The sequence below is a fragment of the Porphyromonas bobii genome (assembly GCF_943169685.1).
In the GTDB taxonomy this organism is placed as follows: Bacteria; Bacteroidota; Bacteroidia; order Bacteroidales; family Porphyromonadaceae; genus Porphyromonas; species Porphyromonas pasteri.
Genome location: NZ_CALPBU010000008.1, coordinates 57,672 through 105,666, shown reverse-complemented (window position 1 = coordinate 105,666; position 47,995 = coordinate 57,672). Strand labels below are relative to the sequence as shown.

General features: G+C 54.9%; 41 protein-coding genes and 2 tRNA genes (1 of these 43 running past the window's edge). 8 read left to right on the top strand and 35 right to left on the bottom strand.

The window, feature by feature from the left end; translation table 11 throughout:
- Positions 1-497: 497 nt before the first annotated feature.
- The 5 genes from KO088_RS08205 to KO088_RS08185 all read right to left on the bottom strand — a co-directional run bounded on the left by KO088_RS08205 (position 498) and on the right by KO088_RS08185 (position 4,091).
- A complete protein-coding gene (locus tag KO088_RS08205) occupies positions 498-1,424 on the bottom strand; it encodes a LysR substrate-binding domain-containing protein (RefSeq protein ID WP_215494324.1) in 927 nt (308 codons plus the stop codon).
- 32 nt (positions 1,425-1,456) lie between these two features.
- Positions 1,457-2,635, bottom strand: a complete 1,179-nt coding sequence (locus KO088_RS08200; RefSeq protein WP_215494323.1) for a glycosyltransferase family 4 protein — start codon at positions 2,633-2,635, stop codon at positions 1,457-1,459.
- 78 nt (positions 2,636-2,713) lie between these two features.
- Positions 2,714-3,820, bottom strand: a complete 1,107-nt coding sequence (locus KO088_RS08195; RefSeq protein WP_215494322.1) for an acyltransferase family protein — start codon at positions 3,818-3,820, stop codon at positions 2,714-2,716.
- A gap of 85 nt (positions 3,821-3,905) precedes the next feature.
- Positions 3,906-3,978 (bottom strand) — tRNA-Phe (locus tag KO088_RS08190).
- A 26-nt stretch (positions 3,979-4,004) separates the two neighbouring features.
- Positions 4,005-4,091, bottom strand: a tRNA-Ser gene (locus tag KO088_RS08185).
- Between the two features lie 563 nt (positions 4,092-4,654).
- On the opposite strand from KO088_RS08185, the gene KO088_RS08180 reads away from it, so the two are divergent.
- Complete coding sequence (locus tag KO088_RS08180; RefSeq protein ID WP_215494321.1) at positions 4,655-5,689, top strand: branched-chain amino acid aminotransferase; 1,035 nt, start codon at positions 4,655-4,657, stop codon at positions 5,687-5,689.
- A 96-nt stretch (positions 5,690-5,785) separates the two neighbouring features.
- Here KO088_RS08180 and KO088_RS08175 read toward each other — a convergent pair whose 3' ends face one another.
- The 5 genes from KO088_RS08175 to KO088_RS08155 form a co-directional block, all read right to left on the bottom strand.
- Complete coding sequence (locus KO088_RS08175) at positions 5,786-7,093, bottom strand: DUF4302 domain-containing protein (RefSeq protein ID WP_215494320.1); 1,308 nt, start codon at positions 7,091-7,093, stop codon at positions 5,786-5,788.
- Entirely contained in the window at positions 7,090-8,139 is a 1,050-nt protein-coding gene (locus KO088_RS08170; RefSeq protein WP_215494319.1) for a substrate import-associated zinc metallohydrolase lipoprotein, read from the bottom strand. The genes KO088_RS08175 and KO088_RS08170 overlap by 4 nt, the downstream gene beginning before the upstream one ends.
- 35 nt (positions 8,140-8,174) lie before the next feature.
- The gene (locus KO088_RS08165; RefSeq protein WP_215494318.1) at positions 8,175-9,746 is read right to left on the bottom strand and encodes a RagB/SusD family nutrient uptake outer membrane protein; all 1,572 of its coding nucleotides are present in this window, start codon (positions 9,744-9,746) and stop codon (positions 8,175-8,177) included.
- Between the two features lie 13 nt (positions 9,747-9,759).
- Positions 9,760-12,873, bottom strand: coding sequence for a SusC/RagA family TonB-linked outer membrane protein (locus KO088_RS08160; protein WP_215494317.1), 3,114 nt, complete (start codon positions 12,871-12,873; stop codon positions 9,760-9,762).
- Between the two features lie 250 nt (positions 12,874-13,123).
- Positions 13,124-13,375 carry a type B 50S ribosomal protein L31 gene (locus KO088_RS08155; protein ID WP_009433247.1) on the bottom strand — a complete coding sequence of 84 codons (252 nt, stop codon included), beginning with the start codon at positions 13,373-13,375 and terminating at the stop codon, positions 13,124-13,126.
- An 833-nt stretch (positions 13,376-14,208) separates the two neighbouring features.
- Here KO088_RS08155 and ahpC point away from each other — a divergent pair.
- The 7 genes from ahpC (at position 14,209) to uvrB (ending at position 26,325) form a co-directional block, all read left to right on the top strand.
- Entirely contained in the window at positions 14,209-14,775 is a 567-nt protein-coding gene (ahpC, locus tag KO088_RS08150) for an alkyl hydroperoxide reductase subunit C (RefSeq protein WP_215494316.1), read from the top strand.
- 146 nt (positions 14,776-14,921) lie between these two features.
- Complete coding sequence (ahpF, locus tag KO088_RS08145) at positions 14,922-16,466, top strand: alkyl hydroperoxide reductase subunit F (RefSeq protein WP_215494315.1); 1,545 nt, start codon at positions 14,922-14,924, stop codon at positions 16,464-16,466.
- A gap of 151 nt (positions 16,467-16,617) precedes the next feature.
- Positions 16,618-19,434, top strand: coding sequence for a TonB-dependent receptor (locus KO088_RS08140; RefSeq protein ID WP_215494314.1), 2,817 nt, complete (start codon positions 16,618-16,620; stop codon positions 19,432-19,434).
- 454 nt (positions 19,435-19,888) lie between these two features.
- A complete protein-coding gene (locus KO088_RS08135; protein ID WP_215494313.1) occupies positions 19,889-21,850 on the top strand; it encodes an LTA synthase family protein in 1,962 nt (653 codons plus the stop codon).
- Between the two features lie 17 nt (positions 21,851-21,867).
- Positions 21,868-23,223, top strand: coding sequence for an MATE family efflux transporter (locus KO088_RS08130; protein ID WP_215494312.1), 1,356 nt, complete (start codon positions 21,868-21,870; stop codon positions 23,221-23,223).
- Between the two features lie 51 nt (positions 23,224-23,274).
- A complete protein-coding gene (locus KO088_RS08125) occupies positions 23,275-24,195 on the top strand; it encodes a mechanosensitive ion channel family protein (RefSeq protein ID WP_215494311.1) in 921 nt (306 codons plus the stop codon).
- A 108-nt stretch (positions 24,196-24,303) separates the two neighbouring features.
- Positions 24,304-26,325, top strand: a complete 2,022-nt coding sequence (gene uvrB / locus KO088_RS08120) for an excinuclease ABC subunit UvrB (RefSeq protein WP_188807998.1) — start codon at positions 24,304-24,306, stop codon at positions 26,323-26,325.
- 98 nt (positions 26,326-26,423) lie between these two features.
- Here the strand turns inward: uvrB and KO088_RS08115 are convergent, their stop codons facing one another.
- The 25 genes from KO088_RS08115 to KO088_RS07995 all read right to left on the bottom strand — a co-directional run.
- The gene (locus KO088_RS08115) at positions 26,424-27,179 is read right to left on the bottom strand and encodes a porin family protein (RefSeq protein ID WP_215494310.1); all 756 of its coding nucleotides are present in this window, start codon (positions 27,177-27,179) and stop codon (positions 26,424-26,426) included.
- A 9-nt stretch (positions 27,180-27,188) separates the two neighbouring features.
- Complete coding sequence (locus KO088_RS08110) at positions 27,189-28,082, bottom strand: PCMD domain-containing protein (protein WP_215494309.1); 894 nt, start codon at positions 28,080-28,082, stop codon at positions 27,189-27,191.
- A 152-nt stretch (positions 28,083-28,234) separates the two neighbouring features.
- Positions 28,235-28,594, bottom strand: coding sequence for a 50S ribosomal protein L19 (gene rplS, locus KO088_RS08105; protein WP_188807994.1), 360 nt, complete (start codon positions 28,592-28,594; stop codon positions 28,235-28,237).
- Positions 28,595-28,873: 279 nt separating this feature from the next.
- Complete coding sequence (locus KO088_RS08100; RefSeq protein WP_215494308.1) at positions 28,874-30,439, bottom strand: coiled-coil domain-containing protein; 1,566 nt, start codon at positions 30,437-30,439, stop codon at positions 28,874-28,876.
- A 164-nt stretch (positions 30,440-30,603) separates the two neighbouring features.
- Positions 30,604-31,323, bottom strand: coding sequence for a master DNA invertase Mpi family serine-type recombinase (locus tag KO088_RS08095; protein ID WP_349665981.1), 720 nt, complete (start codon positions 31,321-31,323; stop codon positions 30,604-30,606).
- A gap of 798 nt (positions 31,324-32,121) precedes the next feature.
- On the bottom strand, positions 32,122-32,589 hold the full coding sequence (gene rplQ, locus KO088_RS08090; RefSeq protein ID WP_044114816.1) for a 50S ribosomal protein L17: 468 nt from the start codon (positions 32,587-32,589) through the stop codon (positions 32,122-32,124).
- 8 nt (positions 32,590-32,597) lie between these two features.
- Positions 32,598-33,611: a DNA-directed RNA polymerase subunit alpha gene (locus tag KO088_RS08085; protein WP_215494307.1), complete on the bottom strand. Its 1,014-nt coding sequence runs from the start codon at positions 33,609-33,611 to the stop codon at positions 32,598-32,600.
- Positions 33,612-33,633: 22 nt separating this feature from the next.
- Positions 33,634-34,239: a 30S ribosomal protein S4 gene (gene rpsD, locus KO088_RS08080; RefSeq protein ID WP_009433243.1), complete on the bottom strand. Its 606-nt coding sequence runs from the start codon at positions 34,237-34,239 to the stop codon at positions 33,634-33,636.
- A 303-nt stretch (positions 34,240-34,542) separates the two neighbouring features.
- Entirely contained in the window at positions 34,543-34,929 is a 387-nt protein-coding gene (gene rpsK, locus KO088_RS08075) for a 30S ribosomal protein S11 (RefSeq protein WP_044114818.1), read from the bottom strand.
- Between the two features lie 11 nt (positions 34,930-34,940).
- A complete protein-coding gene (gene rpsM, locus KO088_RS08070) occupies positions 34,941-35,321 on the bottom strand; it encodes a 30S ribosomal protein S13 (RefSeq protein WP_009433263.1) in 381 nt (126 codons plus the stop codon).
- Between the two features lie 41 nt (positions 35,322-35,362).
- Complete coding sequence (gene ykgO, locus KO088_RS08065; protein WP_009433293.1) at positions 35,363-35,479, bottom strand: type B 50S ribosomal protein L36; 117 nt, start codon at positions 35,477-35,479, stop codon at positions 35,363-35,365.
- Between the two features lie 12 nt (positions 35,480-35,491).
- A complete protein-coding gene (gene infA / locus KO088_RS08060; protein ID WP_005468188.1) occupies positions 35,492-35,710 on the bottom strand; it encodes a translation initiation factor IF-1 in 219 nt (72 codons plus the stop codon).
- A 17-nt stretch (positions 35,711-35,727) separates the two neighbouring features.
- Positions 35,728-36,513 (bottom strand): type I methionyl aminopeptidase, encoded by a 786-nt coding sequence (gene map, locus KO088_RS08055; protein WP_009433296.1) that lies wholly within the window; start codon positions 36,511-36,513, stop codon positions 35,728-35,730.
- A 1-nt stretch (position 36,514) separates the two neighbouring features.
- Positions 36,515-37,855 carry a preprotein translocase subunit SecY gene (gene secY / locus KO088_RS08050; RefSeq protein WP_215494306.1) on the bottom strand — a complete coding sequence of 447 codons (1,341 nt, stop codon included), beginning with the start codon at positions 37,853-37,855 and terminating at the stop codon, positions 36,515-36,517.
- Between the two features lie 6 nt (positions 37,856-37,861).
- A complete protein-coding gene (rplO, locus tag KO088_RS08045) occupies positions 37,862-38,308 on the bottom strand; it encodes a 50S ribosomal protein L15 (protein ID WP_009433238.1) in 447 nt (148 codons plus the stop codon).
- A gap of 28 nt (positions 38,309-38,336) precedes the next feature.
- A complete protein-coding gene (gene rpmD, locus KO088_RS08040; protein WP_215494305.1) occupies positions 38,337-38,513 on the bottom strand; it encodes a 50S ribosomal protein L30 in 177 nt (58 codons plus the stop codon).
- A 25-nt stretch (positions 38,514-38,538) separates the two neighbouring features.
- On the bottom strand, positions 38,539-39,063 hold the full coding sequence (gene rpsE / locus KO088_RS08035; protein ID WP_009433282.1) for a 30S ribosomal protein S5: 525 nt from the start codon (positions 39,061-39,063) through the stop codon (positions 38,539-38,541).
- A gap of 14 nt (positions 39,064-39,077) precedes the next feature.
- A complete protein-coding gene (gene rplR, locus KO088_RS08030; RefSeq protein ID WP_009433271.1) occupies positions 39,078-39,422 on the bottom strand; it encodes a 50S ribosomal protein L18 in 345 nt (114 codons plus the stop codon).
- A 26-nt stretch (positions 39,423-39,448) separates the two neighbouring features.
- On the bottom strand, positions 39,449-40,000 hold the full coding sequence (rplF, locus tag KO088_RS08025; protein ID WP_215494304.1) for a 50S ribosomal protein L6: 552 nt from the start codon (positions 39,998-40,000) through the stop codon (positions 39,449-39,451).
- Positions 40,001-40,018: 18 nt separating this feature from the next.
- Complete coding sequence (rpsH, locus tag KO088_RS08020; RefSeq protein WP_009433286.1) at positions 40,019-40,414, bottom strand: 30S ribosomal protein S8; 396 nt, start codon at positions 40,412-40,414, stop codon at positions 40,019-40,021.
- A gap of 920 nt (positions 40,415-41,334) precedes the next feature.
- Positions 41,335-43,245, bottom strand: a complete 1,911-nt coding sequence (locus tag KO088_RS08015; RefSeq protein WP_215494303.1) for a DUF262 domain-containing protein — start codon at positions 43,243-43,245, stop codon at positions 41,335-41,337.
- A gap of 1 nt (position 43,246) precedes the next feature.
- On the bottom strand, positions 43,247-44,575 hold the full coding sequence (locus tag KO088_RS08010; protein WP_215494302.1) for a DUF262 domain-containing protein: 1,329 nt from the start codon (positions 44,573-44,575) through the stop codon (positions 43,247-43,249).
- A gap of 627 nt (positions 44,576-45,202) precedes the next feature.
- On the bottom strand, positions 45,203-46,336 hold the full coding sequence (locus tag KO088_RS08005; RefSeq protein WP_251419901.1) for a metallophosphoesterase: 1,134 nt from the start codon (positions 46,334-46,336) through the stop codon (positions 45,203-45,205).
- A gap of 27 nt (positions 46,337-46,363) precedes the next feature.
- On the bottom strand, positions 46,364-47,758 hold the full coding sequence (locus tag KO088_RS08000) for an MATE family efflux transporter (RefSeq protein WP_215494301.1): 1,395 nt from the start codon (positions 47,756-47,758) through the stop codon (positions 46,364-46,366).
- Positions 47,759-47,958: 200 nt separating this feature from the next.
- Positions 47,959-47,995, bottom strand: the end of a protein-coding gene (locus KO088_RS07995; RefSeq protein ID WP_009433277.1) for a DUF4295 domain-containing protein. 113 nt of this gene lie beyond the right edge of the window; 37 of the gene's 150 nt are visible here — the last part of the coding sequence; the start codon falls outside the window, past its right edge; its stop codon occupies positions 47,959-47,961.

Genomic DNA, 47,995 nt, shown 5'->3' with positions numbered 1-47,995 from the left:
AAACTCTTCATTGTCAATATTTTATTGTACTTTGTTCTGTTTGTCTTGCTCTAAAAATGATTCTTGCTTCAGATTTATTAGTGTATCTCTACCTAAGTAAAGGTCGTAATTGACGGTTAGGTCTTCTTTTCCCTAAACGTTTGTTACTACACTTCTGTTTGTCAATATCAATTATCTCAAAGATCTCTTAAAGTCAAACTACCTGCGTCACCGCAAGGCCGTTCGTTTCTTTTGCGAGTGCAAAGGTAGGGAAAAATCACCCAAACTTCCAAATAAGCACGCAAATTCATACGACGACAAGGCAGTTTTCCGACCAATTCGCGCGCGTACATTATATATGATCATACCAAAGTAGAGCTCCGAAAGTGGAACGAAATCTCACCATTCACTAATACACTTATCATAGGCAAGTCACACTCTACACGCAAAAAAAGCGGGGAGCACACAGCACACCGGCTGTATGCTCCCTGCTTATATGGGGTGGGACTTGGCTTCACTTAGACGAGGTCTTGGCCGGGGCGGAGACGAAGCATCTCCTTGGGGACGGCTTGGCAGATCACCTCGCTCAGGCGGTCGACGACGGCGTGACGCACGTAGTCGCGGTGGTGCACCAGCGTGACGCAGCGTGCAGGACGAGGCAGCGCAAAGGGGCGGATGAGTTCGCTCTGCTCGGCACTCAGCGTCTTCGCCGCCAGCTCAGGCACGAACGTCACGCCATTGCCCTGCTCGACGAAGTGCATAAACGTCTCCAGGCTCCCACGGCTATAACTGAAGCGTTGATTGGGGGCATTCTTCAAGTGGCAGAACTTCACGAGCTGGTCGCGGAAGCAGTGCCCTTCGTCCAAGAGCCAAAGCTGGTAGCGACTGACTTCGGCCGAGCGGATCGACGTCTCCTCAAAGAGCTCGGAGCGACGAGGCACATAGCCAAGGAATTCCTCGAAGAAGAGCTGACGATCAACAAGCAACTCATCTTCCGATGCCGAGGCGATCAGCGCGACATCGATCTGCCCTGAGAGCAGGCTGGCGACGCACTCGCTGGTCTTGAGCTCCGTGATCGTGATCTTCAGATCGGGGAGATGCTTGCGCAGCAGCGGCAGGACGAGTGGCAGGAGATAGGGTGCGATAGTCGGCAAGACGCCGAGGCGAAGCGCCCCCGTGAGTGCCTCTTGCTCCTCGCGAATAACTTCCTTGACCTGTGCGACCTGCAGAAGGATAACCGCGGCTTGATCGAGGATGCGACGTCCGACTGCCGTCGGGATGATGGGCTGGTGGCTACGGTCGAAGATCTTGACGCCGAGCTCATCCTCGAGCTTCTGGATCATCGTGCTGAGCGTCGGCTGGGTAACTTGACAAAAGTCGGCGGCCCGCCCAAAGTGGCGGAACTTATCCAAGGCCTGTATATACTCGAGCTGCTGTATATTCATGGGTGGAGGATATGGTGATTATCGAATGGACTTTACTTAGCGGTCAGTTCGGTAAAGAGAGCTTCCCACTGCTTCATGACATTATCGAGGGAGAAGCGCTCGGAGTTGAGCTTTGCAGCCTGTCCCATCTGATGACGGAGGTCTTCATCCTCAATAAGCGTCCTCAGGCGTGTAGCGAAGGTCTTCTGATCCCCTGGCTCCACAAGGAAGCCATCCTTACCCTCCGTAATGATATCACGTGGGCCACAGGGACAAGCATAAGAGACAAGGGGAAGGCCCATCGACTCCGCCTCAACGAGGACTAGAGGTAAGCCTTCAAAAGCAGAGGTCATGACATATACAGAGGCTGACAAGTAGTACTTCTGAATCTCCTTTGTAAAGGGGCACAGCTCAAACTGATCCTCCAGCCCGTACTCCTTGACCTTCTGCAGGATGCGCGTATCCGTATAGCCTTCACCCACGATACGCAGCTTCCAGTCGGGGTAATCTTTGGCGATCAGCGCCCAAACATCTATAAGCTCTGTGAAGTTCTTCTCATTACTCAAACGACCAACTCCAAGGATCACCTTCCCCGACAAGTCGCTCTTGCCAGCAGGCTCGAAGGTCAGAGGGTTAGGAATAGCCACCGCCGTAGGACAGTGCGAACAATAAGCCTTATCCTCCTCTGTAAGGACAACTAGTTGATCAAACTTTTTATCATAGCATCCCTGCTTATAGGTCATCAAATTACCCCACACCGTACGCAGCCAATACTTAAATCGAATGACTGGCGTCACACGGCTAAGCTGCTTTAGAAACAGAGGATAAATCGCAATATTCTGATAGCGATAAGAGTGATGTTCAATAATCTTCTTACTCCCGTCCTTCAGCTGAAAAAGGAACGAAGCCTCATGCCAGCCAGCTGCTATTGCTATATCAGGGCGAATCTCGGCAAAGAGCTTCTCTAGCTCTTCCTTATGCTTGCGATACTTCGGCTGATTACGGAGATAAACAGAAAAACGAGAGAGAACACCTGGCTCGTCATAGCAAATACCCAAGTCAATATGCTTGATAGCTGGATGCAATGGATAGTAAGATGGGCGGCCGGCATGACCTGTCGTCACAAGATACACCTCGTACCCATGCTCTGCAAGCCAATTAGCCTTAACCGTCGTAACACGCTCAATACCACCAGTAGAGTAGGTACCAAAGAGACAATAAGCAATCTTCATACTGCGCATATATCGTTATGGGCAAAAGTATGCCCTATCTTTTTCCACAAAGATACAGATAAATTAAGGGCAAAAGCCTCACGACCTCAGCCTATTGACGACAGCGCTTTCCAGTCGATCGAGCCAAGAAGAAAAGAGCTTCTTCCAAAGCTGCTGACGCACCTGATCAACAAGTGTCGTGGCGAAATAAAGCCCCGGAACAAAAGCCACCAGGAGGAGGACACCAACGAGTACCGCATAGTGCTGTCCCACATAATCTGCGAGAGCAAGATAGCGGTCACGTGTCAAATACTCCTCATGCAGAAGGTAGACGGAGAAGGAGGAGGCTGCGAGCCAGTTGACCCAGCGAATATACCCCAGCTTGATCTTACTGAAAAAGAGGAGAAGCGAGAGCGAGGCAACAATACATAGGGGCGAGGTATAGCTAACGAGTCGGTCAACAAGAGGATCATCCCCCACCAAGGGACGCCCCATACCCCAGAAGAGGACGAGGGCAAGCAATGCGGATAGAGCGGTTGACCCCAGGAATATCAGAAGGTCATATCGTGGAGCCAGCTCACACCAGCGACCACCATGAAGTCGCACGTAGCGAGCTAAAAGATACAGCCCAATGAAGGCTAAGACAGAGTATCCTCTCTGCAGCTCAGATGATGCGCTCATCCACCACTCCATGCCACAGGCAAAGAAATAGTAAACAGCAAGGAACAGCCCGAACTCACGCTTCGTTGCGCTCTCCACATAGCGGTTCAGCACAGGAGCTAGGAGTACCAGCCACACATAGCTACCAAAGAACCAATAGACTTTCATGGGCTTGAGGTGCATCGACAGCTCTCCCAGAGAGAAGTCCGCTTGCTTCGTTAGCACCCAGAACGCATACATCCCGACAGAATAGAAGATCCCTTGAAAGAAGAGGGAGACGACTGAGTTCACCCGAGGCCGAATGGCAAAGTAGCCTGAAATCAGGACGAAGATATCTACCCCTGTGAGATTCATCATACGAAACCAAACACCCAGCCCGCCTAAGAAGGGAACAGAATGGAGGAAGTCAGCAGAGGGGAGCCCAGCCCCACCCTCTCGACTCAGGTGGCCAAACATAATAAAGAGCATCGCTACGATACGCAGTAGCTCTATATTCGATGAGCGTGGAGCTCGCGCGGGTGCAGAAGCTGTGGAGGACGTACTCATAGATGAGAAAGAAAGAGGACAGGAGGGAAAAACAAAAAGAGAGGTATCACACGCTGCTGCGTCGCAATACCTCTCTTCTTCTTTGTGGTGCCACCAGGAATCGAACCGGGGACACAAGGATTTTCAGTCCTTTGCTCTACCAACTGAGCTATGGCACCATCATAAGTCTTAGCAACTCTAACAGCGGAAGCGACGAGATTCGAACTCGTGGTACGGTTGCCCGTACGGCAGTTTAGCAAACTGCTGGTTTCAGCCACTCACCCACACTTCCTTGTCGCTTCGTAGCTCTCGAATTGCAGTGCAAAGATAGTACACATCTTTCATACTACCAAATCTCCCCAACGATTGGGCGAAAGTTCCCACTACCGATCGGCTGACATTCGCCTTTGTTTCAATGCCTAAAGCGCCCCCATCCATATAGTGCTTTTCCTCGCGAGATGAGGAGAAAAGCTACCGAAGCCATATACGAAGAAAGCACGCCGAGCGGTGGTATTCCTTGATCCAGGTACGTGGACATTAAATCCAGGCACGAGAATCTATAGGACCACGCACGTAGATATTAGGACTACGTACGTGGTTGAGCTTATTAGAGTAGAGGTAGGCGGGTTTATCTCGTAGTAGTCAAGACTTTTTCTCCCGAGGGGCGCAGCACGACTCTATACGAGGAAGAAGGGGGCATTCCCACTCCCCTATCTCTCTATTATATAGGTAGGAGAAGAGCGGGCGAAGGGCTTACTATCGGAGATAAGCACTTTTCTCTATCTTTGCCTATGGCTCCCTCCAGTGGAGCCCAATGAGATTTCGAATAATCGACCACCTCTAAAAAGAACTACAATGGAAAGCGGACAACAGCTGGACTGGAAGAACCTCGGGTTCGGCTACCACCCCACAGACTATAATGTACGTTGCTACTATCGCAATGGCCAGTGGGGCGAATGGGAAGTATCCTCCTCAGACATGATCACCATCCCCATGGCCTCGACCTGCCTTCACTACGGGCAGGAGTCCTTCGAAGGTCTGAAGGCCTTCCGCGGGAAGGATGGTAAGGTACGCGTCTTCCGCCCTGAGGAGAACGCTGCCCGCATGCAGCACACTAGCCGAGGCATCCTGATGCCCGAGCTACCCACCGAGCGCTTCCTCGAAGCCCTCGACATGGTCCTCCGCCTCAATAAGGACTTCATCCCTCCCTACGAGAGCGGCGCATCACTCTATATCCGTCCCTTGATGATCGGGCTCGGCAAGCAGGTCGGCGTCAGCCCCGCGAGCGAATACATGTTCCTCATGTTCGTCACGCCCGTAGGTGCTTACTTCAAGTCGGGCTTCCGCCCCAGCCCCATGGCTATCATGCGTGGCTACGACCGCGCTGCGCCCCTCGGGACTGGGCAGTACAAGGTCGGGGGGAACTACGCTGCCAGCCTTCGCTCAGGCGTCCTCGCCCACGACAAGGGCTACTCAGCCGTCATCTACCTCGATGCTAAGGAGAAGCTCTACATCGATGAGTGTGGGCCTGCGAACTTCTTCGGGATCCGTGGCAAGAGCTACATCACCCCTAAGAGCCCTTCGATCCTGCCCTCGATCACAAACAAGAGCCTCATGCAGCTGGCCGAAGATATGGGCCTCACGGTCGAATGCCGCCCCGTCCATGTCGAAGAGCTCGCTACCTTCGACGAAGCAGGTGCCTGCGGTACGGCAGCTGTCATCAGCCCTATCCTGCGCGTAGATGACCTCGACGAAGACAAGAGCTACGTCATCAGCAAGGACGGCAACCCAGGTCCTATCTGCACCGCCCTCTACGAGCGCCTGAGAGCTATCCAGTATGGCGACTATCCCGACAACCATGGGTGGGTACGCCTCTACGAAGACCTCTAAGCTCGACGCACTCCACGCGTAAGCACATAAAAAGACCGCCCGAAGCACTCAGCGTGCTTCGGGCGGTCTTCGTATATAGCTACTGGACAGAGCGGGCTACTGGACCTCGTAGAGGTAGAACCACGCCTTATCAGCATACTTCACGCTGGTGAGCTTGTAGTAGGTAGCACCTGCGGCATCCGTCAGCGTCTCGACGGTATAGGGCGCACGCGTAGCGAGGCGGCTCACCCAATATTCGGCAGCCGAGGCATACCAGTACCACCACGTCGACTCATTCCCATCGCGAGCGATGATATCGACCTGCGTGGGATCATCCCCGACAGGCACAAAGTCTACCTCGTAGGAGAGACGCGTGTAGCTACCGTTGGTCTGCTCATAGATGGGCATCGTGAGGAAGCTGGCGATCTTCGTGTCATTCCCCACAAGGCCTGCCGTCTGGTCGGCAGCGGTATTCACACCGAAGTAGGTGCGAGCCGACATACGAGCCTTGCGATTGCGGTAGAGGGTATTATTGACACGCGTGAAGAAGGAGACTAAGTCATCCGCAGCCGAGTCGGCCTTGAGGTAAGCGACATAGCTCTTGTTCACGAGATCAATAGGGAGCGAGACCACCGTTGTGGTGACATCGCCCTCGATAGACGTGACGCTCGTGCCGTCACTGCTGAGGCGGAAGCCCGAGATCGTGACCCCACCGATGGTGATCGGCTCATAGAAGCGAAGGCCATCAGTCGTGTAGGCAAAGGCCATCTTCTGCGTGGTCGTCGTCTCTCCACTCGTGGACGTGTACTCCAGCTGGCGGTAGGTGGGATTCAAGCGGAAGGATACCGAGCCAGCCGTACCGATGGAGATGGGAGCAAAGTTCTTCCCCTGGAACTTCGTAGCCATAGCCTGCAGCGCTGCGATCTCCGTCGCAGGGTCTGTCGTCATCGGGACGAGGCTCATCTGATTGCGGTACTTGCGACCCTGCAGGAGGATGCTGTCGCCACGCTGCCCCATTAGGAGGAGCTCGAAGTCACCGCCACGCGCATTACGGAAGTACTCGGTAGAGGTGATGAAGTGATGGAGGACATTGCTACGCGTATCGAAGGTAAGCGTGGGCATATCGATGTTCTTCACCGAATAGGTTGAGTTCGTAGAGGTCGTCGAGAGCTCGGAGAGCGCCGTGACACGACCGTCCTTGAACTGGACATACATCGAGTATCCCCCGTAGGCACGCTTCGTGTCGGGGTAGTAAGTGAGGCGCCAGTAGCCATCGTGTCCCTCGAGCTTGGAGACCGTCTCACTGATCGCCTCCTGAGTGCGGACGGCAGCATCGGGGAGCTTATCAAGATCGCTGGAGCTGGTGCAAGAGCTCATCCAAAGGAGAGCGCCCGTAGCGAGGGCGAAGATCTTCGTATAGTTCATTGCTGTGTCGTGGATGAGGTCATTGTAGTGAAGTCCTGACGAGCGAAGTTGGGATAGCGAGCGTGCAGCTGCGCACGGAGCTTATCCATATCGAGCCCCCAGGTATTGAGCATATAGTCCTTGATGATGGTGATCTTCTCCTCAATGATGGAGCGCCCCGATCGGGTGCGCCCTGCGGGGATCACGTCAGCAGAGACGAGCTTGGCCTCCCACTCATCGGCACTAAGGATGACATAGTTCCCGAAGAGCTCAGCGAAGTCTTCGTGAGGCTCTTGGCTGGCATAGTTGGTGATGAAGCCATACTCGATGGACTTCTTCCCTTCACGCGTCCAGCCGGAGATCCAGTCGGCCTGACGGTAGTCGAGCGAGGTGATCTTGTCGAAGTCCGTCGTGGGCTCGACTCTCTGGTGGAAGGTATGCGCTGCCTCGTGGTACATCGTACGGAGGTAGACGTCCTTCAAGCGCTCGAGGTAGGTAGAGTTCTGGCCATCCAGCCAAGTCTTCCACTGATCATACTCTGCCTGCACGGAGGTATCGGTCTCCAGCACAGTCTTCAGACTATCCAGCGTGTGGTAGTACTGCTTGAGCGAAGGGAAGTCGAAGCTATTGATGTTCATAAAGATGATCTTGACCCCATTGACCGTCGAAGCACGCGTATTCGAGTTGCTGGGCGGTGGGTTGTAGGCCAAGAGGCCCGTAAGTACGAAGGCCTGTGGCGTGAAGCGGCGTACAAAGTCCACACCCATCACCTCGGTATAAGGCTCGAGGAAGAGGTACTTGAGGACGTTGACGAACTGAAGGCTGTTGTACTCGTTGGCGGGGGAGGTCACCCAGTTACGGCCGATCTCACTCTCGGTATAGCGATAGTAGATCTGGATGTTGTAGGGTGAGGTGACTTCGCGCTCGATGTACTCGTCCATTGCCGTGCGGTTAGCAGAGGCATTGAGTACGGAGGTCGAGCTAATATCTGCATCCACTTTGCGGCAGCTGCCGAGGGCCATCGTGAGAGCAGCAAGGGCCCACAGGGAGGCTTTCCTTAGAGTCATATTCATAGTGTGGCGCGATGAGGCGAGCTTGAGGATTAGTTACTTGTGCGGGGAGTAGCTTCGAGGCCAGCGTTGCGGACGTTCTGCGGGATCTGGAAGGTCGTATGCTCATCGCCCGAGGTGAGGGTCTTAGCTACGGTGTACTTCGCGCGGTCCTTCGTGTCGTGGACGAAGCGGTAGACCTCGATGCCATAGCGGCGGATGTCGAACCAGCGCAGCCCTTCGTGAGCCGTAGCTACGCGGCGGCACTGCAGGAGGTGGTGAAGGAGCATCTCCTGATCTTCGCCCCCATCGAGGGTGAAGGAGGGATGTAGCTTCTTCTTCATCGTAGGAGCTGTGGCGGAGTTATAGTCCAGAGCCTTATAGAAGGCGATGATCTCATCCTTCGTGAAGGTATTCTTGGTCGTATTGAGGTAGGCAGCCGTCCACGTGTTGAGGTCGGTGACAGCAGCATCGTACTGCTTCTTGATGATCTCAGCTTCGGCACGTACCAGGAGGGTCTCTTCAGCGGTGAAGGGCACGACGAGCGTGTTCCCCTTCTTACTTGCGTAGTAGGGGTACTTCGACTGGTTGATGACGTCACGGTAGTTGTACGAGGACGACACGAAGGGTACCTGCCAGTAGTCGGCCTGCGGTGTCGTGGAGCTGCGCCAGATATTCTCACCGATGAAGACTTCTTCAGCCGTGCGGTGCGTCATAGAGAAGCGCTTCATCTGAGCGTAGGAGAAGTAGTCGACCGCATTGGAGGCGACGGGCTGCAGGAGGAAGTTCGCCGTGACCGACTCACGAGTGAAGAGCTTAGCGTAAGCATCCTCCGTCTTAGCACCGACGATGCTGGCGACCTGGAAGTCTGACCAGCGGCGAGGCGCCTTCCCGTCGAGCGCCTTCGTAGCGTGCTCGATCGCCTTGTCCCACTGCTCATAGTAGAGGTAGAAGCGAGCGGCGAACGCTTCGGCAGCGGCCTTATTGAAGTGGTAGGCCTTCTGCTTGTAGTAGCTATCCGAGATGAGGGGAAGCCCTTCGGTGAGGTCCTTATCGATAGCTGCATAGACCTCAGCGACGGTATTACGCGTGTACTGGGGATTCAGCGTCACTTCAGGGGCCGTCATATAGGGTACGCCTAAGTCGGTGGAGCTGGTAGAGGTATTGTAGTGCTTACCGAAGAGATTCACCAGGACGAAGTGCGAGTACGCACGAGCCACGAGCGCCTCCCCCTTGTGGGGGTTGAGCTCTGTACCTCCGCCGAGCTTGTCGATAGCCTCCAGTGCAGCATTGGCGTGCTGGATAGCGAGGTAGTGGGCACGCCACAGGGCACGCATACCATCGGATTGGTTGTACTCAGGGCCGTCATTCCAGTAGACGAGGTCGTAGGTGAACTTCGTGAAGTTCGGGTTGTCCGTCCCGTAGTCATCGACATTATCCGTAGACATCTCACAGGCGTAGGCGAAGGAGGTGATAGGATAAGCGTTGGACAGTGCCAGGCGGATCTTCTCAGGAGTATCAAGCTGCACACGTTCGTCGGGTAGCTCATCGAGGAGCTTGTTGCAAGATCCGAGGACGAGGGGAGCCACGAGGGCCACGAGGGGCACGAAGAGTCTATTCATCATAATAGTATCTCGCTTAGAGTCCGACACGCAGGGTGAGGATGAGCTTCTTAGGAGCGGTGACCGAAGAGCTGTACATATAAGCAGGGTCATCGCCACGTAGACGAGCATCCGAATAGAGGAGCATAAGGTTCTGGGCCTGCAGCTTCACCGCGAGGTTCTTCAGCGGTGTGCGACGCAGGAGGGTCTTCGAGACCGTGTACTCCATAGAGATCTCCTTGAGGCGTACGAGGTCTGCGCTGACGATACGCGCCGTGGAGGCACTGTAGGCATAGAAGCCGTTGATGAGGTTGTCCGCCCCGTACTGGTCGAAGGCGTAGCTGGTGGGGATACGAGGGATATCCGTGTAGGCCTCGTCACCAGGCTTCTTCCAGCGCTGAGTCAGCTCACGTGGGAAGGCTGAGTAGTCGTCCGTGTTGGAGATGCTACGCAGACGCGTCACAGCGCCGAACTCATAGTTGATATTCGCCGAGAAGGTGAAGTTCTTATAGCGGAAGGTATTGGTCAGCGTACCGACATCCGTTGGGTCAAGCGTACCGCTGTACTTGAGGAAGTTGATATTGCTGCTCGAGAAGTTGAAGTCGCCGAGCGTCTCTACCCCACGCTCGTTGTAGAAGCGAGGCATACCTTCGTTCGTCAGACCGAGGAAGGGGATGGAGAAGACGGAGGAGAGTGGATAGCCTTCGTAAGAGAAGCCAGAGCCCGAGACCATCGTACGGACCGTGGGGCTACTCAGGAGCGAGGTGATCTTATTCGTCTTGTGGAGGTAAGAGAAGCCCGTCGTCCAGCTGAAGGTCTTCGTCTTGAAGTTCACCGTCGAGAGGGTGAACTGCAGACCCGAAGACTTCAGCTCCGCCACGTTACCATCCTTCTGTGCGACACCACCGAGCGACTGCGTGTAGATAGGACCGACGAGGTCATAGCTACGGCGACGGTAGGCATCGATCTCAGCCGAGATACGGCCCTTGAAGAGGCCGAAGCCGAGGCGTGCACCATAGGTCATCGTCTTCTCGTAGGTCAGGTCGTGGTTAGCGAGGTTGCTATATGCCAGAGCGATTTCCTTCGAGCTGGGGCGCCAGGGGATATTAGGATAGATCTCCTCGAGGGAGTTGGTGACGGAGGGGTTGTCTGCGACAAGCCCGACGTAAGTCTTCAGGCGCATCGAGGAGAGGGGCTTCAGATGACGGAAGAAGCTCTCACGATCGACACCCCAAGTCAGCTCCACATTCCACGTGGGGAGCCAGCGGACATAGCGCGAGGGACCGAAGCGGTTGCTGGCGTCGAAGCGCAGCAGAGCGTCGATGGAGTAGCGGTCGTCGTAGGTATAGCTGGCGCGAGTGAGGAAGCCGAGGTTGTTATTGACCTTATTGCGGATGGTGTAGTAGTCCTTCCCCTGCTCATAGAGGCGCTGGATAGCGTCGGGGAGGTAGTAGGAGTGGTAGCCCAGGTCGTAGAGGACACCGTAGTTGATGTTCCAGTTGTTCTGGACATTCCCCTGATTGAGCTCCATACCAGCAGCAGCGAGGACGTTGTGCTTGCCGAAGGTCTGGTGATAGTCGAGGTCGAACTTGAAGCTATTCACATAGTTCTGTACGACGCGGCTTTCACGGATACCGCCCTCGGGGAGTACGGAGTAAGGAAGTGCGTAGGGGTCGTTGGGGTCGGTACGCAGGTTCTTATTATTGTTGCGTACGTTGGTCGTCTGCATAGCGCGCATACTACGGGCCAAGACGGAGTGCTCGGTGTTATCGAGGAAGGTCACCGTATTGGTGTACTTGACGTCGGTGACGAAGGTAGCACGCAGCTGCTTGAGGATATCCCACGTGGCAGTACCCTGGATACCCAGATAACCCTGAGTGCGGGTGCGGCGGCTCTCACGGAGCTCGTCGAAGATATTGTAGGAGACGTAGTCCTTCGTATAGCTCTCCGTGGGGAGCAGTGCGCGGCTCGTCGTATTGGCGTACTTGACTGCTGAGGTAGCAGGCTCTTCGGAGGTGTTGTACTCCCCGATGATATTCAGCCCGATCTTCAGCGTAGGCAGGAGCTTGTAGTCCGCACTCATACTACCCGAGTAGGTATTGGCACGGCTGCCGATGGTCCACCCTGGGTCGACGCGAGCGGTGAGCGAGGCGAAGAGGTTCGTCTTATTCGTTCCGCCGTTGAAGCTCAGCGTATGGTTGTGGACGATGGTATTACGGTAGAGCTGCTTGAACCAGTTGGTATTCGCACGCTCAGCGGCGCGGAAGTAAGCCAGACGTGAGGCCTCATCATTGGACAGACGGGGCTTACCCGATTCGTCGAGCTCGTTGAAGAGCTGGTACATACGGCCGATGAGCCCCTGGTCCTTAGACGTCTCCAGCGTGTGGATCGGATACATACCCCCGTCGAGCAGGTCCTGGATGAGGGCCACGTGCTGCTGGGAGTTCATCACGTTCAGGTCGTTGTACGTGGGGATGGGGCGGTAGATATATTCCCCGCGATAGCTAAGGGAAGAGACACCAGCAGAGCCAGACTTCGTCGTGATCTCCACGACCCCAGCGATACCACGTGGGCCGTAGCTTGAGGTCTCCGATGAGGTGGTGAGGATGCGCACCGAGGCGATGTTCTCAGCACTCAGACCTGGCACGAGACCTGCAGCGACCTGCTTGGGGTCAGCCCCAGCGAAGGACTCCAGGCTACCGTAGTCGCTACCGAGGACGACGCCATTGAGCACCCACAGTGGGCGAGCCTTCCCCGTGATCGAGGTAGCCCCACGGCTCGAGGTCGAGAGGATCACATCATCCTTCCCGTCGCCCGAGTGCGTAGCGGTGGTGTCGGCCTTAGGCTTCCCCTGCTCTGGGGCTTGCACTGGGAGCTCCACATCCACCTGTGGCTGATTCGCCACGACAGTCTTGAGGACCTTACCGTTGAGGATGAACTGAAGGGTCTGGCCCGACTCGAGCTCGATGACGTAGAGTCCTTGCTCGGTAGTTGTCATGCTGCGACCAGTCTCCTTTACGACGACTTGGACTTTAGGGAGCACCGCATTCGAAGCATTAGTGACGCGCCCTGTGACCAAGATTTTCTGCGCTGAGGCCATACCTCCACCCAGGAGGAGTGCAAGGGCCAACGCTGAGAGTCTTGTCTTCATATACTCTAGCTTTGATATCTATTTGTGATCACGAAGATAACATTTTTATGATACACGGAAGGGGTATCATACTGAATGACTTAATCATCTCTCAAGAGGCACGCCCCCACACAAGCTATCCAGCCTAAGCACAGATAGATAAGAAGAGAGGTCATCTCCCCGTTGCAGGGAGATGACCTCTTGTATTTTGGGCACTCTTGGGGACGCTTGTACTTCACGTCACCAGCGAGAGCTTTGTCCGAGTCGACGACTACTTCTTGCGGTTGCCGTAGCGGCTCATGAACTTGTCCACACGACCAGCCGTGTCGACGAGCTTAGCCTTACCAGTAAAGAAGGGGTGCGACGTGCTGGAGATTTCCACCTTGATCAGAGGGTACTCTACTCCGTCTACGACGATCGTTTCCTTAGCGGGCATCGTCGAGCGCGTGATGAAAATGTCTTCGTTAGACATGTCCTTAAATACTACAGGACGGTAGTTCTCTGGATGAATTCCTTTCTTCATTATCGTTATAACGTTATAATTTGTTCTACTTTATCGCTGCAGCCGAAGCTGCTGGGTTGGTAACCGTAGGAGCGCTAATGGACTGCAAATATAGACATAATTTATTGTATCTCCTACCCCACCCGCCCATAGCACAGCCAATTACCCCTCTAAAGACGCGCCTGAAGCCCACATTCATCACACCACTTGCACCACCTCAATGAGGCGCACGACGAGCCACGAAGAAGAGACACTCCATAATATATAAAACTGTTGCATAGAGCCCTACTCTCTATTTATTCTGCTAAGGCATCGCACGCCCAGCTCCACGATATGCCTCTCCGAAGAGATACACAAGCCCTTCGCTTTATCGCGCGTATTCCTCTTATCCAGTGGAGGAAAAAGCATCGTTCTCGCGAAGGAAAAAGCACCTTCACGTAGTGGTTTTCCTCTGTCTACGCACGTAGATTTAAAGACCAGGCACGTCAGTCCAAATATCCACGTACGTAGATATTAGAGCCACGTACGTAGTCCAAACTTATCTACCGCTCGTCCGCAACTTTTATCCCTACACAGAGCAACAATCTAATAGAGGTCGGCATCGTGACCTATATTGGTCGGCGCGTCGATCTATATAGGTCAGCTCAGCGACCAATATAGGTTCAGCCCCCCTGTATAGAGCGGGAGAAAGCCCCTCCGAGAGTGGAGCGCAATACAGAATTATCTATTTTATTTATACCGATATATATGGGGCGAATTGGAGGCTGTAAAAGGTTGGGCTACCTTTGCATCACAAATCGAGAGCACCCCCGTGGTGCGCTTCATCACACTTTCAAGAAATTCAGTTATAGATTATGTGTTACATCAACAGCCAGCTCCCCGAGTTCAAGGTTAACGCTTACCGCAAGGACAAGGGTTTCATCCAAGTTTCTAACGAAGACCTCAAGGGTAAGTGGAGCATCCTCTTCTTCTACCCTGGTGACTTCACCTTCGTTTGCCCCACCGAACTTGCTGACCTCGCAGACCACTATGCTGAGTTCCAGGCTCTCGGCGTAGACATCTACTCCGTCAGCACCGACTCTCACTTCGTCCACAAGGCATGGGCTGACGCTACCGAGACGATCCGCAAGATCGAGTACACGATGCTCGCTGATATGACCTTCGAGCTGTCGGCTGCCCTCGGCGTCCTCGGCGAAGAGTCTGGTCAGGCTTACCGTGGTACCTTCCTCTTCAACCCCGATGGCGAGCTGAAGATCGCTGAGATCCACGACAACGGTATCGGTCGTGACGCAAGCGAACTCCTCCGTAAGGTCAAGGCTGCTAAGTTCGTCCACGAACACCCAGGCCAGGTCTGCCCCGCTAAGTGGAAGGAAGGCGACGCTACGCTGACCCCCAGCATCGACCTCGTCGGTAAGCTCTAAGAAGCACCTCTACCCCCAGCCGAAGGTCTTACCTTCACGAAGGCAAGGGCTCAACACAAAACGGGGGAGGTAGAGTCTGCACGACTCTACCTCCCCCGTGCTTCGTCTATACCATATATACTTCCTCACTCATTCGACTTACTCTTATGCAGCTCGATCAGAATATCATCACTCAGCTTCAGGGTCTCTTCGCTAACCTGAAGCACCAGTATACCCTCGTCGTCGACAACGCAGGCGACGCCAAGAGCGAAGAGCTCGCCACGATGGCACGCGACTTCGCCAGCACCAGCCCCCAGATCTCCGTCGAGGTACGTCCCGCGGATGTCCTTCGCCTCAGCATCCTCCGTGATGGGCAGGCTACAGGCATCTCCTTCCGCGCTATCCCTGGCGGTCACGAGTTCACCTCCCTCATCCTCGCCGTCCTCAATGCTGACGGTCAGGGCAAGAACCTCCCCGAAGAGGTCTTCATCCGCCGTATCACTGCGCTGAAGACGCCTCTGCGCCTCACGACCTACGCTTCGCTCAGCTGTACTAATTGCCCCGAAGTCGTCCAGGCGCTGAACGTCATGGCACTCTACAACGAAGGCCTCGAGCACGAGATGGTCGACGGCGCACTCTTTCAGGACGAAGTGAACGCCCGCAACATCAGCTCTGTCCCCGCCGTCTACGCTGGCGACACGCTCGTACATATCGGTAAGGCTTCCCTCGGTGATCTCCTCGCTGCCCTCGAAGAGAAGATCGGCGCCGAGCCCGTCTCCGCTGAGCCTATCCGCCGTAGCTACGACCTCATCGTCGTCGGTGGCGGTCCCTCAGGTATCGCTTCGGCTATCTACTCCGCACGTAAGGGACTCCACGTCGCCGTCGTCGCTGAGCGCATCGGTGGTCAGGTGAACGAGACTACGGGTATCGAAAACATCCCCTCCGTCAGCGCCACGACGGGTACGCAGCTCGCTGCTGACCTGCGCAAGCATGCGGAGATCTATCATATCGACCTCCTCGACAACCGCCGCGTCGAAGCCGTCATCGATGGTGAGACGAAGCTGGTGAAGACGAACCTCGGCGAAGAGCTCTCCGCCCCTCAGATCATCCTCGCTACGGGTGCCTCTTGGCGCAAGCTCGGCGTCCCTGGCGAAGCCGAATACATCGGTCGTGGTGTCGCCTTCTGCCCCCACTGTGATGGCCCCTTCTTCAAGGACAAGGACATCGCTGTCATCGGCGGTGGGAACTCCGGTATCGAGGCAGCTATCGACCTGGCTGGTATCTGCCGCAGCGTCGTCGTCCTCGAGTATATGGACACCCTGCGTGCCGACATCGTCCTGCAGGAGAAGCTCGCCACGTTGCCCAACGTCACCGTACGCAAGGCTGTAGCTACGACGGCCGTCCTCGGTGATGGCACGAAGGTCACGGGCCTCACCATCGCTCCACGTGATGGCGGCGACGAAGAGACGATCGCCCTCGATGGCCTCTTCGTACAGATCGGTCTCGCAGCCAACACCAAGCCCTTCGAGGAGCTGGTCGAGCTGCGCCGTGGCGAGATCGTCATCGACGAGCGCTGCCGCACCTCTGTCCCCGGCATCTATGCCGCTGGCGACTGCACGACGGTGCCCTACAAGCAGATCGTCATCGCTATGGGCGAAGGCGCGAAGGCAGCACTGACCGCCTTCGACGATCGCATCCGCTCGGCGAAGTAACCCCACCCTATCTTTAGTCCATAACGCCGCAGGCCCCCGCTCTCTGGAGCGGGGGCCTGCACTGCTTTTGGAGCGATCTACAAGTCCTTTTCAAAAAATTTACGCTACGATTAAACGCGCCCTCCAGCTCGTACTCTAGAATACAGCATTTATGAATAGACTCCGTAGCCGCTCCATCATCGGCCTTATGAGCTTCCTACTTCTACTGCTCGGCCTGCCTGCAGGCCTGCGCGCACAGGACTCATTATACACGATCACGGGCCGTGCCCTCGACGAGAAGAGTGAAGCACTCCTCGGCGCCAGCGTGAGCCTCCTCCAGAGTGACGGCAAGCTCAAGACAGGTGCCATCACCGCCAAGGACGGCGCCTTCCACCTCAAGGGAATCGCTGCAGGAAGCTACACCCTGCGCGTCTCCTACGTCGGGTACAAGACCCACACCACCCCCATCCGTCTCGAGAAGCAGTCTCTCACGCTGCCCACCATCACCCTCCAAGCTGAGGGCGAAGTCCTCGAAGGGGTGAAGGTCGTCGGGAAGACCAGCGACGTCGTCATCAAGGGTGACACGATCGAATTCCACGCCGGCAACTTCACCACGAACCAAGGGGCGGTCGTCGCTGACCTCATCAAGAAGCTCCCTGGAGCCAGCATCGATGAGAACGGCAATATCACCATCAACGGGAAGACCGTCAAGCAGATCATGGTCGACGGCAAGCGCTTCTTCGAGGGTGACCCGAAGGTAGCAGCCAACAACCTCCCCGCCGAAGTCGTCGAGAAGGTACAGGTCCTCGACCGCGATAGTGAAGCAGCCCGCCTCTCGGGCTTCTCCGACGGCAATGAAGAGACCGTCATCAACCTCACCATCAAGGCGGGGAAGAAGAAGGGACTCTTCGGTACGGCCTACGCTGGTGCAGGTACGAGCAAGCGCTACGAAGCGAACCTAACCCTCAGCCGCTTCGCTGACGACAATCAGTTCTCCATCATCGGGAGTCTCAACAATACGAACAACGCTGGCTTCACCGACATCAGCCAAGACGGCAATCAGCTCGGCTTCATGATGGGCATGGGTGCAGGTCGTCGTGGCAACAGAGGGGGTGGCGGTATGCCCCGCCGTGATGCCAACGGTATCCTGACCTCAAGAATGCTCGGCGGCAACCTCAATCAGACGCTCTCCTCGAAGCTCCAGCTCAATGCCAACGTCCTCGGCGGTCGCAACACCACCAATAAGATCACGGACAGCTGGCAGCAGAACTACCTCTCCACAGGCTCGACGACGGAGACAGGCAAGAGCACGGAGCGTAGCGACAAGGACTCCTACGGAGCGAACATCCGCATGGAGTGGAAGCCCGACAGCCTGACGGAGATCATCGTCTCCCCCGAGCTCCGCTACGGCCGCAGTCAAGGCTCCTACACCTCCACGACGAAGACCCTCGAGGATGCCACGAGCACGCTGATCAACTCCAGCGACCTCACGCAGAACACCCTACAGAAGAATATCAACGGGACTCTGCGCCTCGATGGTAGCCGTCGTCTGAGTGCCGCAGGCCGTACCCTCACGCTCTCCACGCGCTTCGGTATCGAAGATGAGACGGGCGAGGGGAAGTACCTCTACAATCTCTTCGACCGCACTTCGACGACGAATCAGTCCGTCGACCAGCGCATCGACAGCCGTACGCGTAGCACGAACTATCAGGCACGCCTCGGCTGGGTAGAGCCTCTCGGCAAGGGCTACTTCACGCAGCTCACCTACCAGATCAAGGGCTCACAGAGCAATAGCTCACGCGACGCCTTCGACACCGACCTCACGGGAGCCTACACGGTGCACAACGCGACGTACAGCAATGAGTTCCGCTCAGAGTACCTCACGCATCAGGCAGGTATCGCACTGAAGAAGAAGGGCAAGACCTACGATGTGACCGCTGGGGTCAACCTCGAGTCTTCGAGCATCAGCAGCCACTCCGTCGTCGGCGGTATCACGGCTACTCCTATCTCCCGCACGACGCTGAACTTCTCCCCTACCCTGCGTATGAGCTACAAGCCTCAGCGTGGCACGGAGCTTCGTCTCGACTACTTCGGTCGTAGCTTCGCCCCTACCAACGAGCAGCTCTCCCCCGTACAGGATGTGACGAATCCCCTCATCTCCTACGTCGGGAATCAGGACCTGCTCCCAGGCTTCCAGCACAACCTCTTCGGGCGCTTCAGCAAGTACTGGACGAAGACGCAGACGTCGCTCTCCGTCTTCGGTCGTGCTCAGGTCGTACAGAATGATATCATCCAGCGCTCACTCTATGATGTCACGACGGGTAAGCGCACCATCGACTATACCAACGTAGACGGCAATGCCTCGGTCGGCATCGGTGGCTTCCTCACACAGACCCTCCCTGGGAAGAAGTTCTCCATCCGCGTAGCTTCCTTCAACGACCTGGCTCGTAGCAATACTTATATCAACGGTGACAAGAACCGTAGCCTCTCCCTCCGCCTACGTGAGGAGCTCGGTCTGAACTACCGCATCACGGGCATCGATATGACCCTCAAGGGAGGCTTCGGCTACTACAACGCCTCGAATACGCTGACCTCAGCCGTCACACCCGCGACGAAGGACTACTCGCTCGGCTATACGACCAATATCACCCTGCCGCTGGGCTTTGCCTTCGAGGGTGAAGCGACCTACACCACCTCACGTGGCTACGCCGCTGGCTACAATCAGGATCAGGTCCTGCTGAACGCTGGTCTCTCCTATAGCTTCCTCGCTGGGAAGAAGGCGACCATCCGCCTCAAGGGCTACGACCTCTTGAATAGCCGTCGCAGCATCTACCAAAGCATCACGGCGATGTCCAGCACCATCGAAGAGTCCAACACGCTCGGCCGCTACGCTATGCTCCACTTCATCTACCGCTTCGATAGCTTCAGCGGTGGCGGTAGCAAGAGCGATATGAAGCGTCAGGGCCCTCCAGGACCACCCCCATTCTAAGAAAGTAGTAGTGTATTAGAGAGTGTATTTTCAGTGTATATGCATGTGTGTGTGTGATGTGTGGCGGTGGGACTTCGGTCTCATCGCCACATTTCTTTGCTATGCTCCTCAATAGTGAAGCGAGCTATCCTATTATAGAGAGGTGATGTAAACCACTATTGGTGCGTGGTCGGACCAGTAGTGCTTCGCGAGCGAACCAGTAGTGGTTCACGCGCAGACCAGTAGTGGTTCGTAGTAGTGACCAGTACTGGTTTGACTGCGGACCAGTAGTAGTTCATACTACCCCCTCTTATGGACGTCACTTCTGCAGGCAGAGAAGCACCCCATCTAACTAACGGAGTAAGAATAGGCATTAGGAAGGGGCAAGCAAGGGCTTCACCTTGCAAGCACGATCCCCAGTTGCTTGGACTAAGATTTGTACCTTTGTAGCCAAATAGATACATAGTAATTACCGATGACCTCCTCGTCTACGTCTTCGGCCCTCACGCCGCTCGGCGCTCAGGTCCGACTTCTCCTCCTGCGCTTCCTCCTCTCCTTCGTCATTTACAGCATCTGCCGAGGGATATTCTGCCTATACAATCAGGATCTCTTAGAGATCGGCTCGGCTGGTCAGCTCGCCCTGATGTTCTGGGGCGGCCTGCGCTTCGACCTCAGCGCTATCGTCTACACGAGCCTGCTGTTGACGACACTAAGCTTCCTCCCCCTACCACAGGCCTACAGCCGTGGCTACCAGCGTATGCTGACGGGGCTCTATCGCATCGTCACGAGTCTGGCTATCATACTGAACCTCGGTGACGTCGTCTACTATCGCTTCACACTGAAGCGTACGACGCTGGCGGTCTTCGAAGAGTTCGGAGGTGAGAATCCATTCCAGTTCCTCCGCTTCTTCGTGGACTATTGGGGGATAACGCTCTTAGGGATCGGACTTATCATTCTCTTCTGTATCATCGAGGGGAAGTTCCCCCGTCCTAAGCAGCGTCCCACGGGCCGTATGTGGGCCTTCTACCTCACGTCACTGATCCTCCTCGGCGGGAGTATCTACCTCTCCATCGTCGCTGGGCGCGGTGGCTTCACCAGTGAGACCCGCCCCATCACACTGAGCAATGCGAACATCTATATCCGCCGTCCTCAGCAGCGTGCGCTGGTGCTGAACACCCCCTTCAGCCTCATCCGCACCATCGGCAAGTCAAGCCTGCCAGAGTACCAATATATGCCCTTCGCCGAGGTACCGAAGTACTTCAACTCTGTCTACACCCCTGGCTCGACACCTGTCTCAGGGAAGTACAAGGGGCGCAATGTCGTCCTCATCATCTGGGAGAGCTTCGCACGCGAATGGGTCGGCGGGCTCAACCAAGATATCCCGGGTTACCAAGGCTTCACGCCCTTCATCGACTCGCTGATGCAGCGCTCCTATGTCTTCACCAACGGCTACTCCAATAGTCAGAAGTCCATCGATGCGATGCCTGCGATCTTCGCCTCGGTCCTCAAGCCCCACGTCCCCTTCGTCCTATCGATCTACTCGGGGAACAACATCACGGCTCTACCCGCACGCCTTGACTCGATGGGCTACTCGACGGCCTTCTTCCACGGTGCGCCGAACGGCTCTATGGGCTTCAATGCCTTCGTAATGCAGGCAGGCGTCAAGGAATACTATGGTAAGACGGAGTACGCCAATGATGCTGACTACGACGGCAACTGGGGTATCTGGGATGAGAAGTTCCTCCAGTACGTAGCTCGCCAGATCGGCTCGCTTCGTCAGCCCTTCTTCGCGGCGGAGTTCACGCTCTCCTCGCACCACCCCTTCCGTGTGCCCGAGGAGTATCAGAAGGTCTTACCCAAGGGTACGATCCCTATGCACCAAGCCGTAGCCTACACGGATATGGCGCTGCGGAAGTTCTTCGAGACAGCGAGCAAGCAGCCTTGGTATGACAATACCCTCTTCGTGATCGTCGCTGACCACGCCGTGCCAGGTGCGCTGCCCCAGTACAAGAACTCGACGGGTGCCTTCCGCATCCCTATCATCATCTTCGACCCACGAGGCGAACTCGTCGGCCGTGATACGGAGCACCTCGCCTCCCAAGCCGACCTACTCCCCACGATCCTCGACCTCGTCGGGGATGACAAGCCGATGGTGACCTTCGGTGGTAGCCCCTTCGACACGACACGCCCCCGCTTCGTCGTGCAGGATATGGACGGCATCTACCAGATGATCGAGGGGGACTACGCCCTGCACTTCGACGGGCAGAAAGTCACAGCCCTCTACAACCTCAAGACCGATCCCCAGCAGCTCCACAACATCAAGGACCAGCCTGGGACGCCTCTCCCCACGATGCTTCTCCGCCTGAAGGCCTACCTGCAGGACTACGCTTGGCGCATGAAGTACAACAAGCTCACCGAGCTCCACCCTCAGCGATAACCCCCGTAACGCCCCCAATGCAAGACAAGATAAGAGACCTCACCCAAGGCGACCTCTCAAGCCACCTCTACCGCATCGCCCTGCCGATCATGGGGACGAGCTTCGTGCAGATCGCCTACAACATCACCGATATGATTTGGCTGGGGCGACTGAGCTCGCAGGCCTTAGCAGCGGTGGGTGCGGCCTCCGTCTTCCTCTGGATAGCTGCCTCCTTCGCACTCATCAATAAGATCGGGAGCGAAGTGACGATCTCGCAGGGTATCGGTGCTGGTCGTCGTGACGAAGCCAAGAGCTATGCCTCGCAGAACGTCTGCATGAGCCTCCTCCTGAGCGTGGGGATGCTGGCGATCTACCTGCTCTTTGCAGGCAATCTCCTGGATCTCTATGCGCTCATCCCGAGCGTACGAGCCGAGGGCTTGAGCTACCTCTACCTCTCGCTCGTAGGCTTCCCCAGCATCTACCTCACCGCCTCCTTCACGGGTATCTACAATGCGATCGGCGATAGCCGTACGCCCTTCCGTATCTCCATCCTCGGGCTGGCGACGAATATGCTCCTTGACCCGCTCTTCATCTTCACCCTCGGCTGGGGGGTGTCGGGTGCGGCACTGGCGACCGTCGTGAGCCAAGGCTTGGTGCTCCTGCTCTTCCTCTATCAGGTGAAGCGTGACAAGCTCTTCGGGGGCTTCCCTTTCCTCGTCCGACTGCACTGGACTCAGATACGACGCATCCTACAGATCGGCGTGCCCCCTGCTTCGCTGCAGGTACTCTTTGCTTTCGTCAGCATCTATATCGGACGTCAGGTATCCACTCTCGGTGGGCATATCGGCGTGGCGACGATGACGACGGGTGCGCAGATCGAGTCGCTGACGTGGAACACCGCCTCGGGCGTCACCGAAGCCCTGACGACTATCGTCGGGCAGAACTTCGCCGCTGGTAAGCTCCGCCGCGTCTATACGGCCTTCTGCCGAGCCCTGAGCTTCACGCTCATCATCGGCGTACTGGGGACGTTCCTCTTCGTCTTCTGGGGTGAGGAGATCTTCGCCCTCATCGTCCCCGAGGAAGCCGCCTACAAGGCAGGTGCGGTCTACCTCGGTATCGTCGGGCTCTCGCAGGCCTTTATGATGCTGGAGATCACCGCCGAAGGGCTCTTCTACGGGCTCGGACGCACGTACCTCCCCGCAGCGGTTAGTATCGTCGGCACGTACCTACGCATCCCGATGGTCCTGCTCTTCGCCTCGTGGGGCTGGGGTATCCGAGCTGTCTGGTGGGCGATCTCCATCTCCTCCATACTCAAGGGGCTCACCATGCTCTACTTCTTCCTGCGCTGGAGACACCGCACTCGGGAGGAGCGTAGGCAGCAGAACCTCGCATAGCTAAGCCATCCTATATATCGACTAATATCCAAATTCTAACTTATTCTCCTTATGAACCCTCTTTTCTTCGCACAGATACTACCAGCTGACTCGGCTGCAGGCTCGGAGCTCAAGGAAGCCATCGGAGCTGCTACGCAGCCCCTCAACCTCGACATCAAGCACTGGTTCAGCCGGAGCATGCTCGAGGAGTGGCTCAATGCTGGTATCAACTTCGGGCTGCGCGTCATCCTCGTGCTCGTGCTCTTCTGGCTCGGTAAGGTCGTCATCACCCGCCTAAAGAAGATCTTCAACGGGATCCTCCGCCGCCGCAATATCGAGGGAGTAGCCGTCTCACTCCTTGATTCGGTCTTCACTGCGATACTGTACATCGCCCTCTTCCTCTTCTTGGCCGGTGTCCTCGGCGTGAAGTCCGTATCCTTCGCCGCTGTCCTGGCCTCTATGGGTCTGGCAGTCGGTATGGCTCTCAGTGGCCAGCTGCAGAATCTGGCTGGTGGGGTCATCATCATCGTCACCAAGCCCTTTAAGCTCGGCGACTTCATCTCGTCGCAGGGTACTGACGGTACGGTCAAGGCCGTCCGCCTCTTCCACACCGAGGTACTGACGCCCGACAACAAGGCAGCCTTCATCCCCAACGGTCTCCTCAGCAGCAACAACATCATCAACTACTCGCACGAGAATATCCGCCGTGTCGAATGGACCATCGGTATCGAGTACAATGAGGACTTCGACCGCGCTCGCAACCTCCTGCGCAGCATCATCGAGTCCGACGCACGCATCCTCAAGACCCCCGACTACACCATCGCCCTCCTGTCTCTCGGTGCCAGCAGCGTGAACATTGTCATCCGTGCTTGGACGGCAAACGAGACCTACTGGGACGTCTTCTTGGATATCAACGAGCGTATCTATAAGGAGTTCAACGCTGCCGGCATCGGCTTCCCCTTTCCACAGCTCACCGTCCATCAGGCGAAGTAATCGCCCTCCCCTCGGATCCATCCAAGTCCCCAGCAGTGGGTCATCTCCATCACCCGCTGCTGGGGGTGGAGGCGACCCACTCACTATATCCCCTCTATCGCTCCATCCATGTCCTTCAAGCTCACCTCACGCTTCCGCCCCACGGGAGACCAACCGCAGGCCATCGACGAACTCGTCCACGGCTTCGAGTCGGGTGTTCCCTTCCAGACGCTCCTCGGGGTCACAGGCTCGGGGAAGACGTTCACCGCGGCCAACGTCATCGCCCGCCTCGGCAAGCCCACCCTTGTACTTAGCCACAATAAGACCCTCGCAGCACAGCTCTATGCGGAGTTCAAGGCGTTCTTCCCTGACAACGCTGTCGAGTACTTCGTCTCGTACTACGACTACTATCAGCCCGAGGCCTACATAGCCGCCTCCGACACCTATATCGAGAAGGACATGGCGATCAACGCCGAGATCGAGAAGCTCCGTCTACGCGCCACGGCTTCCCTCCTCTCGGGGCGTGAGGACGTCATCGTGATCTCCTCCGTCTCGTGCCTCTATGGTATGGCAGACCCGAAGGCCTTCGAGGAGAAGATCCTGCGCCTACAAGAGGGACAGCGCTACAGTCAGGAGCAGCTGAAGCGCGACCTGGTCCTCAATCACTACGTCAACGACCGCCTGACCTTCACCCCGGGCTACTTCCGTGTCAAGGGCGACACCATCGATATCTTCCCCTCCATCGAAGGCTTTGACGGTGTGGCGTACCGTGTGACCTTCTGGGACGATGAGATCGAGCGCATCGCTTCCTTCGACCCACAGAGCGGTAGAGAATACGGGCCGATGACACGCCTCATCGTCCACCCCGCAAACCTCTTCGTCACGACGCAGGAGCAGGTCAATTCCGCCGTCGGGCAGATCGACGTCGACCTCGGTCAGCGCGTGCAGGAGCTGGAGGACGAAGGCCGTGCCTTCGAAGCCAAACGCCTCTACGAGCGTACCACCTATGACCTGGAGATGATCCGCGAGCTGGGCTACTGCTCGGGTATCGAGAACTACTCCCGCTACTTCGATGGTCGCCAGCCTGGTGAGCGCCCCTTCTGTCTCCTCGACTACTTCCCGAATGACTTCCTCCTCATCATCGACGAGAGCCACGTGACCGTACCACAGATCCATGCGATGTACGGCGGTGACCGCTCGCGTAAGACGAGCCTCGTGGAGTACGGCTTCCGCCTGCCTGCTGCGCTGGACAATAGACCGCTGAAGTTCGAGGAGTTCGACGACCTCACCCCACGCATCCTCTATATCAGCGCGACGCCCGCCGAATATGAGCTCACCAAGAGCGAAGGTGTCGTCGTCGAGCAGCTCATCCGCCCCACGGGCCTTCTCGATCCGCCTATTGAGGTACGCCCCACACTCCATCAGGTCGATGATCTCGAGCACGAGATACAGATCTCCATCGAGCGAGGCGAGCGCGTGCTCGTCACCACGCTCACCAAGCGCATGGCCGAGGAGCTCTCCGAGTACCTCATCAAGCACGGCGTCTCATGTAGCTACATCCATAGCGATGTCGATACGCTGACGCGCGTGCAGATCATGGAGGACCTGCGTAAGGGCGTCTATGACGTGCTCATCGGTGTGAACCTCCTGCGTGAAGGCCTTGACCTACCCGAGGTAGCCCTCGTCGCTGTCCTTGATGCCGACAAGGAAGGCTTCCTGCGTAGCCACCGCTCGCTGACGCAGACGGCAGGGCGTGCCGCGCGAAACGTCAACGGGCGTGTCATCTTCTACGCCGACCACATCACCGAGAGTATGCGCCTGACGATGGACGAGACCGCCCGCCGCCGTGCCAAGCAGATCGCTTACAACGAGGCCAACGGCATCACGCCCCAGCAGATCGTCAAGAATAGCTCCTCCGCCTTCCCCGACAAGAAGGGCGCCGATGAAGCCATTCCCTACATCGAGGCTTCGCCCGAGGCAGCTGTCGAAGACCCCATCGAGCAGTTCCTCTCGCTCGACCAGCTCCGCGAGCTTGCCGAGACGAAGCGCAGCGAGATGATGGCTGCTGCGAAGGAACTCAACTTCGTCGATGCCGCCCGCCTGCGCAACGAGCTACAACGCCTCGAGGAGAAGATCCGCCTGCTGCAGTAGCCCCCCTATCCCCCCAAAAGCACTCCGCCCCGCTATGCTCACTCGTTGGTGAGACATAGCGGGGCGGAGTGTATTAGCGGATATCGCTCGCAGCGGGGCTATCGATTGATGCGGTAGCTGACGCCGAGGTTGAGGAAGACGTGACGCAGCGAATAAGGCATGACCTCGAAGCTCTTATCAAAGATCTTCGGCAGACCTACGTTCATACGTGCCGTAAGCCCCCAGTGCGGGTCAATCTGATAGTCCGCACCGAAGCGCACACCGACGTCATTGCGCACGAGGAAGTCCCCGAGGCTGAAGGCAAGCACCGCGCCCTCCTGATAGACACGACCATCCATGAGGCCGTCGCCATCGAGCTTAGCGGTGAACTTACGCTTGAGCGCGTGAGCATAGTAGCCCCCAGCCATGAGGCGGAAGGAGCTATTCGGCAGAGCGTAGCTCACCCCCACGGGCACCACGACATAGCGGGTATCCATCTCGACACGCTGGTAGCCCGTGTAATGCTGCTCCTTGAAGTCCTCGCTCTGATAGCGGATGGGCATATCTTCGGCTTGGACGGTGGTGCTAAAGCTACGGATATCGTACTCCAGCCCGAGGAGGAGGAAGAAGGGGCTTGCAGGCGTGAGACGGTAAGAGAGGTTCAGCCCCACGTTGGGCGTACCCCCAGGCATAAAGGCCGTGACCTTCTTGACGGGCTTGGGTACGGAGGGGGGCAGAGCACCACCGATATTGAAGCCGAGGTGCACGCCTACACCGAGGCGTGAGGGCTGCTCGTCCCCCGTCTCAGCGGCGCGAGCGGGGAGTGCGAGGAGGCCAAGAGAGAGGCCGAGGAGGAGCGTTCGAATCATCTTCATACGGCAGGACTAATGATGGGGCTTAATGCGGTCCTGGAGCTTGACCTCGCGCAGGCGCAGCTCGCTACCCACAGCACCGATGTACTCGGCACCACGGAAGCTCGAGGAGAAGACCAGAGCCAGACGATACTTCTTCGTCGTGAAGTCCACGGCTTCGTAGCGTGCTTCGTCGACGGGTGTGAGGCGCAGGCGATAGGTCTGCCACGTGCCAGCGGGAGTCGTAGGCTCCAGCTCGACGTAGCCCTTCGCCACGATGCGCGCATCCGTCTGCAGCGTCACGCCATTGAGGTAGCTCGCATCGTCGGTGACTTCGTAGAAGACAGCCGAGACAGCGGCACGGTCTTCGCTGGGAAGCTCGACCTTCTTATCCTGCCCATGGATGACCTTCTCACCCGCCTTGTACTGGTAGGTGAAGTCCACGATCTCGGGGATACCGCTGGAGTAAGGCTGACCGAAGAGCGTCGACTCAAGGGGCTTCCCCACGAGATTGCGTGCATCGACCTGACCTGTATAGAGGGCACCTGCAATGACGTTCGTCCCGATACCGAAGAAGTAGAAGCCCTTAATCGAACGGATGATGGCGCCATGAGCCGCTCCATTCTCCTCCAGTGGCACGACGGGATAGTCCGTAGGCGAAGAGGCGAGCATCGTGTAGCCCTGATTGCTGGCCGAGGCCCAATAGGTATTCTTAGCGTCTTCGTCAGCGCTGATAGCGGGTAGACGATAGGCACCCTTGCTCACATCGATCCAGCGCGTGAAGTCAAAGCTCTGGCTGGCGGTGAGTACGCCCTCCTTGTACTGGCGATCGATGAGGCTGCGCTCCTTGCGCGTGATGGGGTCATCACACGAAGCGAAAGCCACGGCAAGAGCCATGAGGGCAAGTGAAGTGGAAATTCTTTTCATCAACATCTATGTGGATATAAACTGGCTATCCCCCGAGGGGATAAGCAAGCATCAGCCCCATCACCGAGCGTGTCGGCGATGGGGCTGTATGCTTGGTATGAAGGCTTGGGGCACCCGTCCGCCGTGAAGCGGAAGATATCCCCGAGGTCTTCTTACTTCTCAGCGACGTAGCGGCGCTCCTTGATGCGCGCCTTCTTACCGGTGAGGGCACGGAGGTAGTAGAGCTTAGCGCGACGTACCTTACCGAACTTCTCGACAGTAATCTTTTCGATGAAGGGGCTTTCGATCGCGAAGATACGCTCTACGCCTACACCTTCGCTGATCTTACGAACCGTGAAACGCTTCTTGTCACCGTGACCGCTGATGCGGATGACGACGCCACGATAGCGCTGGATACGCTCCTTACCCCCTTCGCTGATGCGGTAGTCAACGGTGATAGTGTCACCACTACGGAAGGCGGGGTGGCTCTTACCAGTAGCGAAAGCTTCGTTGACGATCTTAATAAAGTCCATTGTTTGTCCTTTAGCTTATTTGATTAGTACTACACTAAACGCAATATAACAGGCCACACTTATTCATATATTCCTGACAGAGATTACGCAAAGCGTCGCAAAGGTACAAAAAAGCGCGCAATCACAAGGCCTTATCACAGGGCAACGTTCCGCTCCCCCTTATGACATATTAGGAGCTAGTCCAAAACACATTATGCGAGCCTATGAGGTAATCAAATAATCCCCCCTGCTCTAAACTAGATAGAGGCAGGGGGGACTATACTTAGTGAAGAGAACTAATTACTTAGCGAGTTCCAGGAGCTTAGCGATGATCTTCTTGAGCTTAGCGATTGACTCTTCTAAGTCCTTCAGGTCTTGATCAGCTGCATCCTTTACCTGCTTAGCTGAAGTAACGACGACATCAAGTTCCTTCGCCTTTGCTTCGAGAGCAATACGCTGCTTGCTGATTTCAGCGAGCTGAGCATTCAGGACCTTGATTTCTGCGATCTTATCCTGAATCTTCTTCTCGAGCTTGCTCTTATCTACACGGATCTTATCCTCAGCCTCCTGAGCCTTAGCGGCAGCCTGAGCTTCTGCGAATCGAGCATCACGAAGTGCCTTTACTGCATCCTCTACAGCCTTCTTATTCTTTGCTTCTTCAGCCTTAGCTTCCTTGCCGATCGCAATGGTCTTCTCTGCGAGAGGGCGGAAAGCATCAAGAGCCTTCTGAGCCTGATCGATGGCATGCTTGTCACCGGAAGCCTTTGCGTCCTCGAGAGCCTTCTTCTGCACCTCTAACTGCTTGGCAGCTGCCTCTGCATCCCTCTGCTGCTCAGCCAGACGATTTGCATTCTCAGATTGGATGCTTTTTGCAGTCTCAAGGCTCTTGGCGCTACCTTCACGAGTAGCGATAGCCTTCTGGTGCTCCTTCTTGAGAGCTTCAACTGGAGCAAGAAGGGTCTTCAGCTGAGCTTCGAGCTCTTCCTGCTGCTTCTTGAGAGGCTCAACTTCGGCACTAGTCTTAGCCTTTTCCTGAGCCTGAAGCTTTGCGATCTCAGCCTTAACCTTATTCAGCTCAGCGAGCTTACTATTGTAGTCATCAGTCTTGCCCTTAGCATACTCTGTAGCGATCTTTGTCTGACGCTCCAGTGCCTTCAGTGCATCATTTGCAGCATTAGCCTGCTCCTTGAGAGAGAGCTTTAAGGCGGCAAGCGCTGCTTGACTCTTAGCCAGCTCAGCCTGCTTGATCTCAAGCTGCTTGTTTACTTCTACGAGCTTCTTCTCAGCTTCGAGCTTCTCACGACGGAGCTGATCAAGCTCTTTCTTAAGGTTAGCAAGTTCTTTCTTAGCCTCTTCCAGCTCCTTACGGACGGTAGCGAGATCGGTCTTCGTAGCGTTGTGAGCATCTACTTCAGCCTGCTTACCTTCTTCAAGAAGCTTCTTTTCTTCTTCGAGCTTAGCGATACGAGCTTGAAGCTCCTTGTTAGCGGCCTCAGCCTTCTCAGCACGAGCTATAGACAACTCGTGAGCATTCTTCTCAGCTTCAAGCTTTGCCGTAGCTTCAGCAAGTTTTGCAGCAGCTTCCTGCTCCTTGCCTTGCGCTACCTTGACCTGCTCGCCGAGAGTTACGATACGTTCATTAAGACTCTTCTGCTCAGCTTCGAGCTTAGTGATCTTCTCCTGAGCAGCCTTAAGATCTGCAAGACTCTTTGCATGCGTAGCCTGTAGGTCACTCAGACTCTTCTTACCTTCGGCAATCTGTCGCTCGTAAGGGGTAAGGTCTACGTCATTCTTCTTACAAGAAGTAACTGATGTTCCGAGGATAAGCAATCCAAGGAGTAGCGCTGGTGTAAATGTTTTCTTCATATCCAACACGGGTTAAATGTTATTAATAGAATGTCAAGCATTGACATCCAGCAACAAATATAGAAGCCTAAATCTTCGCGCTTAGCTCCCCGGAACTATGCACTTAATCAATAGACACACACCCATTTCATCCGCTATTTATCTCGCAATTCGATAGCCACACTTTATGTGAAGGAAAAATGTTCCTTAATTCTTCCCTCTGAGTCTTGAGGGCTCGCTTCGGGCATCAGCTGATACCGCTGGATAAATAGCCTCAGCGTCGGGATGCTAACACCGAGACTCTGTGCAATAGCACTCTTCGTCTTTCCCAAAGCAAGCAAATGGCAAATTTCTGCTTCACATCCAGACAGCTTCAGACGCTTGCCCTGGCTTCCTCTTGGCCTACCAAGCCTTCTCCCCTGAGCTCGCAGTCGAGCAAGTGCATCCCGAGTACGTTGAGCGATCAGCTTCCGTTCAATTTCCGCCGAGAGAGCAAAGGCAAAAGCAAGCACCTTACTTGTCACATCCTCCCCTAATCGGTAGCCATCCTTAACTGTCCAAACAGTACACCGCCGCTGCATACATAGACTGAGGATATCCATAACCATGAAGAGACTACGTCCCAGACGACTAAGTTCACTACACAGGATCATATCTCCTTCACCAACCTGATCAAGCAATGCCCCCAGCTCGCGTTCTCGATAATTGCGCCCGCCAGAAACAGTCTCTTCTATCCAGCGGTCAATATGAAGTAGTTCATGCATCGCAAAACGCTGAAGTTCGTAACGCTGGTTCTCCGTCGTCTGCTTGTCACTGCTGACTCGTATATATGCGTATATCATGAGCTCAATATTGATTATAGTGATACCTAATGTATAAAGAACCCTACACTGCGATAACGACATCACAATATAGGGTACAGGGCAACCGCATCAAAATTACGAGAAAACTACAACGTTCTGGTTATTAGATTGTTTCGTTTTATTGATAATCATTAGATGCCTTGACTTACAAGAAAATGAATATTGATAATCAGGCGCTTACATTTTTATGCGGTTGCCCTGGGCCTTATCACGCAACACGTACGACGATTCATCCCCGACGACCGCCTCCTGCGCCCAAGGACCGAGAGGGAAAAGGCGCCGCTGAAGCTCCCTCCTCACCGTACGCTACCCCACCTCTCCGAGGGAAGGGTGTGTCAACCTATATAGGTCACTGCTCCGACCTATATAGGTCGAGCGTGAGACCAATATAGGTTCGTACGCGGACCAATATTGGTTCACTCGCAGACCACTATAGGTTTCACATGCATTCCACTATTGGTTCGCATATGGGCCCAATAGTGGGATGAACGCAAACGACTATTGCTCTGCCCCTCCCCCACTATTCCTCCTCCGCCACGCCCCATACAAAGCCCCTCCTTCTGCAGTGCTTCGGAAAGAGACGCACAGCAGAAGGGAAAAGCAACCAGTACTGGTCAGCATCGTGACCAGTACTGGTAAGTGGTGGTGACCAGTACTGCTCGCTGAAGTGACCAGTACTGATCCGATCGGTGACCAGTAGTGGTCTCTTTTAGCCCGCCCAAGAGTTGCTCTATCTCAACCCACCAGGAAGGAGAGCCAGATGCGCGAAAGCAAAAGTGCCCGCTGCGACCGAAGTCACAGCGGGCACTCGCCGATAGAATATCGAAGGGGGGAGAGCTACTATTCTGCGCTTTCTGCAGCAGGAGCTTCAGCCGTAGCCTTCGTAGAGCGGCGTGAACGACGCGTCTTAGGAGCAGCCTTCTTGTCAGCCTTTTCCTTGAGCATGTTCTCGTTGAAGTCTACGAGCTCGATGAAGCAGACTGCAGCGTTGTCACCGAGACGGTTACCCGTCTTGAGGATACGAGTGTAGCCACCGGGACGGTCAGCGATCTTTTCAGCAACGGGGCCGAAGAGTTCCTTGACAGCAAACTTATTCTGCAGCTCAGCGAAGACGATACGACGTGCGTGCGTGGAGTCTTCCTTAGCGCGGGTCAGCAGGGGCTCGACATATACGCGAAGCGCCTTTGCCTTAGCGACCGTGGTGAAGATGCGCTTGTGCAGGATGAGCGATGCAGCCATGTTGGAAAGCATAGCCTCGCGGTGCGCCTTCTTACGACCGAGATGATTGAATTTCTTATTATGTCTCATCTTTCTACTTAGTCATTATCTAAATTGTACTTGCTAACATCCATCCCGAAGGTGAGTCCGAGTCGCTCCATCAGCTCGTTGAGCTCGTCCATAGACTTCTTACCGAAGTTGCGGAACTTGCTGAGCGTATCAGCGTCGAGGACGACGAGGTCGGCCAGACGGAATACGTTGCCGGAGCGGAGGCAGTTCTGCGCACGGACGGAGAGATCGAGATCCTTGAGATCAGTACGGAGCAGCTGAGATACGCGATCGATCTCCTGCATGTCCAGTACCTCCTCGTCGCCTTCCTCGATGACTGCATTCTCTTCTACTTCGACAGGGTCAGAGATGAAGAGGCTGAAGTGCTCGATGAGGATAGCTGCTGCGTCCTTGAGAGCCTGCTGGGGATGAATGCTCCCGTCAGTAGTGATCTCGAGGGTCAGCTTCTCGTAGTCAGTCTTCTGCTCTACACGATAGTTCTCCGTGAAGTACTTGACATTACGGATAGGCGTATAGATCGAGTCGATAGCGATCGTCTGCAGCTCATTCTCCTGAGCCGTGTCGACCAGCTTCTCATCAGCGGGGATGTAACCACGCCCCTTGTTGATGGAGAGCTCGATAGTAAGGGTATACGCCTCATCGATGTGGCAGATGACCAGCTCGGGATTGAGGACTTCGAAGGAAGTAAGCTTGCCGTTGAGCTCGCCAGCGAGGAACTGCTGCTGACCAGAGATCGTCAGGCTGACGGTCTCCTCAGCAGCGTCCTGGACGAGGGCACGGAAGCGGACTTGCTTCAGGTTGAGAATGATGTTAGTTACATCCTCCAAGACACCCGGAATAGTAGCAAATTCATGATTGACACCTTCGATCTTGATGGTCGAGATGGCGTAGCCTTCGAGTGAAGAAAGGAGTATACGACGCAGGGCATTACCGACAGTGGTACCATATCCCGGCTCAAGAGGGCGGAACTCGAACTTAGCGTACGAGTCCGTCGCATCCATCATGAGGACGTTTTCGGGCTTCTGAAATGCTAATATTGCCATGTGAGTGAGATAATAGGGATTATTACTTAGAGTATAGTTCGACGATCAGCTGCTCCTTGATCTCTTCGGGGATGTCTTCACGCTGAGGAGCGCTGAGGAACTTACCGGAGAGAGAAGCCTGATTCCACTCGAGCCAGCTGTAGCTGCTGTGGCTACGACCAGCCAGAGAGTCGGTGATGACCTCTAAGCTCTTCGCCTTCTCACGGACGCCGACGACCTGGCCGGGCTTGAGGGTGTAAGAAGGGATGTTGACTACCTGACCATCGACGGTGATGTGACGGTGCGAGACGAGCTGACGAGCAGCTGCACGCGTCTTAGCGATGCCGAGGCGATAGACGACGTTGTCGAGGCGGCTTTCCAGGAGCTGGAGGAGCACTTCACCCGTGACGCCCTTCGTGCGCTGAGCCTTTTCGAAGAGGTTGCGGAACTGACGCTCGAGTACGCCATAGGTGTACTTAGCCTTCTGCTTTTCCTTGAGCTGGATGCCATATTCGCTCGTCTTACGACGGCGGTTGTTGCCGTGCTGTCCAGGAGGATAGTTCTTCTTGGAGAGTACCTTGTCGGCACCGAAGATAGGTGCGCCAAGCTTACGGGCGATCTTTGATTTTGGACCTGTATATCTTGCCATTGTCTTCTATTGTTGAAGCAGTACGAGCGACCTCTCGGGGAGAGGCAACGCTGGAGGCAGAGAGCAGCGGGTGGCGGGAGGGAGGCGGAGTGCAGCCGCGACCGGTTATGAGGAGAGGATAGATATATGAAAGTATAGCCAATCTTTCACTCGTCGTCTACCTCGGCGCCTTGCTTAGCTCAGGACTCTTAGCGTTCGCTCGCGCCCTGGTGCTCGATGGAGGGAGCACGGTGAGCGAAGCGTCTCTGGGAGTGTACTGCGATCTTTATGAAACTACTCTGTGATCTGAAGCGAAGTCAGGGATTAGACGCGACGACGCTTAGGAGGACGGCAGCCATTGTGTGGCATTGGGGTCACGTCGACGATCTCAGTGACTTCGATACCAGCGCCATGGATGGTGCGGATAGCAGACTCACGGCCGTTACCTGGACCCTTGACGAAGACCTTGACCTTGCGCAGACCGAGGTCGTAAGCGACCTTAGCGCAATCCTGGGCCGCCATCTGAGCAGCGTAAGGGGTGTTCTTCTTAGAGCTACGGAATCCCATCTTACCAGCCGAAGACCAGCTGATGACCTGACCTTCGTTGTTGGTCAGAGAGATGATGATGTTATTAAAAGAAGAGTGGATGTGAGCCTGGCCCACAGCGTCGATCTTGACGACCTTCTTCTTTGCGACTACTTTCTTTGCCATATCAATCTCTATTACTTAGTAGCTTTCTTCTTATTTGCGACAGTCTTCTTCTTACCCTTACGAGTACGAGCATTGTTCTTCGTACTCTGACCGCGTAGAGGCAGACCGATACGGTGGCGGACACCACGGTAGCAACCGATGTCCATCAGTCGCTTGATGTTGAGCTGGACTTCGGAGCGCAGATCCCCTTCGACCTTGTACTCGGCACCGATCACCTCACGGATAGCGGCAGCCTGGTCGTCGGTCCAGTCCTTTACCTTGATATTGCGATCGACCCCAGCCTTATCAAGGATCTTGGTAGCGCTGCTACGACCGATCCCGAAGATGTAAGTCAAGGCAATTTCTCCTCGTTTGTTTTGTGGCAAGTCGACGCCAACAATTCTGATAGCCATACTTATCTTAGTTCGTTAAAATATAGTCCGATGGTTAGAGACTACCCCTGGCGTTGCTTGAACTTGGGGTTCTTCTTGTTGATTACGTACAGACGCCCCTTGCGACGAACGATCTTGCAGTCGGCGGTGCGCTTCTTGAGTGATGCTCTTACTTTCATATCTATATAGGGTTATTTATATCTGAATGATATACGCCCCTTAGTCAAGTCGTAGGGAGACATCTCTACCTTGACCTTGTCACCTGGGAGGATCTTGATGTAGTGCATACGCATCTTCCCAGAGATGTGGGCGGTGATGACGTGTCCGTTCTCGAGCTCAACCTTGAACATTGCGTTCGAGAGCGCTTCGAGGATGACACCGTCGAGTTCTATTGCTGCTTGCTTCGGCATATACTGTGGTTGCGAGATTAAAACTCTCTGTCTACCAAGACTTCCTTGATAAAGTCAAACGAAGAGAGGATATCGGCCTTGCCATCGCGGATAGCGACGCAGTGCTCGAAGTGGGCTGAAGGCTTGCCCGTCTTAGTACGGACGGTCCAGCCATCGCGATCGAAGATGACATTCTTCGAGCCCATGTTCACCATTGGCTCGATGCAGATGCACATCCCAGAGCGGAGCTCAGGCCCCGTGCCACGGCGCCCGAAGTTGGGCACACCTGGCTCCTCATGCATGTTCTTCCCGATCCCGTGGCCTTCAAGTTCGCGGACGATATGGTAGCCGCGTGCTTCACAATACTGCTGGACCGCAGCGCCGATATCACCGACGCGCTTCCCCGCTACAGCATGCTCGATGCCGATGTAGAGGGATTCCTTCGTCGTGCGAAGGAGAGCCAGAGTCTCGGGAGCTACCTCACCTACAGCGAACGTGTAGGCGGAGTCCCCAGTGAAGCCTGCGAGCTTCGTGCCACAGTCAACGGAGACGATGTCACCGTCCTTGAGTACGACCTTCGAGGAAGGGATCCCGTGCACCACATGGTCATTGACCGAGGTGCAGAGACTCCCAGGGAAGCCATTGTAGCCGAGGAAGGCGGGAGTCGCACCGTTGTCACGGATGAACTCCTCAGCGCGCTTGTCCAGCTGCAGGGTCGAGACCCCAGGAGCTATGATCTTAGCGACCTCGGCGAGCGTACGACCTACCAGGAGGTTGGCCGCGCGCATGAGTTCGATCTCTTCGTCTGTCTTTAAGTAGATCATCTTAGTAAGCAGCTACAGAGCCGGTACGTCCCTTGATACGGCCACTCTTGAGCAGACCATCGTAGTGGCGCATCAAGAGGTGGCTCTCGATCTGCTGGAGCGTGTCGAGGACGACCCCGACAAGGATCAGCAGCGACGTACCACCGAAGAACTGAGCGAATCCCCCAGAGATACCGATGACACGAGCGAAGGCAGGCATAATAGCCACGATAGCGAGGAAGAAGGCACCGGGGAGGGTGATGCGGTCCATGATCGCATCGAGGTAGTCCTTCGTAGCCTTGCCAGGCTTCACACCGGGGATAAACCCATTGTTACGCTTCAGGTCGTTGGCCATCTGCGTTGGGTTGATCGTGATCGCTGTGTAGAAGTAGGTGAAGAGGAGGATGAGGATCGCGAAGACCAGGTTGTACCAAATGCTCGTATTGTCCATGAAGGCCTGTACGAAGCCGTTGGCACGGTCACCCTGTGCCCAGCTGAGGAGCGTGATAGGGAGCATCATGATCGTCTGCGCGAAGATGATCGGCATGACGTTAGCGGCATTGACCTTCAGCGGGATGTACTGGCGAGCACCGCCGTACTGCTTGTTCCCGACGACGCGCTTAGCGTACTGTACGGGCACACGACGCGTACCCTGGACGAGCAGGATAGCACCGGCCATGACGGCGAGCAGGAAGACGATCTCGAAGAGGAACCACACGAGCCCCCCAGCACCGCCAGAGGCGCGCGTCCCCCATTCGGCGAGCACAGCTCCTGGGAGGCGGGCGATGATACCGATCATGATGATCAGAGATACACCGTTGCCAAGACCCTTGTCTGTGATACGCTCACCAAGCCAAAGGACGAACATACTGCCTGCAGCCATGACGACGATCGCATAGATATCGAACCACAGTCCTTCGGGCAGTGAGCCCCCTGCTTGGCGCAGCTGCATGTTCAGGTTGACCAGATAGGCCGAACCCTGGACGAGCAGCAGGACGACGGTTAGATAGCGTGTCCACTGGTCGATCTTGCGGCGCCCGCTCTCCCCTTCCTGCTGCAGCTTCTGGATAGAAGGCACAGCGATAGCGGCGAGCTGCATCACGATAGACGCGGAGATATAAGGCATGATCCCCATAGCGAAGATCGAAGCATTAGAGAATGCTCCCCCTGAGAACATATCAAGGAGTGCCATCAGACCTTCGCTTGTCTGCTTGTGCAGGGCGCTGAGCTGGTTAGGATCGATCCCTGGGATGACGATGTACGATCCCAGGCGATAGATCAGGACGAAAAACAAGGTGGTGAGGATCCGCTGACGCAGCTCCTCTACCTTCCATATGTTTTTCAGTGTCTCTATTAAGCGCATGAGCTATTAGAGTTTTACTGCACTACCTCCCTGTGCGATGATAGCTGCTTCTGCGGACTTGGAGAAGGCGTTAGCCTCGACCTCGAGCTTCAGGCTGAGCGTACCGTTACCGAGGATCTTGACGAGGTCGTTCTTACCGACCAGGCCAGCCTCGATGAGGTCTGCCTTAGCGATGCGAGTCAGGCTCTTAGCTTCTGCCAGGCTCTGCAGCGTGGAGAGGTTGACAGGTGCATATTCGACGCGGTTGATATTCTTGAAGCCGAACTTAGGCAGACGACGCTGGATAGGCATCTGACCACCTTCGAAGCCGATCTTCTTAGAATAACCCGAGCGGCTCTTAGCCCCCTTGTGACCACGAGTAGAAGTACCCCCGAGACCAGAACCAGGACCACGACCGATGCGCTTACGCGTCTTGACGGAGCCCGCTGCGGGCTTCAAACTTGATAAATCCATTTTTCTTCTGTCTTTCTTTATAGGGTGATTACTCTACGATGCGCACCAGGTGCTTTACCTTCTCGACCATCCCGCGGATCTGGGGATTGTCCTTGTGCTCGACCGTCTGGTTGAGCTTCTTCAGACCAAGTGCCCGAAGCGTGAGCTTCTGAGTCTTGGGGCTCTTGATCTGGCTACGTACTTGCTGGATCTTTATCGTTGACATTGTACTTAGAGTCTATGGATGATGATTAGCCCTTGAAGACCTTTTCGACAGAGATGCCACGCTGGCGAGCGACCATCAGAGGCGAGCGCATCTGACAGAGAGCTTCGATCGTAGCCTTGACGAGGTTGTGAGGGTTAGACGAACCCTTGCTCTTAGCGAGGACGTCCGTTACGCCGACACTTTCCAGGACGGCACGCATAGCACCCCCAGCCTTAACCCCGGTACCGGCAGAAGCGGGCTTGAGGAAGACGCGAGCACCACCGAAGGATGCGGACTGTTCGTGAGGGATCGTACCCTTGTGGAGGGGGATCTGCTTGAGGTTGCGGCGAGCAGCAGCACCACCCTTCTGGATAGCTGCGGATACTTCACCAGCCTTACCCAGGCCGAAGCCGATACGGCCTTCTTCGTCACCGACGACGACGATAGCTGCGAAGGTGAAGGTACGACCACCCTTGGTAACCTTGGTTACGCGGTTGATGGCCACGAGGCGCTCTACGAGCTTATCCTTCTGCTCGGTATCTCGGTTTGTCTTTGTGCGATTATCTGACATTGCGATAGACAGTATTAAAAGTTAAGACCTGCCGCACGTGCAGCATCAGCGAGCTCCTTCACACGGCCGTGGTAGAGGTAGCCATTACGGTCAAATACTACGGTGGATACACCTGCGGCTTGGGCAGCCTTAGCTACCTCCGTACCTACGAGTGCTGCGATCTCCTTCTTCGTACCTTCAGCATTGAGCTTGAGGGAAGAGGCGCTTGCGATCGTGACGCCATCGACGTCGTTGATCACCTGAGCATAGATCTGCTTGTTGCTTCGGAATACCGTCAGGCGAGGACGCTCTGCCGTACCGCTGATCTTGGCACGTACACGCGTCTTGATCTTCTGTCTTCTTATTTCTTTCTTCAACATGATTGCTTTATACGTGTTTTAAGCGGTTACTTACCAGCTGACTTACCCGACTTACGGCGGACAACCTCACCTTCGAAGCGAATACCCTTACCCTTATAAGGCTCTGGCATACGGAAGGAGCGGATCTTAGAGCACACCTGACCCAGCAGCTGCTTGTCAGCAGAAGAGAGGATGATCAGGGGGTTCTTGTTACGCTCAGTCTTCGTCTCCAGGTTGATTTCCTTAGGGAGCTGGAGGAAGATGTTGTGCGTGAAGCCGAGGCTAAGCTCGAGGATCTGACCCTGGTTGGATGCACGATAACCGACACCGACCAGCTCAAGCGTCTTGGTGAAACCTTCGGAGACACCGACGATCATGTTGTTGATGAGGGCACGATAGAGGCCGTGCAGTGAGCGCTCTTGGCGATCATCGCTACCGCGACGGACGACGACCTGAGCATCTTCTACGGCTACTTCGATACGAGCATCTACGCTCTGAGTGAGTTCGCCCTTAGCGCCCTTTACAGTGACGACACCATCCTTCACGGACACCGTTACGCCAGCAGGGATGCTAATGGGGTGCTTACCTATTCTTGACATAGTTTGTACCTCCTTGCTTTAGTAGATGTAACATAGCACTTCGCCACCTACCTTGAGCTGCGAAGCTTCCTTATCGGTCATGACACCCTTCGAAGTAGAGAGGATAGCGATACCGAGACCATTGAGTACGCGGGGCATCTCACGATAGCCGACATACTTACGAAGACCTGGGCGAGAGACGCGCTTCAGGGCCTTGAGGGCGTTCACACGACCCGAGCGGTCGTACTTCAGAGCCACCTTGATGCTCCCCTGAGGGCCATCTTCGACGAACTTAAAGTTGAGGATGTACCCCTTGTCGAAGAGGATCTTCGTGATCTCTTTCTTTAGATTAGACGCGGGGATCTCGACCACACGATGGCCAGCCTTCACTGCATTACGCAGGCGCGTCAGATAATCTGCAATAGGATCTGTCATTAAATTGAGAATTAAATTGATCCGGACGTCCCGGACAATATTTAAACATACTGCTTAGTGCCTTCTCTGCGACCAAGCGCCCCTCAGAAAGGAGCACATCGGCGCATAAAAAGCATGCAAATTTACAAACTATTTGCCACACTTGCAACTCACACAAGCATAAGCATATCGCATCAACTCAGCACAGCCTTAAGACACCCCCTATCCGAGGTATAATCCACCCCTCCACCACAACGGAAGCGCAACCTTCGTCACCACACGCTCCACCTACCGCAAAGGAGATAAAACCCTCTACATCACCCGCTAATCCTTCGCAAGCCCTCCTCCAAGCTACACGACCCTACTACCAGCCATTGCCTTCCCTCCCGAAAGAAACTCCCCTCTCTACAAGCTCGTAGAAGCAACCACTATATGAAGACTGTTGCCGCAAGTCCCGCCCTCTATTTATTATGCTAAGGCATCGCACGCTCAGCCCCACGATATACCTCACCGAAGTGATACGCAAGCCCTTCGCCTTATCACGAGTATTCTTCTTATCCAGCGGAGGGAAAAGTGCTGTTCTCGCAAAGAAAAATGCTCCTCCCCGTAGTGGTATTCTTCTATCTATGCACGTAGTCTTAAAGACCAGGCACGCAAATCCAAATATCCACGTACGTAGATATTAGAGCCACGTACGTAGCCCCAACTTATCTGCCACTCGTCCGCAACTTTTATCCCTATGCGGAGCAGCAACCTACTATGGGTTTGCACCGCATACCACTACTCGTTTGCACCCCACACCAATAGTTATTTGCACTCCTCCCCGCATAAGCTGGACTAAAGGACAACGCCGCCCTCGGGAGACAATCCCGAGGGCGGTAAACTAACAGCGCATATTACGACCACCAGGTGCGTGCGCGAAAAGCAGAGAGACCTATAGCCTATTCCTCTTCTACGGCTTCCTGCAGAGCCCTACAGAGCAGGCGGATCATCTCCTTCTCATGCTTAGCGCACTCTGACTGCCTCCACTTTTCGCTGGAGCCCCCTTCAATGATATCACCCATGATGCGAAGCTTCAGACTACCCTTCTGCACCATCTTCTTATAAGACTTCATCTTAGATTCTGGCGAGAGATTAGAGAACTTGGAATTGACACTGCGAGAGATAATACACAGATTGCCGAAGGTATCTATCCCGTCCCATGCCTCAAAGGTACCTTCGGACGGATGCTGGGGATACCAGTGCTCTACTGAGTTACGGAACTCGAAAACAAAGTCTTTATACTTCTCCTTATCTTCCTTCCACAGCAAGTAGTCTAGGTAGTTGAAGACAACATGCGGAGTCTGGACACCGAGCTCATAATTACCCGGATCTAAGAAGTTCTCCATCACAGCTTCTGCTGCTATGCGCTCTGCCTCGTCGGTTAGTTTGTATCGCTCGGTCTCGTTGTTGTTAAACAACCACACCAGCAGTTCCGTTATCCAGTGCATCACCTTAGGAGATGTGTACGATACACGTAGTGCGGACTGTATCATCAGACACTCCTTATTGCGTGGTGCATAGGTCTTCTCCCACTCATTCTCATAGCGAAGTCTTGTGTTTGCATAGTAAGCCTTCTTCTTATACCCTGCGCCCGCAGTGCACAACTCTTTGAGGCTCCAGGCGCCTTCTTGATCATCACCTGCATACTCGCGCTTGATGATAAACTGATCAAACAGGAAGCGGGAACGCAACAAGAACAGAATAAACTTACGGGCGAAGCTCGCCTCATTCTCCTTGATAGGCTTAGCACCCATTTGCCCACAAGCGATCACCTTATTATAGTCTGCAAGCAAGCGCTTGTCATCAAGCAAGCTACCCAAGCCACTTCCTTTACTTAAAGACACATTCTCAACACGAAGAAAAACTCGGAGGACATGAAGCAAGAAATGAGGGAAGCCTATGATACTATCGAAACGTATCGGAGTATTGTCACTCTCTCGTACAGCATCCAACGCCGCAACTTTAAAGTCGGATCTCGTGACGCTTGTGATTGAAAATCCCTCATCAGCACTCTGACCCATCTTTAGGCAACCTGTATAGCGAGACCAACTCCCCGACAACTTATCAGGCGACCATTTATCGCCAAAAATCTCCTCTCTCTCCGCTTTCGCAAAGTGCATCTGGACATAGCCTGTCATATCACTACAAGCATTCCATACCCTGGAGAAGAACTCTTGTTCTCTCCTATTACTGAGATACCTCATGAGCTGGGCCTTGAGGATATCATGTTGCTCCAGCTGCTCACCTCGGGTATTCATGATCTCAAAGTAGCGATTAAGATCCGTATGCTCGGGCACCTCTATCCGATAGAGAATTACACTCTTCAGGCGCTCAATGAAGGCTTCTACATCAATGACATCTCCTACCGTGAACTTCTGCTCAATTACCTTGAGTCCATTAAGAATAGACTGCTCTATTCGATCCATATCATCCGCAAGAGGCTTCTCCTTCGAGAGCAAATCTTGAATATGAACCAGTGTATAGTTTGAGTTCGGACGACAGTCAAACGAAAGTGTTTTCCCAACCTCTCGTTCCAAGCGACGGCGTGAGACTAGGTAGTGCAGCAAGAGATAGAGCGTAGTTAGGCGCTGTTGTCCATCCACGACCTCATATGTCTCTTCCTTACCCTTGACCTTAGCCACGACAAGCGAACCGATGTAGTAATCCCCAGTGGAGTCATTGATATCATCGATGAGCTGCACGATCTCCTTATCCTCCCAGGCATAAGCACGCTGGTAGCGAGGGATCACATAGTGCACCTCCTTATCAAAGAGGGTCTCATCATCAAGTATTCTCAGTTCCTGTATCATCTTACTTATATCCGTTTAATAGTAGAAGGTCTTCATACAGCCCCTGCCACTTCTCTGTCTCAGCCTTATCATTATCTCGTTTTACCATCAGAGGCATCCCTGATATCTCCGTATGCCTACGAGCCGAAGAGATCAGTGAAATTACGGGCTCAGAATTGGTATACTTATCATTATCTCCAAGGCCAATAGCATACCGATTAACGGTATCAAAGCCCAAATGATTCATATCAACTCGAAGCATCATCGCCCATGTAAACAGCTTCTTCACTGCCATCAAATCGAAGTTATGGAAGCGGTCGTAGTAGCAGAGCAGAGCGCAAAAAAATAGATTGCGAGCATGATTCATCCCCGTCGATGAAGACTTACAAGCCTTATCTAAGTCTGCTGGAGTTTTGATCTGCCCCACCTTTGACTTATCATCAATGAGTAGCTCCTTGATGCGTGCAAAATCAGGATTGTCAATAAGCTCCAGCTTGATACTATGAAGCATTTGCATGTAGTGGTCTACCATCTCGAAGAAATCTCCTCCTGAGATCAGTGGCTCCGAAAGCAGGAAGTAAGGCATAGCCTTGTTAGCCCGGCGTGCATAAGTGTACCCCGAACTCTCCTCAATCCCCTTATAAAGATCTATTTCAGCTGCAGTGAAGCGGCTAGACTTCCGCCGCTTGGACCAATTCCATAGCGGAAAGAGATAGTTATCGAAGAGCTCACGAATAGCCTTGGGATCCTTAGACTCCCACTTCAAGACAGCACGCTGCATATCATACTTATCATGAATCTCCCTAAGGTGATAAGCCTTGAGTAAGTCATGGGGATACAGCTCACGCCCTCGAGTATTCTGTGAGTCAAAGAGCTGAAAAGCCTCACTCCGTTCATTGACCGTAAGGACAACTACCTCTAGCACCTCACTGAGAGCCTTATCAAAGGCCTCCTTGACCCCGACATCTACAGAAGAACACCATTCACGGATTCTATCTGAATTACTATGAAGATTACCCAGAGTAACCTTATCCGAGAACTTGGCAGATAGGAGACTACATGTAAAGTTTGGGCTCAGACACAGCTTCAATAGCAAGAACGAGAGGATACGCTGCTGCCCATCGACGATGTCATACGTCGGCTTCTCCTCCTCGGTATTCGCATGGAGAATTACAGTACCTACGCGATACTTAAAGTTCGGATGCTTGTTTGCGTCCTCAATGCCCTTCTGAATATCAAGAATAAGCTCTCTGATATTCTTTTCAGTCCACTTATAGGGACGTTGGTAGCTGGGAATAACCAAATTGAGCTTTAGCAGCTCTTCAACTGAGAGTATTCTGGCCTCACTCATCTCTTTCTACATCGATAATCTATAGGGGAGGATTTTACTTGGGGGAAATTAGCAGAGGCGTGATGGCGAACAGCAGGTCATCAACTTCCGCTTTCGGCAGGCAAATATAGGTAACTTCATCCCATAAAACAATCAACTACCCCACAAACACTTACACACTACACATGACTCCCTGACCAAAAAGCATTATACACAAAGCAAAAAGACAACGTTACGCCAGCCGAAATCCCCATCATGGCGGGGAGAAGACCCAAGCAAGCAATCCAAAGGAGGGGTACCTCCCCCTTCTCTACCCCCGCAAGGTGGCATCTCACTCCGAGGATGAAGAAAAGGAGAAGCCAAGGAAGGGAATATCAACCTATACTGGTCCGTGAGCGAACCACTATTGGTCAACGAGCCAACCACTACTGGTCAGAAAACGAACCACTACTGGTTCGCTCACGGACCAATAGTGGTTCATACCACCCACCTACGAGGTAGCCTATCTTACAGCAGCACAGGAGCACCACATCCTCCTACAACAAAGCGAGATACCCCTCCCACACAGACAAAGAATACCGCCAAGCGCCAGCCCTCTTGAGAGAGCTGGCGCTTGGCGGTATTTGGATGGAGCGGAGCTATAGCCCGCTACCAGTAGAGGTCGTAGACGCGGATCTCACTGCGCGTACCTACGCGGTAGGTCGCACCCGCCGAGCCGATACCTGAGGAGATGCACACCTCACGCTCACCCACAGGGCGCGTACCCGAGACCATACCGTAGCGCCACCAGACCATCAGTTGGCCGGGCCAGATCTGTCCGCCGTGGGTATGGCCACAGAGGATGAGGTCCACGGGACTATCGCCGATGCTATCTATCGAGGCGGGCGTATGCTCCATGAGCACGACGGGTCCTCGCAAGGGATCCGCTTCGTTGGCGATGACCTCGAAGGGCTTTCGGTTGCCATTCACCCAGTCATCACGCCCGATGAGCGTAAGCGGGCCATTCCCAGGGAAAGCGATACTGTCGCGAAGGAGCGTACCACCGACTTCGGAGACCCAGCGGATATTGGCCTCCAGATCGTCACGATATTCGTGATTCCCCAAGACGTAGTACACACCCAGAGGCGCATGGAGTGAGCGAAGCGAAGCCATCACACGCGGATCATAAGCGTAGACGGCGCGGTGATCGATGAAGTCCCCACCGCAGAGGATGAGGTCAGGCTGCTGGTCTTGGATGAGCTTCACCGCACGAGCGATATAGTCGGGCGTCATCGCCTCGCCGATATGCAGGTCGGAGAAGAAGACCAGACGTATGCGCTTCTCGGGCTGTGCCCCTTCGGGCACTAGACGCTTGACGGTGTACTTCTGATACATGACGCGCGGGTAGCGCACATTGCGGTGGCCGATGACCATCGTCGTGAAGAAGACCGCAAGGGTAGCGATGAAGGCGATGACCTTCGCACCCTGCTTTACCGCAGGGCGAGCCGAAGCATAGAGCTTGAATGTGCGCGCATCGATATAGCGTAGGATATTCACCCCGACGACGACGGCCGTGGCGTACATCGTAGAGAAGAAGATGTACACGCTACCATTCATCACGGCACTCATCCAGTCGGCTTCGAAGCGGCGATGGATGAGGAGCGCGATGGAGAAGAGTACAAAGATCAGCACCAGCAAGCCCCAGAAGACGCGGCGCAGACGTGGCCCCAGCACTTGCCCTGCGCGCCACCCGAGGTACGGGAAGAGGAAGAGGCAGCAGAGGACCGAATACAAATAAACCATAGTATAAAGGGAAAGTGGCGTGCGACCTTAGAGCCCCTCGGAGGAGAACTTACGGTCGAAGATCTTGAACTGATAATACATCAGGATCATCCCCAGCACCCCTGCAGCGATGTCCGAGAAGGGCATAGCGAGCCATACACCCGTAGCATCCCAGAGCAGGGGGAAGAGGAAGAGCGCAGGCAGGAGGAAGAGGATCTGACGAGAGAGACTCAAGAGAAGCGCCTTCCCCCCGAAGCCGATACTCTGGAAGAACTGCGTAGCCGTGACCTGGAAGCCTACGAAGGCAAAGCCATAGAGACAGAGGCGTAGCGCATGCACCGAGGCCTCGATCATCTCAGGCGAGCTGGTGAAGAGTGAGGCGATCAAGCCTGGTGCCACCACCGCTACGATAGTCACGAAAGCACCGATACCGAAGTTCGTAGACGAGCAGATCTTGAAGGCCTGACGCACACGGTCCATCGCACGGGCTCCGTAGTTGTAGCCCACGATGGGCTGCATTCCCTGAGCGATACCGAGCATGAACATAAAGCCCACAAGGGCCGCGCTATTGATGATCCCATAAGCCCCCACCGCTCGGTCAGCCATCAGAGAATTCTCCGCATAGCGAGCCAAGGTAGAGTTGATGAGGAAGGCGATGCCACTACTGAGGAGCTGCAGGAAGAAGGGCGACATACCGATAGAGAGGATCGCCAGGATCTGCTCGGAGGAGAGGCGCATATTGCGTCGGCGGAACTGCACCTCGCTCTTGCTGCTGAGGAAGTGCTGCATCACAAACGCTGACGACACAGCCATAGCGATCACCGTAGCCCAAGCAGCCCCCTCAATACCCCAGTCAAAGCCATAGATGAAGAGCGCATCGAGGAGCGTATTGAGCCCTGCCCCGATGAGCATCGTGATCATCGCCTTGTAGGGATATCCCGAAGCACGCATGATCGCATTGAAGCTGAAGCAGAGCGTCGAGAAGATATTCCCCGGGATCATGATCTTCAGATAGTCGTAAGCGAAGGGGAGCGTGCGGTCATTAGCCCCCAGAGCACGGAGGATATCGTCGAGCCAGATCATCACCGGCACTAAGGTCAGCACCTGCGTGACCAGAGTCAGCAGGAGGGCATTACTCAGGATACGCTCAGCCTGATCGTGCTTGTTCTCGCCGAGGAGGATGGACACACGAGATGAAGCCCCGACGCCGATAAGCATACCGAAGGCTTGGATGAAGATCAGGATAGGGAAGGTCAGAGCAAGCCCCGTGATAGCAAATTCACTGACGCCCTGCCCGATGAAGATACGGTCGACGACGCTGTAGAGCGCATTGACCATCGTCCCCACAATAGCTGGGACACCATAGTGAATAAGGAGGCGTGGGATGCTCTCGTGAGCTAAGCGCTCGATGCGCTCGGTGTTTTTTTCTACCTGCGTAGACATGAAGATCTCTGCTTTATAGGGTCGGCACCGCAGCTGATAGAGGCGCGGTGAGGGGAGTTAACTCGGAGGTCTCGAAAAGATAAGAGGCTGCCCGCTTGCATTGCATGGGGCAGCCTCTTGTAGGTGTTTGCTACACTCGGGTAGCGGCGGTGGGTGCGACCTCTATAGCGAGGGCAGAGCACCCGACGAAGTTCGTTCGATTAAGAGAAGAACTCCTTGACGGCTTCGTTGGGGACC

Coding starts and splice junctions, on each gene's coding strand:
- KO088_RS08205 (WP_215494324.1), bottom strand. CDS start 1,424: ATGAATATACAGCAGCTCGAGTATATACAGGCCTTGGATAAGTTCCGC.
- KO088_RS08200 (WP_215494323.1), bottom strand. CDS start 2,635: ATGAAGATTGCTTATTGTCTCTTTGGTACCTACTCTACTGGTGGTATT.
- KO088_RS08195 (WP_215494322.1), bottom strand. CDS start 3,820: ATGAGTACGTCCTCCACAGCTTCTGCACCCGCGCGAGCTCCACGCTCA.
- KO088_RS08180 (WP_215494321.1), top strand. CDS start 4,655: ATGGAAAGCGGACAACAGCTGGACTGGAAGAACCTCGGGTTCGGCTAC.
- KO088_RS08175 (WP_215494320.1), bottom strand. CDS start 7,093: ATGAACTATACGAAGATCTTCGCCCTCGCTACGGGCGCTCTCCTTTGG.
- KO088_RS08170 (WP_215494319.1), bottom strand. CDS start 8,139: ATGACTCTAAGGAAAGCCTCCCTGTGGGCCCTTGCTGCTCTCACGATG.
- KO088_RS08165 (WP_215494318.1), bottom strand. CDS start 9,746: ATGATGAATAGACTCTTCGTGCCCCTCGTGGCCCTCGTGGCTCCCCTC.
- KO088_RS08160 (WP_215494317.1), bottom strand. CDS start 12,873: ATGAAGACAAGACTCTCAGCGTTGGCCCTTGCACTCCTCCTGGGTGGA.
- KO088_RS08155 (WP_009433247.1), bottom strand. CDS start 13,375: ATGAAGAAAGGAATTCATCCAGAGAACTACCGTCCTGTAGTATTTAAG.
- ahpC (WP_215494316.1), top strand. CDS start 14,209: ATGTGTTACATCAACAGCCAGCTCCCCGAGTTCAAGGTTAACGCTTAC.
- ahpF (WP_215494315.1), top strand. CDS start 14,922: ATGCAGCTCGATCAGAATATCATCACTCAGCTTCAGGGTCTCTTCGCT.
- KO088_RS08140 (WP_215494314.1), top strand. CDS start 16,618: ATGAATAGACTCCGTAGCCGCTCCATCATCGGCCTTATGAGCTTCCTA.
- KO088_RS08135 (WP_215494313.1), top strand. CDS start 19,889: ATGACCTCCTCGTCTACGTCTTCGGCCCTCACGCCGCTCGGCGCTCAG.
- KO088_RS08130 (WP_215494312.1), top strand. CDS start 21,868: ATGCAAGACAAGATAAGAGACCTCACCCAAGGCGACCTCTCAAGCCAC.
- KO088_RS08125 (WP_215494311.1), top strand. CDS start 23,275: ATGAACCCTCTTTTCTTCGCACAGATACTACCAGCTGACTCGGCTGCA.
- uvrB (WP_188807998.1), top strand. CDS start 24,304: ATGTCCTTCAAGCTCACCTCACGCTTCCGCCCCACGGGAGACCAACCG.
- KO088_RS08115 (WP_215494310.1), bottom strand. CDS start 27,179: ATGAAGATGATTCGAACGCTCCTCCTCGGCCTCTCTCTTGGCCTCCTC.
- KO088_RS08110 (WP_215494309.1), bottom strand. CDS start 28,082: ATGAAAAGAATTTCCACTTCACTTGCCCTCATGGCTCTTGCCGTGGCT.
- rplS (WP_188807994.1), bottom strand. CDS start 28,594: ATGGACTTTATTAAGATCGTCAACGAAGCTTTCGCTACTGGTAAGAGC.
- KO088_RS08100 (WP_215494308.1), bottom strand. CDS start 30,439: ATGAAGAAAACATTTACACCAGCGCTACTCCTTGGATTGCTTATCCTC.
- KO088_RS08095 (WP_349665981.1), bottom strand. CDS start 31,323: ATGTCGTTATCGCAGTGTAGGGTTCTTTATACATTAGGTATCACTATA.
- rplQ (WP_044114816.1), bottom strand. CDS start 32,589: ATGAGACATAATAAGAAATTCAATCATCTCGGTCGTAAGAAGGCGCAC.
- KO088_RS08085 (WP_215494307.1), bottom strand. CDS start 33,611: ATGGCAATATTAGCATTTCAGAAGCCCGAAAACGTCCTCATGATGGAT.
- rpsD (WP_009433243.1), bottom strand. CDS start 34,239: ATGGCAAGATATACAGGTCCAAAATCAAAGATCGCCCGTAAGCTTGGC.
- rpsK (WP_044114818.1), bottom strand. CDS start 34,929: ATGGCAAAGAAAGTAGTCGCAAAGAAGAAGGTCGTCAAGATCGACGCT.
- rpsM (WP_009433263.1), bottom strand. CDS start 35,321: ATGGCTATCAGAATTGTTGGCGTCGACTTGCCACAAAACAAACGAGGA.
- ykgO (WP_009433293.1), bottom strand. CDS start 35,479: ATGAAAGTAAGAGCATCACTCAAGAAGCGCACCGCCGACTGCAAGATC.
- infA (WP_005468188.1), bottom strand. CDS start 35,710: ATGCCGAAGCAAGCAGCAATAGAACTCGACGGTGTCATCCTCGAAGCG.
- map (WP_009433296.1), bottom strand. CDS start 36,513: ATGATCTACTTAAAGACAGACGAAGAGATCGAACTCATGCGCGCGGCC.
- secY (WP_215494306.1), bottom strand. CDS start 37,855: ATGCGCTTAATAGAGACACTGAAAAACATATGGAAGGTAGAGGAGCTG.
- rplO (WP_009433238.1), bottom strand. CDS start 38,308: ATGGATTTATCAAGTTTGAAGCCCGCAGCGGGCTCCGTCAAGACGCGT.
- rpmD (WP_215494305.1), bottom strand. CDS start 38,513: ATGTCAACGATAAAGATCCAGCAAGTACGTAGCCAGATCAAGAGCCCC.
- rpsE (WP_009433282.1), bottom strand. CDS start 39,063: ATGTCAGATAATCGCACAAAGACAAACCGAGATACCGAGCAGAAGGAT.
- rplR (WP_009433271.1), bottom strand. CDS start 39,422: ATGTTGAAGAAAGAAATAAGAAGACAGAAGATCAAGACGCGTGTACGT.
- rplF (WP_215494304.1), bottom strand. CDS start 40,000: ATGTCAAGAATAGGTAAGCACCCCATTAGCATCCCTGCTGGCGTAACG.
- rpsH (WP_009433286.1), bottom strand. CDS start 40,414: ATGACAGATCCTATTGCAGATTATCTGACGCGCCTGCGTAATGCAGTG.
- KO088_RS08015 (WP_215494303.1), bottom strand. CDS start 43,245: ATGATACAGGAACTGAGAATACTTGATGATGAGACCCTCTTTGATAAG.
- KO088_RS08010 (WP_215494302.1), bottom strand. CDS start 44,575: ATGAGTGAGGCCAGAATACTCTCAGTTGAAGAGCTGCTAAAGCTCAAT.
- KO088_RS08005 (WP_251419901.1), bottom strand. CDS start 46,336: ATGGTTTATTTGTATTCGGTCCTCTGCTGCCTCTTCCTCTTCCCGTAC.
- KO088_RS08000 (WP_215494301.1), bottom strand. CDS start 47,758: ATGTCTACGCAGGTAGAAAAAAACACCGAGCGCATCGAGCGCTTAGCT.